Source organism: Mycobacterium sp. WUMAC-067, from assembly GCF_020217485.1.
In the GTDB taxonomy this organism is placed as follows: domain Bacteria; phylum Actinomycetota; class Actinomycetes; order Mycobacteriales; family Mycobacteriaceae; genus Mycobacterium.
The window spans coordinates 1-55,912 of sequence record NZ_JAEKMI010000029.1 but is presented as its reverse complement, the minus strand read 5'-3'; the positions used below and the strand labels follow the sequence as shown (position 1 = coordinate 55,912).

Genomic DNA, 55,912 nt, shown 5'->3' with positions numbered 1-55,912 from the left:
GAGTTCCGGGCGCGCCTGCAGCGCGAGGCCGATATCGCCGGCCGGCTGACCGAACCACATGTGGTGCCAATCCACGACTACGGCGAGATCGACGGCCGATTCTATGTGGACATGCGCCTCGTCGACGGCGTCGATCTGGGCACGCTGCTGCGCCGGGACGGTCCGCTGGCCGCACCGCGGGCGATCGCCATCATCAGCCAGGTCGCCGCCGCGTTGGATGCGGCCCACGCCGTGGGGGTGACGCACCGCGACGTGACACCGGGAAACATCCTGATCACCGGCAGCGACTTCGCGTATCTGGCGGATTTCGGAATCGCCCGGGCCGCAACCGATCCGGGGTTGACCCAGTTCGGGACCGCGATCGGCACGTACTACTACATGGCCCCGGAACGATTCACCGACGACACCGTCACCCATAGCGCCGACATCTATTCGCTCGCATGTGTTTTGAGTGAGTGCCTGACCGGCTCGCCGCCGTACCGGGCCGACACGATCGAACGGCTGGTCGCCGCGCACCTGACGAAGACGCCCCCGTCGCCCAGCCAACTGCGCCCCGGCGCGTTTCCGCCCGCCTTGGATCAGGTGATCGCCAAGGGCATGGCCAAACGTCCCGAGGAGCGCTACCGCACCGCGGGCGAATTCGCCGCCGCGGCCCATGACGCGCTGACCACGTCCGAGCAGCGCAAAGCCACCACGATCCTGCGGGAGGGGGAAAACGCCGTCCAGCATGCGGAGGCGTCGGGCCCGCTCCCCGGGCGCGAGCCGCCCTCATGGCCCAGCGCCGAGACCATGGCGGGTCCGGTGGCCCCGAGGACGGGCGGCACCGGTTGGTCGGAGCGCTCCGGCCATAACCCGTCGCTGATTCGCCCCGCACCCACGACGACATTCGGCCACGCCTACGGGTCCGGGCCGGACTTCAGGAGGCCCCCCGTGCCAATGGACCCCAAACGCAAACAGTGGATCATCGTCGGCGCCATCGCGCTCGTCGCCCTCGTCGCGTTCATCCTGGCGGTCGCCGGTTACCTGTCCACGCGGTCCTCGGGGCCGGCAGAGCAGGCGTCGGGCCAAAGTGTGTTGCCGTTCAACGGCATTGACTTCCGCCTGTCCCCGGGCGGGGTGGCGCTGGACAGCGCCGGCGACGTCTACGTCACCAGCGAAGGCATGTACGGCCGGGTGGTGAAGCTGACGGCCGGTTCGAACGCCACGACGGTGCTGCCGTTCCACGGGCTCTACCAGCCGCAGGGTTTGGCCGTCGACGGTGCGGGCACGGTGTACGTCGCCGACTTCAACAACCGGGTGGTCAGCCTGGCCGCGGGCTCCAACGACCAGAAGGTGCTGCCGTTTTCGGGTCTGAGCTATCCCGAGGGCGTCGCGGTCGACAGCCAGGGCAACGTGTACGTCGCCGACCGCGGTAACAGCAGGGTGGTGAAGCTGGCAGCGGGATCCAAGACCCAGACCGAGTTGCCGTTCACCGGACTCAAGAATCCCGATGGTGTCGCCGTCGACGCCGCGGGCACCGTGTACGTCGCCGACACCGACAACAACAGGATCGTGAAGCTCGACGCCAATTCAAATACCCAGGCGGAGTTACCCTTCCAGAACATCTCTGTGCCGTGGGGCATCGCGGTGGACAACAGCGGCACCGTCTACGTCACCGAACACGACAAGAGTGACGTGCTGAAGTTCCCGGCGGGCTCGAACGCGCCGACCGTCCTGCCGTTCAACGGGCTCAACACGCCCCTGGCGGTGGCGGTCGACAAAGACCGGAACGTCTACGTCGCCGACCGCGGCAACGACCGGGTGGTCAAGCTGACGCCGTGAGGCTCACGATGCGGGTTGCGGTGCGCCCAGATACTCCTCGGTGTGCTGCCCGAGGGCCGGGGGAGGATCGGTGGCGTCAGCGTCGAAGCTCGAATACCGTGCCGGGGTGCGGATTACGGTGACCGCGTCCTCGCCCTCGCCGACCGGCAGGGCGAGCTCGTTCTCGGCGAACAGCGCGGTGCCGACCACCTGCTTCCAGGTGTAGGCGTGGCAGGCCATCAGGCCGCCCTCCTGGAGCAGCCGGACCCATTCGTCGGCGGTCTTGGCGGCCAGCGCCTTCTCGAGTTCCTCGGTGAGCTCCGGATAGTTGAGCGCGCGGGCGCGCTGGTCGATGAACCGTTCGTCGTCGCGCATGTCGGGGCGGCCGATGATCTCGCACAGCTTGTCCCAGTGCTTGGGCACGTAGGCACTGATCACCAGGTAGCCGTCGGCCGCCTTGAAGGCGTCCGACGGCTGGGTCGCGAACCCGACACCCTTGCGCCGCTTGGGTTTTGACGCTGAATCCGCAGGCTTGGGTTCGGCGTTCGGCTTGTTCAGGTGGATGGTCAGCTGACTGGCCTGCAGGCTGACCGCGACGTCGTACATGGCGACCCGCACGACGTCGGCCACCCCGTGGCGCTCGCGGTTGAGCAGCGCGGCCAGCACCGCCTGCGCCAGCACGTGACCGCTGGCGGCGTCGACGAGCTGGAAGGGGATGATCTGGGGTTTGCCGCTGGGCGTGGGCATCCCGGTCGTCATGCCCGATTCGGCGGCCACCATCAGGTCCACGCCGGGCCGGCTGCCCTCCGGGCCGTTGCCGCCGTAGGCCGACAGGCGCGCGTAGATGAGTTGGGGGTTGCGGGCTTGCAGCTCGTCGGGTCCCAGGCCCATGCGTTCCATCACCCCGGGTCGAAACCCTTCCAGCACAACGTCGGCGGTGTCGACCAGTCGCATGATCTGCTGCTTGGCCTCGTCGCTGCGCAGGTCCGCCATCACCGACTTCTTGCCCCGGTTGTGGGGCAGGAACAGGGTGGCCAGCGGCGGGCGGCCAGGCAGGACCGCGGTGATGTGGCGGGCGGCCTCGCCGATGGGCGCCTCGACCTTGATGACCTCAGCCCCCAGGTCGGCCAGCACCTGGCCTGCCATCGGCCCGGCGATGTTCTGGGTGAAGTCGAGAACCCGGAATCCGTCAAGCGGCTTGGGCGGCTTACTGTTTGGCACGGTGTCTGCCTTCCTTTAATGCGCCGCGTTGAGCACCGCGGTGCAGTAGTAGTTCTGGGCGAAGGGTGCCTCGGGGTCGGTCGACTGCAGCGGCAGCCCGGCGTTGGCCAGCAGCTGGTTCAGCGGGGTGCGCGCCGGTTGCCAGCCCCGCTGCTGCAGATAGGCCGCCACGTCATTGCGCGGCCCGGGGAACCCCAGATCGCCCAGCGCGATGTCGAGGCCGCGCTGCCGCCACTTTTCGCTCGCCGCGTTCAGCGCGTCCCCGCTGGCGCCGGTGTTCGCGAAGACCTCGGCCACCAGCTGGCTGCCGTCGGCGGACAGCGCGGTGATGTTGTCCAGCAGCCGGTCCTGGGCCTCGGGCGGCAGGAAGCCGATCAGCCCCTCGGCGGCCCAGGCGGCGGGCCGCCCGGTGTCGAAGCCGGCCCCGCGCAGCGCCGACGGCCAGTCGTGGCGCAGGTCGACCGGGACGGTGCGGACCTCGGCGGTCGGCCGGGCGCCGAGGTCGGCGATGGTCGCGGCCTTGAATTCGAGGACCTGCGGCTGGTCGATCTCGAACACCGTGGTGCCCGCGGCCCAGGGCAGCCGGTAGGCGCGCGCATCCAGGCCGGAGGCGAGGATGACCACCTGGCGGATGCCGGCCGCCCCCGCCTCGGCGAAGAACGCGTCGATGTAGCGGGTGCGGGCGGCCATCATGTCGGTCATGCGCTGCATGCCCCACGCGGCGCCGGGCTCGTCGACGTCGTCGGCGTCGAGTTCGCCGGCGGCCCACCGGGTCATGAAGTCGACACCGACCGCGCGCACAAGCGGCTCGGCGAACCGGTCGTCGATCAGCCCGTCCCGGGTGGCCCGGGCCCGTCCCGCGGCCACCATGGTGGCGGTCGCCCCCACGCTGGTGGCCAGGTCCCAGGTGTCGTCGTCGGTGCGCGCCATCGCGGAATTCCCTTCGGGTCTACTGGTTAGCAACAATAACTACCCACTCCGGGCCGCGGCCCGCGGCCCGGGCCCCGGCCGCGCCGCGCCGCGACACAGATCGATCACGGCCGGGTGTTGCGGCACCGGCCCCGCCGCGCGCTCGCTAACCTGGCCCAATGACCACTTCGGTTGCCCTCGCGCGCGAATGCACCGCCGCGCACGACGCCGACTTCACGCGCGGCGCCGCATGGGCCCGTCGGCTGGCATGGATCAGCCTGGCCGTCGTGCTCGTCGAGGGCGTCGTCGGGCTGTGGCAGGGCCTCTCGGTCGGCTCCATCGCCCTGACCGGATGGGCCCTCGGTGGGGCGTCGGAGGCGCTGGCCAGCGCGATGGTGGTGTGGCGGTTCAGCGGTGCGCGCACCTTTTCCCACACCGCCGAGCGGCGCGCGCAACGCGGCGTCGCGGTGTCGTTCTGGCTGACCGCCCCGTACATCGCCGCCGAATCCATCCGCGAGTTGGCCGGTGACCACCGCGCCGAGACGTCGGTGATCGGCATCGGGCTGACCGCCCTGGCCCTGCTGCTCATGCCGGTGCTGGGCCGGGCCAACCACCGGCTGGGTGCGCGGTTGGGCTCGGGAGCCACCGAGGCCGAGGGCATCCAGAACTACCTGTGCGCCGCCCAGGCCGCCGGGGTGCTGATCGGCCTTGCCGCGACGGCGCTGTGGTCGAGCGCGTGGTGGATCGACCCCGCCGTGGGGCTCGCGATCGCCGGTGTCGCCGTGTGGCAGGGCGTGCGCGCCTGGCGCGGCGAGCAGTGCGGCTGCTAGTTTCCGCCGCGCTCACCGCTGCCGCGCGGTGACCCGCTGCGCCCGGCTTCGCCGCGCTGGCGATCACCGTTGTCGCGCGGCACATCCAGCCGATATCTGATCAGCCGGGAGCTGTTGGCCACCACCGCCACCGACGACGCGTTGTGCAGAATCGCCGCCAGCACCGGGGACAGCGCCCCGCCCGCGCCGATGATCAGCCCGGCGGCGTTGACGGCGATGGACATGCTGTAGTTCTCCCGGATGACGTCGACGGCGCGGGCCCCCAGGTCCCGCACGTCGAGCAGGCGGTGCAGGTCGTCGTTGGCCAGCGCCACGTCGGCGGTCTCCACCGCGACGTCGGTCCCGGCCAGCCCCATGGCGATGCCGATGTCGGCGGCCGCCAGCGCGGGGGCGTCGTTGATGCCGTCGCCGACCATGCCGACGATGAACCCCGCGTCCTGCAGTTCGCGCACCGCCGCGAGCTTGTCCTCCGGCATCACCTCGGCGCGCCACTCGTCGATCCCGAGTTCGCCCGCCACCACCTCGGCGATGTCCGGGTGATCGCCGGTGAGCATCACGATCCGGCGAATGCCGTTGGCGCGCAACTTTTTCAGCACATCGGCGGCCTCCGGCCGCACCTCGTCGCGCAGGCTGATCAACCCCACCAGCTTGCCGTCGACCGCCAGCAGCAGCGGCGTCTCGGCCTCGCGGCGCAGCCGGTCCACCCATTCCGACGCCTTCTTGGACACCCTGACCTTTTCGGAGCGCAGCAGCCCGGGGCTGCCCAGCAGCAGGGTGCGGCCGTCGGCCCAGGTCCGCATGCCCAGCCCGACCAGCACCTCACACTCCTCATGCGGCGGGATGGTGATGTGGCGCTCCTCGGTGGAGCGGATCACCGCCTCGGCCAGCGGGTGGCGGGAGTGGATCTCCGAGCTGGCCGCATAGGCCAGCACCTGCTCGGGCTGCCAGTCCTTGTGCAGCGCAATGATATTGGTGACCACCGGCCGCCCGACGGTGAGCGTGCCGGTCTTGTCGAACACGATCGCGTCCACCCGGCCGGCCTGCTCGAGGTGCGAACCGCCCTTGATCAGAATCCCGCGGCGCGCGCCGTTGCCGATCGCCGCGCTGATCGCCGTCGGGGTGGCCAAACCCACCGCGCACGGGCAGGCGATGAGCAGCATCGTCATCGCCCGGCGGACGTCACCGGTGACCGCCAGCGTGATGGCCGAGACGATGAACGAGGTGGGAACGAAACGGCGAGAGAAGTTTTCGCCGACGGTCTGGATCGGCGCCCGGTCGTGCTGCGCCTCTTCGACCCGGGCGATGATGCGCCCGATGGTGGTCTGATTGCCGACCGCGCTGGCCCGCACCACCAGCCGCCCGCGCACCACCACCGAACCGGCGTGTACGTGCGCGCCCGCCACGATGCTGACCGGCAGGTTCTCCCCGGTGATCGCGGACTGGTTGACGACGGCCTCGCCGTCGACCACCTCGCCGTCGACCGGGATCGCGACGTGGTCGTGCACCACGACCTCGTCGCCGATCTGCACGGTGTCGATCGGCACCTGCACCTCGTTGCCGTCGTCGAGCCGGAGCCATGCCGTGTCCTGGTTGCCGCGCAGCAGCTCCGAGATGGCCCGCCGGGTCCGTCGCAGCGTCAGGTCCTGCAGGTACTCACCGATGTTGAGCAACCACAACACGGTCAGCGCGACGACGTTCTCCCGCAGCACCAGGCTCGCCACTGTCGCCGCGGAGACCAGCGCGTCGGTCCCGGCCCTGCCGGAGCGCAACGAGCGCAGCGCGCCGCGCAGGAAGGGATAGCCGGTGAAGACGGTGACGCCGGTGGCGAACAGCCGGCCGCTGGGGCCGAGCAGCGGCGGCCGGGCGAACACGTAGCGGCGCACCCCGAGCAGGGCCAGCGCCGCGCCGCCGATCACCATGCGCAGCACGTCGGCGTTGCGGATCTCCGACGAATGCGGCGCGCGGACCGGGATCAGCTCGGCGGCGACGTGTGCCGCGTCGCCGATGGCCGCGAGCACCGAGGACCGGTCGCAGCGCCGGGGCGAATACCAGACGACCACCGATCCGGTGCGCGGGTAGGCGTGCACCACGCGCACGCCCTCGCACTTGGCGACGGCCTCCTCGACCGCGACGGCGCGCCGCGAATCGGCGCGCACCCAGGCGACCGCGACCCGCATGCGCCCGGCGGCATCCGAAATCACCTGCAGCGCAGGGTCATTCGCTCGTACCTCGTCTGCAACGTCGGGGACTAGGGCTAGGTCCATCGTGGCGATCAGTGCTCGTGGTCGTGGGTGTCGGCGATCGACGGCGTGGGCGCCTCCTCGCCGATACGCTCGCGGGCCTCGGCCATCACGTCGGCGAGGCGCAGGCGCGCCGACTCGGCGGCCTCCTCGGCCCTGCGGGTGCCGCGGAGTCCGAGCTCGGCGCCCTTCACCGCGGTCTCGTGCAGTGGCGCCTTGGCCACGGCCTTGCGCACCACCTCGTAGGCCGTCACGCCGACCAGCCCGGTGACGACCGTCCCCGCCGCCTTCGCCAAGAGCCCGTACACCGCCATCACCGCAACCTTCCTCGTCGTCTCAGCGTTTAGCCGATGTCCGCTCGACGTTAACATCGAAATATTGCGATATCAATATGTATCGACGGCGGTGGGCCGGCGGGACGGCCTCACAGCACCCGGGTGACCTTTTCGGTCTCGATGCGGCGCGACTGCGCGTCCGGATCGGCGTTGGCCACCTGCACCAGCGAGGCGCCGACGGCCATGATCGCCAGCAGGCCGTCCACCAGCTCTGCGGGGTCGGTCCACGGCTTACCGGACAGCACGCGGTCGCTCGACGTCAAACCCCTTGTCGCCGCGGAGGTTTGACAGTCCGCAAGCACCTCGTCGACCGAGCGCCCACCCAGCGCCGGGCCCGGGCGCGGTTCGGGAACGATCTGGTCGCCGTGCACCCGCACCGCGGTGGCGTAGTCGGTCACGCCGATCGGCAGGTCGGGCGCGGGGCGGCCGAACGCGTCGAGCGACAGCACCGCGACCTCGCCTCCCGCCACCGCGTCGTCGGCTTCGTCCAGCCTCTCGATGGTGCAGAGCGCCAGGTCGGCCGGGCCCGCCAGCACCGCCTCGGCGCCGATCCACCACACCCCGAACAGCACGGCCGCCGTCTGCCAGTGCGCGGGCAGCAGGATCGCGACGCGGCTGGCCGCCCCGGCCCCCAGTTCGTCGCGCAACAGGTTGCCCGTCTTGGCGGCCCAGTTGGCCAGCGTCACCCCGGACAATTCGATGCGCTCGCCGGTCGCGTCGTCGTAGTACGTGATCCGCGGGCCGACCGGGTCGGACCGCAGCATCGGATCGAGGATGGCACCGCTCAGCGTGCTCAGTTGATGCACGGGTCGTTAGTTTATGCACTCCGGCTTGTCGGAACCGGCGGTCAGGATCGGCGACGGCGGGGGAGCGCCCGCGTTGGCGGTCACCGCGCCGGCGGTGGACACCCGGGCGGGCATGATCGATTCGGTGCCGGACAGGCCCGAGCCCGGCCCGCTGTAGTCGTTGGCCAGCACCACGCGCACCGCGCCCGGCGCCAGCGAGGTGTCGGCGATCACCGGCAACCCACCCAGTTCTTTGGAGACCTCTTTTGCCCCCATGTCGTCGATCTTGGCGGCGCGGACCTGGCTGGCCTTGACGTGCCCGCCGTCGTTGTTGCCCACCGTGCCGGTGGCAAAGCCCTTGGCGCTCAACACGTCTGACACCGCCGCGGCCAGCCCGTTGATGTCGGTGTCGTTGACGACGCTGGCGGTGGTCTTCGCGGGCGTGTAGGCGATCTCCTCGGTCTTGCCCTGCTCCTGCTCGTGCAGCAGGCCGCCGACCCAATCGGCCACCTGGTGCGGGTCCACCCGCACCACGCTCTGCATGCCGTCGTCGCTCCAGCCGGCGCCGTCGAGCACCGGGATGGTGGCGAACGCGACGTTGCCGCCCGCCAGCTTCTGCATCTGCTGCACGAAATCCATCACGTCCCACCCGGCCGAGATCACCACCGAACGCTGCACTGCGGATTCCAGGCGCCGCACCGTGGTGGGGCTGGACAACGTCTTGCCGGAGATGACCCGATGGGCCAGCGAGGCCATCACCACCTGCTGGCGCACCACCCGGTCCAGGTCGCCGCGCGGCAGTTCGTGGCGCTGGCGCACGAAGCTGAGCGCCTCCGGGCCGCTGAGCCGTTGCGGGCCCGCCGGGAAGTCCGCACCCGAAAGCGGTTCGAACACGGGCTCTTTGAGGCAGACGTCGACGCCGCCGAGGGCGTCGGTGATCAGCGAGAAACCGAGCAGTCCGATCTCGGCGTAGTGATCGACGGTGACGCCGGTGAGGTCGGCGACGGTCTTGATCAGCGCCTCGCGGCCGGCCTCGGTGCCCTGGGCGGCCGCATCCGCCGCGGCATCGCCGGCCCTGACCAGGCTGGCGCGCTTGGCTTCCCGGGTCTGGCCGTAGACGCCGTTGATCTTGGTCTTGCCCAGCCCAGGGGCGGCGACGTAGGAGTCGCGCGGGATCGAGATCGCGGTCGCCGACTTCCCGTTGTTGGGGATCCGGATGAGGATGATCGTGTCGGTGTTGGTGGCTTCCTCGTCGCCGGCCTTCAGCGTGTCCAGTTCCTCTTGGGACAGCGGGTTGCCGTGCGCGTCGGTGCGGCTGTCGAGGCCGACCAACAGGATGTCGATCGCGCCGTCGTCGCCGCCCTTGCCCAGCGAGGGCGCCGACATGTGAAAGATGCCGTCTTCGAAGGACCGGACATTGCTCCACGCGATCCCGGTGCCGACGACGACCGCGAGCGTCAGCACGGTGGTAATCACACGAACCACACGTTGCACAGGCATCCCACTACATTACTTGCGACACATCAGCTTCACGGGTAGCCGATCGCGGCGTGGCCCGCGCCGCCCCGCGATATCTTGGGCCCCGCGCTTTTCTGGGCTTCGCCCGGCCATGCCAAACTCGAACCATGTCAGGCAGGATCGTGATCGCCGGGGCCGGTGGGCAGCTGGGCAGCTATTTGAGCTCGCTGGCGGCAGGTCAGGGCCGGGAGGTCCTGGCACGCGGGTCAGCGCAGTGGGACATCACCGACCCCGCGGCGGCCGAGCGGATCGTGCAGCGCGGCGACGTGGTGATCAACTGCGCGGCCTACACAGATGTCGACGGCGCCGAAACCGACGAGGCCGGCGCCTTCGCGGTCAACGAGGCCGGTCCTGGGCACATCGCGCGGGCCTGCGCACGGGCCGGCGCCCAGTTGATCCACGTGTCCACCGACTACGTCTTTAACGGCGACTTCGGCGGCGCGCCGCCCCGGCCGTACGAGCCCAGCGACCAAACCGCGCCGCAGGGCGTGTACGCCCGCAGCAAGGTCGCGGGGGAGCAGACCGTGTTGGCGGCGCTGCCCGAGGCGGTCGTGGTCCGCACCGCCTGGGTCTACACCGGCGGCACCGGCAAGGACTTCGTCGCCGTCATGCGCCGGCTGGCCGCCGGGGACGGCCCGGTGGACGTCGTCGACGACCAGATCGGCTCCCCGACCTACGTCGGCGACCTGGCCGCCGCGCTGCTGCAGATCGTCGACGACCGCGTGCCCGGCCCGATCCTGCACGCCGCCAACGAGGGCGCGGTCTCGCGGTTCGACCAGGCCCGCGCCGTCTTCGAGGAATGCGGCGCCGACCCGGCCCGGGTGCAACCGGTCGGCACCGACCGCTTTCCCCGACCGGCGCCGCGGCCGGCGTACTCCGCGCTGGGCAGCGGACAGTCCGCGGCGGCCGGGCTGCGGCCGCTAAGGCCCTGGCGCCCTGCGCTTGTCGCGGCCCTGGCCGCCTCGCAAAGCGACGCTGCCAGCGGTGTCGCGGCCGATCGACCGTTACCCTCTACGCGTGACTGACGTGCTGCCGGTCGTGACGGTGACCTATTCACCGGGTCCGCACCTGGAGCGCTTCCTGGCCTCGCTGTCGCTGGCCACGGAGCGCGAGGTGTGCGTGCTGCTGGCCGACAACGGCTCCACCGACGGCACCCCGCAGGCCGCGGTCGATCGCTATCCCAACGTGCGGCTGTTTCACACCGGCGCCAACCTCGGCTACGGGACCGCGGTGAATCGCGCCGTCGCCCAGCTGGACCGCGAGGACGACTGGGTGATCGTGGCCAACCCGGACGTGCAGTGGGGCCCGGGCAGCATCGACGCCCTGCTGGACGCGGCGTCGCGCTGGCCGCGGGCCGGTGCGCTGGGCCCGCTGGTCCGCGATCCCGACGGGTCGGTGTATCCGTCGGCGCGGCATCTGCCCAGCCTGATCCGCGGCGGCATGCACGCGGTCGTCGGGCCGTTCTGGAAAACCAACCCGTGGTCGGCGGCGTACCGCCAGGAGCGGCTGGAGCCCAGCGAGCGCCCGGTGGGCTGGCTGTCGGGGTCGTGCCTGCTGGTGCGCCGGTCGGCGTTCGGCCAGATCGGCGGCTTCGACGAGCGCTACTTCATGTATATGGAGGACGTCGACCTCGGCGACCGGCTCGGCAAGGCCGGCTGGCTGTCGGTCTACGTGCCGTCGGCGGAGGTCCTGCACCACAAGGGCCACTCCACGGGCGGGGACCCGGCCAGCCACCTGGCCGCCCATCACAAGAGCACGTATATGTTTCTGGCCGACCGGCACGCCGGTTGGTTGCGCGCGCCGCTGCGCTGGACGCTGCGCGCCTCGTTGGCGGTCCGTTCCCGCCTGATGGTGCGCAGCGCGGTGCGCGCGTCGGGCCGGGCCAAACTGGCGGAAGGGCGACACTGAGGTGGGAACTCCACAAGTCGACGTCGTGATCCTGGTCGGCGGCAAGGGCACCCGGCTGCGGCCGCTGACGCTGTCGGCGCCCAAGCCCATGCTGCCCACCGCCGGACTGCCGTTCCTCACCCACCTGCTGTCGCGGGTCGCCGCGGCGGGCATCGAGCACGTCGTCCTGAGCACGTCGTACCGGGCCGGCGTATTCGAGGCGGAGTTCGGTGACGGCTCCAAGCTGGGCCTGCAGATCGAATACGTCACCGAGGAGAGCCCGCTGGGCACCGGCGGCGGCATCGCCAATGTCGTCGGCCACCTGCGGCACGACACCGCGATGGTGTTCAACGGCGACGTGCTGTCGGGCTCCGACCTGGGCCAGATGCTCGACTTTCACCGCGCCCAGGAATCCGACGTCACCCTGCACCTGGTGCGGGTGGGCGACCCGCGGGCGTTTGGCTGCGTGACCACCGAGGAGGGCAGGGTCACCGCCTTTTTGGAAAAGACCCAGGATCCGCCGACCGACCAGATCAACGCCGGCTGTTACGTGTTCTCGCGCGAGATGATCGACCGGATCCCGCGCGGCCGTGAGGTTTCGGTGGAGCGCGAGGTGTTCCCCGCGCTGCTGTCCGATCCCGGCGTCAAGGTCTGCGGCTACGTCGACGCCAGCTACTGGCGCGACATGGGCACCCCCGAAGACTTCGTCCGGGGGTCGGCGGATCTGGTGCGCGGCATCGCGCCGTCGCCCGCCCTGCACGGCCACCGCGGCGAGCAACTGGTGCACGACGGCGCGGCGGTGTCCCCGGGCGCGGTGCTGATCGGCGGCACCGTGGTGGGGCGCGGCGCCGAGATCGGGCCCGGCGTCCGGCTCGACGGCGCGGTGATCTTCGACGGCGCCAAGGTCGAGGCCGGCAGCGTGATCGAGCGCTCGATCATCGGCTTCGGCGCGCGCATCGGCCCGCGGGCGCTGGTGCGCGACGGCGTGATCGGCGACGGCGCCGACATCGGCGCGCGGTGCGAACTGCTGCGCGGCGCCCGGGTGTGGCCCGGCGTGTCAATTCCCGACGGCGGGATCCGCTACTCGAGCGACGTCTGAAGGCGGGGGTGCCTTCGCGTCCCCGAACGTGAAGCCAGCCGCACGCTCGAGGCCGAACGTGAAGCTAGCCGCACACGCGGCGGCTAACGGGCACGCGTGGCCCGCGACACCAGGTACGCCAGCGCGTGATCGGTCCCGGCGGGCAGCGCGTCGGCCGGCCACCAGCGCAGGTCCTCCGACTCGTCGCTGATCGCGATCCGCGCCCCGGCCGGCGCGTGCGCCACGAACTGCAAATCCAGATGGCGGGTGGGCACGCCCAGCGAGCACACCACCGGATGCACGTGCACCGCGGCCAACCCGGGTTCCATGCGCAGCTCGTCGACCCCGGACTCCTCGGTGGCCTCGCGCATCGCCGCGGCGACGATGTCGGCGTCGTCGTCGTCGCAATGGCCGCCCAGCTGCACCCAGCGGCCCAGGCGACGATGCAACGTCAGCAGCACCCGGCCGCCGCTGTGATCGAGCACCAACGCCGACGCGGTGACATGCCCCGGCACGCACTCGCGGCGGCACGCGTCCTCGCGGGCCGCTACGAACGCCAAAACGGCGTGCCGCAACGAATCCTGGCCCGCGTCCGGGGGTTCCCAGTCGGACAGGATCGCGATCACCGACTCCCGCAGGCTCACCGCGAGCCCCGCCGTTTCCTGCGATGGGCCAGCGACGCCCACGCCGCGCGGCAGTCCGCCACGGTCTCGGCCGGCAGTCCCAGCCCGTCGATCAGCACGCGACGGTCGACGAGGTCGAGCGCCTTCTCGATCTCGTTGGCCTTCAACAGCAAATCGACGTCGCCGGCGAGGTCGGGATCGGCGTGTTCGGGCGCGGGAACGGGCAGCTGCTCGGCCTCGCGGGGTTCGAGCTCCAGCACGCCCCCGCCGTAGCTGCGGCCCATGACCTCGGTGAAGGCGAACGTCACGCTGTTGTGGAACACCGCGGCCAGCCCCGCCGGGTCGACGGGGCGCCCGCGGGAGCGGGCGAGGCGCACCCGATGGACGGTGTCGGTACTCGTGGCGCCCACACCATTGACGGTCAACCGCGGCGCCCGGTGAATCTGGCGCAGCAGGAACAGGTCTGGCGCCCACAGCGACGGCGTGCTCCACCAGGGCGTGCGGATCGAGCACTTGTAGCCGCGGTGCACGCCGGCCACCTCCCCGGCGCGGATGTGGGCGATCAACGCGGGATCGGCCGGCTCGCGTGGCGCGTTGAGCAGCCAGCTGCGGTGCGCGGAGGCGACATCGCTTGCCCGGCAATCGGTGTCGTAGATCAGCCCGGACAGCTGGGCGCTGCGCGAGACGAGCGGGACGCAATGCGGCCGCAATCCCCGCTCCCGGGCCTGGGCGTCGGTCAGGGTGAAAAACGCGTTGCGCCCGGTCACGATGCCCACATCCACCTCGGCAAGAGACCCGAGCGGGAGCAACGCGTCGGAGCCCTTGAGCGCGCGCAGCAGCCGGATCGCGGCGGGGTCCAGAAAGTACTTGGTCCACTTCTCGTTTTCGTGCAGCAGCGCGGGCGCCCATTCGGCGTCCAGGTCCGCCCGCGCCAGCGCGTCGGCGTCGGGCAGGTGCACGGTGCGGATGCGGGCGGGGCCGGGGCCGGTGACGCCGCAGAACAACACGACCTCCTGCAGGATGCCGTCGAACACCAGCCGCTCGAAGGTCAGCAGCGTGATGTCGCGGAATCGGCTCAGCAGAAAGTCGCGCAACGGCGCCGCGTAGGTGACCTGCAGGAGCTCGGACGGGAGCACCAGGCCCACCCGCCCGCCGTCGCGCACCAACACCGTGCTCGCCACGACGAACGGCACCCACGCGTTGGTCAGCCTGCTCGGCCGCAGGCCCTCGCGCCGCATCAACTCCAGCGCCGGGTCGCGGTGCTGCGGGGCCCAGTTGCCGAACCGGATGTAGGGCGGATTGCCGGCGACCCCGTCCCAGCCGCCGGCCCCGGCTTCAGCGGCGCCGGCCAGCCAGGTGAACAGGCTGTCGGTGTCGACGGGAGCGAACCGGCGGGCCTTGGCCGCCTCGCGCGCGATCAGCTCGACGCCGTGGGCCCGGTCGCTGAGCGCGGCCAGCTCGCGCAGGATCGCGCCGTCACCGCAGGAGGGTTCGACGATCTTGGGGCCGGCCTCGCGAACCCAGCGGGCCAAAAACCGTGCCACCGGCGCGGGGGTGTAGTAGCCGCCGCGGACCTTGTCGGCCGACGCCGCCGCCTTGCCCGCGAAGTTCATGGGCTCAAGTATTACTTGCGGATCAGCAGATCCCCGGGGTCCCCGGCGTCGCGCGGGCCGGCGGGCTCGTCGGCGTAGCCGATGGCGATGGCGCCCAACGGCTCCCAGTCGGCGGGCAGCTCCAGCTCGGCGCGCACCAGGTCGGCGGCGAAAATCGTCGACCCGATCCAGCAGCTGCCCAGCCCGCGCACCGCCAGCGCGACCAGCAGGGCCTGCACGGCCGCCCCGACGGCCACGGTGAACATGGTGTGCTCGGCGTCGGTGCGCGCGGCGTCGGGATAGGAATGCGCGCCGTCGGGAACCAGGACCGGGATGACGACTTCGGGCGCGTCGTAGAGGATCTGGCCGCGCGCCACCCGGCGCTCGATGGCGTCGGCGGGCTTACCGTCGCCGGCGAGGTCGGCGCGCCACTTGTCCTTCATCCGATCCAGCAGTCGGGCCCGCGTGGCCCGGTTTTGCAGCCAGGCGAACCGCACCGGGCGGGTGTGGTGGGGGGCCGGGGCGGTGAGGGCCTCGGCGACGGCCGCCTCCACCAGATCGGCCGGGACGGGCTCGGCGCCGAACCGGCGCACCGATCGGCGCAGCAGCTGCGCTTCGCGGCGGCCCAGGTCGATCGCCTCGGCGGTGCCGAGCCAGAACAGGTCTTCGGTGCCGGGCCGCAGCAGGCGCCGCGCCGTCGAGCCGTCGTCGGTCACGGACAGTCCGCGCACCACCGCCACCGGCATCGCGGTCAATTTGCCCTTGACCAGATCGGCGGCCGCGGCGATCTCGTCGGCGACCGCGACCTCGGTGACCAGCAACTCGTTGCCGTGTTGGTCGAGCGCCCCCGAATAGCCATGCAGCACAGCCAGACCCGCCGCGCCCACCGCCGCGTCGGTCTGGCCGTTGCGCCAGGCGCGGCCCATCGTGTCGGTGATGACGACGGCGACCTCGACGCCGAGCCGCTCGCGCAGCGCGGCGCGCAGCGTGGCGGCGCTGCCGTCCGGGTCGACGGGCAGCAGCGCCAGCTCGTCGCGCCCGACGTTGGAGCCGTCCACGCCCGCGGCGGCCTGGACCAGCCCGATCCGGCTCTCGGTGATCAAGGTCTTGCCCTTGCGGGCCAGCACGCGCACGGCTTCGTCGTCGACCAACTTGCGCCGCAGCCGGTCGCGCTCTTCCGGGTCGCGGGGCGCCGGCACCAGCCGGCCCTCGCATTTGGACACCGCCTTGCTGGTGACCACCACGACGTCGCCGTCGCGCAGCCAGGGTGCCCCGGCGGCGACGGCCGCGCCTAGATCGTCGCCGGGCCGGAACTCGGGCAGACCGGCGACGGGCAGGATCTCGATCGCGGCGGCGGTGCCGTGCTCGCCGGGTGGAGCGTTGTGGGTCACGGCGCCACCCCCGCCAGCTCCAGCCCGGCGCGGACCATCTCGGCGGTCGCCCCGGGGTCGGTCATCACCAGCGGCACCGAGCGCACCGCCACGCCGTCGATGTCGGCTGAGTCGCCTTCGCTCACCAGCCAGCAATCCAGGATGCCGGTGCCCCCACGCGCGCCGTAGTGGCGGCCGACGGCCTCGGCGGTGGACTCGACGCCGATCACCGACAGGCAGGCATCGGCCATGCCGCGCAACGGCTTTCCACCGATGATCGGCGAGTAGCCGACGACCGGGGCCTTCGCCGCGCGCAGCGCGCCGCGGACGCCGGGGACGGCCAGAATGGCGCCGACGCTCACCACCGGGTTCGACGGGGCCAGCAGGATGACGTCGGCGTCGGCGATGGCCGCCGTGGCTTCGGTTGTGGCGGCTGCCTTTTCGGCGCCGACGAAGGCGAAGCTGTGGGTGGGCACCTGGGCGCGGTAGCGCACCCACCACTCCTGGAAGTGGATGGCCCGCCGGCTGCCGTCGTCGGGATCGGTTATCACCACGTGCGTCTCGCAGCGGTCGTCGGTGACCGGCAGCAGCCGCGCGCCCGGTTGCCAGCGGTCGCACAGCGCCGTGGTGATCTGTGACAGCGGGTAGCCGGCGTTGATCATCTGGGTGCGCACCAGGTGGGTGCCCAAGTCGCGGTCGCCGAGTCCGAACCAGTCCGGCTGCACCCCGTAGCGCGCCAATTCCTCTTTGGCGTGCCAGGTTTCGTCGCGGTGCCCCCACCCTCGCTCCGGGTCGACACCTCCACCTAAGGTGTACATGCAGGTGTCCAAATCGGGGCAGACTCGCAGTCCGTGGATCCAGGCGTCATCGCCAACGTTGACGATCGCCGTCAGCTCGTGACTGCCGGCTTCCGTGTCTGGGCGCCGTAGCGTGTGAAATTGACCCAGTCCGAACAACTGTTGAACCCCCAGCAGGAAGCGGGCGCCGCCAACCCCACCGACCAGAACGGTGACCTTCACTTGAGCCTCACACAGCACGACAGTACTGCCCGTCGACAGCGCGGTGGCGGGCCCGTCGGGGCTGCCTCAAAGTTGGGCTTCCCCACCACTTGTGGGGAAGTTGGGGGCTATGTGATCGACACGCCGACGGCCCAAAGCAACAGAAACGCCGAAATTCGATCACGAGATGGTATGGAAATTCGCCGAAGTGCTTGACCCGGCAGATCAACCCGTGTCTAATCACATCAGTGTCATTTCCCGGTTGGCCGGCCGACTCCGGTGTCGCAGACCGAGATTCGATCACTTGTTCGAATTGTCTGTACATCAGAACAGTGGGAATCAAACACTCTCTCTCCAATCAAGCTGAGGAGGCGGACGACCGTATGTCTTACGAAACTTTTCGAGGCGCCATGGCGAGCACGCCGCACACCCCGATCGACTCGGCGCCGGACCGTCCCGCCCGGCCGCACCTGACCGTGGTTCCTGATGCGCCAGTCGCATTCGAGCCCGAGCCGTTGCCGGCGCCCGTCGCCGACCAATGGCAGGACCGAGCGCTGTGCGCCCAAACCGACCCCGAAGCCTTCTTCCCGGAAAAGGGTGGGTCCACCCGCGAGGCCAAGAAGATCTGCCTGGGCTGCGAGGTGCGCCACGAGTGCCTCGAGTACGCGCTCGAGCATGACGAGCGCTTCGGCATCTGGGGCGGTCTGTCCGAACGCGAGCGCCGCCGCCTCAAGCGCGGCATCATCTAAACGCCGCGCACCGTAGTTATTCGTCGTCGATCGTCGGATCGATGACCGACGGTTCAACGTCGAGATAGATGGCCACCTGGGCCACCAGGATCTCGTGCAGCAAGTCGCCGAGTTCGACTGTGTCCTTGGCCCTTCGCTCAATTGGCTTGCGGAACAGCACAATTCGCGCCCGCGTGGAGTTGCCGCGGATGTCGACACCGGCCGGGATCAACCTGGCCAGGGGGATCGGTCCGTCGGCGATCACCTCGGGTGGCCACTGCACGCTCTCGGGATCCTTGGCCGCGATCCGCGGAATCTCATCGACCGCCACGTCGAGCTCGGTCAGCCGGTCCTGCCAGTTCCGCTCGATGGGTTCGTAGGCCTCCAGCACCGCCATGTCGAACCGCTCGGCGCGGCTGCGCCACCCCGGCACGCTGGGGGGCAGCAGCGGGCCGCGCATCTCGCGACCCCTGCGGAAGAGTCGATGGGTGACCGGTCGGCGCGGAGCCGATCCGTCCGAAAACCGATCTCTTCGCGGGGAACTGCGCGAATCGCCCACGCGCCGATGGTAACGGTTGCACATCGGCGCCCGTCCGGTTGCGCGTGTCCGGCGCTTGGGCGGCGTTTGTGCACGATAGCCTTTCGAACGTGAACGTTCCCCGTCGCTGTTGCCGGCCCGGGTGCCCGCACTATGCCGTGGCGACCCTAACGTTCGTCTATTCGGACTCGACGGCAGTCGTCGGCCCGCTGGCGACCGCTCGGGAACCCCATTCTTGGGATTTGTGCGTCAACCACGCCGGCCGCATCACCGCTCCCCGCGGATGGGAGCTGGTGCGCCATGCCGGTCCCCTTGTTTCCGAGCCCAATCACCCCGACGACGACGACCTTGTCGCGTTGGCCGACGCGGTCCGCGAAGGTGGTTCCGGGGAGCGCGGCGCGCCGTACGGCGGCACCGTCTCGCCCGTGAACGGCTTCGCGGACCCGCACATCCACCACGGCGGCTCCCAGGCCACCGCGCCCAGCAGCAGTGTGCTCGCCCCGCCGGAGCATCGGTCGGGGCGGCGCCGCGGGCATCTGCGCGTGTTGCCCGACCCGGCCGACTAGGCGGGTCCTGGCCAATCCGCCCGCACCGCGGCTCGTGTTCTCTTTCGCCCGATAGGCTGACGGCCAAGAGTTCACGTCGTCAGGAGTCCCGCATGTCTCGGCCCGCCGCGACTGTCCACCGTGTCGTCAAGGCTTACGACGTGCGTGGTCTAGTCGGCGAAGAGCTCGACCAGCCGCTGGTTACCGATCTGGGCGCGGCCTTCGCCCGCCTGATGCGCGCCGAGGGCGCCCGCCAAGTCGTGATCGGCCACGACATGCGCGACAGTTCGCCCACCCTGGCCGCCGCGTTCGCCGACGGCGTCACCGGCCAGGGTCTCGACGTGGTGCGCATCGGTTTGGCGTCCACCGATCAGCTCTACTTCGCCTCCGGGCTGCTGGACTGCCCGGGCGCGATGTTCACCGCGAGCCATAACCCGGCCGCCTACAACGGAATCAAGCTGTGCCGGGCGGGGGCCAAACCCGTGGGCGCCGAGAGCGGGTTGCGCGTCATCGCCGACGACGTCATCGCCGGCGTCGAGGGCTCCGCGGGCCACGACGGCCCGCCCGGAACGGTCACCGACCGCGACGTGCTGGCCGACTACGGGCAATACCTGCGGTCCCTGGTGAACACCTCCGGGCTGCGCCCGCTGCGCGTGGCCGTCGACGCCGGCAACGGCATGGCCGGTCTGACCACCCCCGCGGTGCTCGGCCCGATCGGCTCGATCACGTTGTTGCCGTTGTACTTCGAGCTCGACGGCTCCTTCCCCAATCACGAGGCCAACCCGCTCGAACCCGCCAACCTGGTGGACCTGCAGACGTTCGTGCGCGAGACCGGCGCCGACATCGGGCTGGCCTTCGACGGGGACGCCGACCGCTGCTTCGTGGTCGACGAGGGTGGCAACCCCGTGTCGCCGTCGACCGTGACCAGCCTGGTGGCCGCGCGCGAGCTGGGCCGCGAGATCGGCGCGACGATCATCCACAACGTGATCACCTCGCGCGCGGTGCCCGAACTGGTCAGCGAGCGCGGCGGCACACCGCTGCGCTCGCGGGTGGGGCACTCCTATATCAAGGCGCTGATGGCCGACACCGGCGCGATCTTCGGCGGCGAACATTCGGCGCACTACTACTTCCGCGACTTCTGGGGCGCCGACTCCGGGATGCTGGCGGCGCTGTACGTGCTGGCCGCGCTCGGCGAGCAGGACCGCCCGCTGTCGGAGCTGACCGCGGACTACCAGCGTTACGAATCGTCCGGCGAGATCAACTTCACGGTGGCCGACGCCGCGCAGTGCACGGAGGCGGTGCTGAGGTCGTTCGGCACCCGCATCCACTCCCTCGATCACGTGGACGGCGTGACGGTGGACCTCGGCGACGGCAACTGGTTCAACCTGCGCAGCTCGAACACCGAGCCGTTGCTGCGGCTCAATGTGGAGGGCCGCACCGCCGAGGACGTCGGCGCGATGGTCGCCCAGATCAGCGCCGAAATCGCCGCGCAGACGTCGCGCGCCGGGGCCACCCCGTGAACGCCACCCGGGCGGTCGATCTCGAAGACACCGAAGGCCTGCTGGCCGCCGACCGCGACGGCCTGCTGCGGGCCGCGTCGTCGGCCGGCGCGCAGGTGCGCGCGGTCGCCGCCGCGGTCGAGGAGGGCGCGCTGGACCCGCTGCGGGCCGAGGACCGTCCGCGCAGCGTGATCTGGGTGGCCGGCCGCGGCACCGCCGAGACCGCCGGGACGATGCTGGCCGCGACGTTGGGTTCGGTGACGTCCCAGCCGTTCACGCTGGCCGCCGAGGCGCCCCCGTGGGCGGGCCCGCTCGACGTGCTGATCGTCGCGGGCGACGATCCCGGCGACCCCGCGCTGGTCGCCGCCGCCGCGACCGGGGTGCGCCGCGGCGCGCGGGTCGTGGTGGTGGCGCCGTATGAGGGCCCGCTGCGGGATTCCACCGCAGGCCGCGTGGCGGTGCTGGCGCCCCGGCTGTGGGTTCGCGACGAGTTCGGGCTGTGCCGGTATCTGGCCGCCGGGCTTGCCGTGCTGCACGCCGTCGACCCGCGGCCCAGCATCGACCTGGGGTTGCTCGCCGACGAGCTCGACGCCGAGGCGCTGCGCAACAGCGCCGGCCGCGAGCTGTTCACCAATCCAGCCAAGCTGCTGGCCGCGCGGATCGCCGACCGCCAGGTCGCGCTGGCCGGCGACGGCGCCGCGACGCTGGCGCTGGCGCGGCACGGCAGCTCGGTGCTGCTGCGCGTCGCGAATCAGGTGACCCCGGCCACCGGGCTGGCGGACGCGGTGGTCGCCCTGCGCGCCGCGGCCTCGAGTGGCGGGATCGCCGATCCCGACGCCGCCTTGTTCCACGACGAGGAGCTCGACGGGCCGCTGCCGCCGCGGCTGCGGGTGCTGGCGATCATCCTGGCCGACGAGCAGACGGTGGTGGCCGCCAGGACCGTCGGGCTCGACGACGTCTACCTGCTCGCCGCCGAGGATGTGCCCGACGGACCCGGCGGTTCTGCCGGCTCCGGTGTTTCGCCTGCGCTGGGGGGTCCCGGCCGCGCCGAGCAACAGCTGGCAGTATTGGCCGTCCGGCTGGAGATGGCCGCGGTTTACATGCGACTGGTGCGGGGATAGATAGAACAGTGGAACTGCTTCGCGGGGCCTTGAGAACGTACGCGTGGGGTTCGCGTACCGCCATCGCCGAGTTCACCGAACGTCCGGTGCCGGCGGCGCATCCGGAGGCCGAGCTCTGGTTCGGCGCCCACCCGGGCGACCCGGCCTGGCTGGAAACCGACAACGGCGAGATCACGTTGCTCGAAGCGCTCGACGCCGACCCGGAGGGTCAGCTCGGGCCGGGGTCGCGGGCCCGCTTCGGGGACGTGCTGCCCTTCCTCGTCAAGGTGCTGGCCGCCGACGAGCCGCTGTCGTTGCAGGCGCACCCGAGCGCCGCGCAGGCGGCCGAGGGTTACCTGCGCGAGGAGCGGGTCGGCATCCCGCTGACCTCGCCGGTGCGCAACTATCGCGACACCTCGCACAAGCCCGAGTTGCTGGTGGCGCTGCACCCGTTCGAGGCGCTCGCCGGATTCCGCCCGGCGTCGCGCACGATCGAGCTGCTGCGGGCTTTGGCGGTTTCCGACCTCGATCCCTTCATCGACCTGCTCAACGACCAGTCCGACGCCGACGGTCTGCGCGCGCTGTTCACGACGTGGATCACCGCGCCGCAGCCCGACATCGACGTGCTGGTGTCCGCGGTGCTGGACGGCGCGATCGCGTACCTCAGTTCGGGGGCAACGGAATTCGCGGCCGAGGCCAAGACGGTGCTCGAGCTCGGCGAACGCTATCCCGGCGACGCCGGCGTGCTGGCGGCGCTGCTGCTCAACCGCGTCAGCCTGGGCCCGGGTGAGGCCATCTTCGTGTCGGCCGGCAACCTGCACACCTACCTGCGGGGTTTCGCGGTGGAGGTGATGGCCAACTCCGACAACGTGTTACGGGGTGGGCTGACCCCCAAGCACGTCGACGTGCCCGAGCTGCTGCGGGTGCTGGACTTCGCGCCCACCAGCGAGGAGCAGTTGCGGCCGCACATCCGCCGCGAGGGCTTCGGGCTGATCTATGAGACGCCGACCGACGAGTTCGCCGTCGCGCTGCTGGAGCTCGAAGACGAGTACGTCGGCCACGAGGTGGATGCGACGTGTAGCCACGACGGGCCCCAGATCCTGTTGTGCATCCAGGGTTCCACGACGGTGCACGGCAAGTCCGGCTCGCTGACCCTGAAGCGGGGGATGGCCGCGTGGGTGGCGGCCGATGACGCTCCGATCCGGCTGGTCGCGCACGAGCCGAGCAAGCTGTTCAGGGCGACGGTAGGGCTGTAACGGCCGGCCCTGATGGTGGCGACCCGCTTCGCCCGGCTCGTGCCTAGCGCGGCGACCCGCAGCGCCCGGCTTCGCCGCGCTTGCGGTCGCCGCGGCCGCGCGTGCGGTCGCCGCCGCCGCGCTTGCGATCGCCTCGCCGCCGTCTGACGGCCTCGCGTCGCTCGCTCAGCCACAGCCGTGCGTTGTGCGCGATGGCCCGGCCGATGATCCGCGGCGGCGGAACCATATAGAGGCTGTCCAGCAGCGAGAACCGGCGCAAAAACCATTCCGCCAGAACGGGTTCGGTTTCGGCGGCGCCCAGGAACTGGTCGAACAGCGCCCCGGAGGGCCGCCACCACCAGGGAACCGGCCCCGACGTGTCGGCGTGGTGGAAGGTGATGTCGCCGATGGCGTTCATCATCCACACCGGGAAGGTGCTCTTGGCGGTGGCCCGATTGAGCGCCGCGGCCAGTTGATCGTCGGGGCCTTGCAGGGCGCGGCGCAGATGGCCGGCCTGCAAAGAGGTCATCGTCATGCCTTGGCCGTAGGTGGGGTTGAAGCTGGCCACCGCGTCGCCGAAGGCGATGATGCCGCCTGGGAAGCGGTCGACTTTGTCGTAGCGGCGCCAGCGGCTGGCCGGGAAGGCGTGGAAGGCCGGATCGCCCAGCGGCTCGGCCTGTGCCAGCGCCGCGTTGAAGTGGGCGGGAAGCAGTCGCTGGGCCAGCGCCAGCATCTCGGGGAAGGTTCGCGGCGGTTTGACGTCGGCCACGCCGAAGGTGGTGAGGACCCAGGTGCCGTCCTCGTAGCACAGCATGCCCAGCCCCAGGGATTGGTCGTGGGAGGCGCCGGCGACCACGACCTTCTCCGCGATCAGCCCGTCGGGGATGCGGAACTGCTGGGTGGCGTAGTTGATGCCGATGTCGATGGCCTGCTCGACGGGGCGCGCAAATCCCCAGTGCGTCAACCACACCGGCAGCCGGGTGCCCCGCCCCGCCGCGTCGACGACGAGGTCCGCGCGCACGAATTCCGGCTCGCCGTCGGCGGGATCGGCCGGATCCACCAGCACGCCGGTCACCCGTTGCCGCGTGCGGTCGAACCGCGGTTCGGCCACCGAGCGCCGCACGATGATGACGTTGCCGAGGCGCTGAACCCGTCTGCGCAACTGCCATTCCAGGTGCGGCCGGCTGGGCACATAGGCGGTGAATTCGTCGCGCAGGGTTTGCCCGGTGCCCAGGACATGGCCCGCGGCGCCCAGGTGGATGCAATCGGGCCGGTTCTCCAGCTTGGGCACGCCGGCGGCCACCATGCCGTCGAGCAGGCCGGGAAAGAGGTTCTCGAATTCGATCGCCCCGCGCGCCATCAACATGTGCAGGTGCCGGTCCTGGGGCACCGTCGCCCGGTTCGCCGGGACGGCCGGCAACTCGTCGCGCTCGAAGACCGTCACCCGCGCATACGTGTCCGACAGCACCCGCGCGGCGCACAGCCCGGCGATGCTCCCCCCGATCACGACCGCGTGCGCCCGCGTGTTTGCTTTGCTGTCCGGCATCCGTGGGGAGTACCCAGTACTGTGTCGGACCAATGGCTCCCAGCGTTGGGAAAGGGCGGTTGCATGGCCAATCGATGGCGCACGAAGTCGGTGGAACAATCGATCGCCGACACCGACGAGCCGGACACCAAGTTGCGCAAGGACCTCACCTGGTGGGACCTGGTCGTCTTCGGCGTCGCGGTGGTGATCGGCGCCGGCATCTTCACCGTCACCGCGTCGACGACGGGCGACATCACGGGGCCATCCATCTGGTTGTCGTTCGTCATCGCGGCCGGCACCTGCGCGCTGGCGGCGTTGTGTTACGCCGAGTTCGCTTCCACCCTGCCGGTGGCCGGTAGCGCCTACACCTTCTCCTACGCGACCTTCGGGGAGTTCCTGGCCTGGATCATCGGCTGGAACCTGCTGCTGGAATTGGCGATCGGCGCCGCCGTGGTGGCCAAGGGCTGGTCGAGCTACCTGGGCACGGTGTTCGGGTTCGCCGGTGGCACAGTCGAATTCGGGTCGGCCCAGGTCGACTGGGGCGCGCTGGTGATCGTCGCGGGGGTGGCGACGCTGATCGCGCTGGGCACCAAGCTGTCGTCGAGGTTCTCCGCGGTGGTCACCGGCATCAAGGTGTCGGTCGTGCTGTTCGTCGTGGTGGTCGGGGTCTTCTACATCAAGCGCGCGAACTATTCGCCGTTCGTTCCCAAACCGGAAGCCAGCAGCGAGGCCAAGGGCATCGACCAGTCGGTGTTGTCGTTGCTGACCGGGGCGCACAGCAGCCACTACGGCTGGTACGGCGTGCTGGCGGGGGCGTCCATCGTCTTCTTCGCGTTCATCGGTTTCGACATCGTCGCCACCATGGCCGAGGAGACCAAGAATCCGCAGCGCGACGTCCCCAGGGGGATCCTGGCGTCGCTGGGCATCGTGACCCTGCTCTACGTCGCGGTCGCGATCGTGTTGTCCGGCATGGTTTCCTACACGGAACTCAAGACGGTGCGCGGCCGCGGGCAGGCGAACCTGGCGACGGCGTTCACCGCCAACGGCATTCACTGGGCCAGCAAGATCATCTCGATCGGCGCGCTCGCGGGATTGACCACCGTCGTGATGGTGCTGATGCTCGGCCAGTGCCGGGTGCTGTTCGCGATGGCGCGCGACGGGCTGTTGCCGCGCTCGCTGGCGAAGACCGGTTCGCGGGGCACCCCAGTGCGGATCACCGTGCTGGTCGCCCTCGTGGTGGCCGTGACCGCGTCGGTGTTCCCCATCACCAAGCTCGAGGAGATGGTCAACGTCGGCACGCTGTTCGCCTTCGTCCTGGTCTCCGCCGGCGTGATCGTGCTGCGCCGGACCAGGCCGGACCTGGAGCGCGGCTTCAAGGCGCCGTGGGTGCCGGTGCTGCCGATCGCCTCGATCGCTGCCTGCGTGTGGCTGATGCTCAACCTCACCGCGCTCACCTGGGTCCGGTTCGGGGTCTGGCTGGTGGTCGGCACGGCGATCTACATCGCCTACGGCTACCGGCACTCGGTGCAGGGCGAACGCGAGGCCGTCGCGTCCGAGCCCGCCGACACGCTCGAGGCGGACCCCCACAGCCCGGTGCCGTAGCAACGACTTTACAAAACAACGACGTTTGTCTAGACACAAGACGCAAACGCCGGTATTGTCCAATCTCAACGTGGTGTGACTCACAAGGAGGTTGGGCATATGACGACACTCGAACCGCAGGTAGAGCAGGGAACCGGCGCGCCCGTCTGGCGGGACAAGAAGCGCCGCCTGTGGCTGATGGGGCTGATCGCCCCGACGGCGCTGTTCGCGATGCTGCCCCTCGTCTGGGCGCTGAACCGGCTCGGCTGGCACGGCGCCGCGCAGGTGCCGCTGTGGATCGGTCCGATCCTGGTCTACGTCCTGCTGCCGATCCTGGACCTGCGCTTCGGGCCCGACGGCCAGAACCCGCCCGACGAGGTGATGCAGCAGCTGGAGAACGACAAGTACTACCGCTACTGCACCTACGCGTTCATCCCGTTCCAGTACCTCAGCGTGGTCTTCGGCGCCTACCTGTTCACCGCCTCGAACCTGAGCTGGCTGGGGTATGACGGGCCGCTGGGCTGGGCCGGCAAACTGGGCGTGGCGTTGTCGGTCGGGGTGCTCGGGGGCGTCGGCATCAACACCGCGCACGAGATGGGCCACAAAAAGGATGCGCTGGAGCGCTGGCTGTCCAAGATCACGCTGGCGCAGACCTGCTACGGCCACTTCTACATCGAGCACAACCGCGGCCACCACGTGCGGGTGGCCACCCCGGAGGACCCCGCCTCGTCGCGCTTCGGGGAAACATTCTGGGAGTTCTTGCCGCGCAGCGTCTTCGGGAGCCTGCGCTCGTCACTGCGGCTGGAAGCCCAGCGGATTCGCCGGTCGGGCAAGAACCCGTGGAATCCCGTGACGTACCCGTCCAACGACGTGCTCAACACCTGGGCCATGTCGGTGGTGTTGTGGGGGATCCTGATCGCGGTCTTCGGGCCGGCGCTGATCCCGTTCGTGATCATCCAGGCCGTCTTCGGTTTCAGCCTGCTCGAGGCGGTCAACTACCTCGAGCACTACGGCCTTCTGCGGCAACAGAATTCGAGCGGCCGCTACGAGCGGTGCACCCCCGTGCACAGCTGGAACTCCGACCACGTCGTGACCAACCTGTTCCTGTACCACCTGCAGCGGCACAGCGATCACCACGCCAACCCGACGCGGCGCTACCAGACGCTGCGCAGCCTGGACGGCTCGCCCAACCTGCCCAGCGGGTACGCGTCGATGATCTCGCTCACCTACTTCCCGCCGCTGTGGCGCAAGGTGATGGACCACCGGGTGCTGGCGCACTACGACGGCGACATCACCAGGGTCAACCTGCAGCCGCGGCTGCGCGAGAAGCTGCTGGCGCGCTACGGGGCCCAGGGGGCCCGGGCATGACCGCCTACCGCTGCCCCGGCTGCGACTACACCTACGACGAGGCGAAAGGCGCTCCGCGGGAAGGCTTTCGGCCGGGAACGCCCTTCGCCGACATTCCCGACGACTGGTGCTGCCCCGATTGCGCGGTGCGCGAGAAGGTCGATTTCGAAATCACGACAGCCCGATAGGAGTGAACCGATGAGCGAGGACTACAAGCTTTTCATCTGCGTGCAGTGCGGGTTCGAATACGACGAGGCCAAGGGCTGGCCGGAGGACGGCATCGCGCCGGGAACCCGGTGGGACGACATCCCGGAGGACTGGAGCTGCCCGGATTGCGGCGCGGCGAAAACGGACTTCGAGATGGTCGAGATCGCCCGTTCGTGACCGCCATCGGCGCCGCTGCCCGTCGCGAAAGAACAGATTCCGGCCCGCGAGCCGCTATTGTCGCGGCTGTGAAGCGGATGCCGTACGCCGAGGCGTCGCGCGCCCTGCTGCGCGACTCGGTGCTCGACGCGATGCGGGAGGAGCTGCTGACCCGGGACTGGTCGGCCATCACCCTCTCCGACGTGGCCCGCGCCGCGGGCATCAGCCGGCAGACCATCTACAACGAGTTCGGCTCCCGGCAGGGGCTCGCGCAGGGATACGGCCTGCGCCTGGCCGACCGCCTGGTCGACGCCGTCAACGCCGCGCTAGAGGCCCACGTCGGCGACATCTATGCCGCGTTCCTGCAGGGGTTCCGCGATCTGTTCACCGAGCTGTCGGCCGATCCGCTGGTGATCTCGCTGCTGACCGGCGTCGCCAAACCGGACCTGCTGCAGATCATCACCACCGACAGCGCCCCGATCATCACCCGGGCCTCCGAGCGGCTGACCGCCGCGCTCACGCACAGCTGGGTGGCCACCAGCGACGAGGACGCCGGTGTCCTGGCGCGTGCCATCGTGCGGCTGGCGCTGAGCTACGTGTCGATGCCACCCGAGGCCGACCACGACGTGGCCGCCGATCTGGCGCGGTTGATGACTCCCTTCGCCGAGCGGCACGGCGTCATCAACGTCCCCTGAACGTTCCCTGGCCCGTGCGGCGCGCGGGCGCACGACTACAGTGGCGCAAGAACATACCTAAGCTAATTACCGCTTGGATCCGAGCGAGCCCCTAGACGGCAGGAAAAAGGAAGAGAAGCTATGACGACGACCGAAAACGCACTCACCCCCGAGGTTCGAAACGGCATCGATTTCAAGGTCGCCGATTTGTCGTTGGCGGATTACGGTCGCCGGGACATCGAGCTCTCGGAGCAGGAGATGCCGGGTCTGATGTCGCTGCGCCGCGAGTACCACGACGTCCAGCCGCTCAAGGGTGCGCGCATCTCCGGCTCGCTGCACATGACCGTGCAGACCGCGGTGCTGATCGAGACCCTCGTCGCGCTGGGCGCCGAGGTCCGCTGGGCGTCCTGCAACATCTTCTCCACCCAGGACCACGCCGCGGCCGCGGTGGTCGTCGGCCCGCACGGCACCCCGGAGGAGCCCAAGGGCGTCCCGGTGTACGCGTGGAAGGGCGAGACGCTCGAGGAGTACTGGTGGGCGGCCGAGCAGGTGCTGACCTGGCCCGACGAGCCCGCGAACATGATCCTCGACGACGGCGGCGACGCCACCATGCTCGTGCTGCGCGGGGCGCAGTACGAGAAGGCCGGCGTGGTGCCGCCCGACGAGGAAGACGACTCGACCGAGCACCGGGTGTTCTTGAACCTGCTGCGCAAGCGCTTCGAGACCGACAAGGACAAGTGGACCAAGATCGCCGCGTCGATCAAGGGCGTCTCCGAGGAGACCACCACCGGCGTGCTGCGGCTCTACCAGTTCGCCGCCGCCGGCGACCTGGCGTTCCCGGCGATCAACGTCAACGACTCGGTCACCAAATCCAAGTTCGACAACAAGTACGGCTGCCGGCACTCGCTGATCGACGGCATCAACCGCGGCACCGACGTGCTCATCGGCGGCAAGAAGGTCCTGATCTGCGGCTACGGCGACGTCGGTAAGGGTTCCGCCGAGTCCGTGGCCGGCCAGGGTGCGCGGGTGACCGTCACCGAGATCGACCCGATCAACGCCCTGCAGGCGCTGATGGAGGGCTTCGACGTCAAGCGGGTGGAGGACGTGATCGGCGAGGCCGACATCATCATCACGACCACCGGCAACAAGGACATCATCACCCTCGAGCACATGAAGGCGATGAAGGACAAGGCGATCCTGGGCAACATCGGCCACTTCGACAACGAGATCCAGATCGCCCGCCTGGAGAAGTCCGGCGCCACCAAGACCAACATCCGCCCGCAGGTCGACCTGTGGACCTTCCCGGACACCGGCAAGTCGATCATCGTGCTCTCCGAGGGCCGGCTGCTGAACCTCGGCAACGCCACCGGCCACCCCTCGTTCGTGATGAGCAACAGCTTCTCCAACCAGGTCATCGCGCAGATCGAGCTGTGGACCAAGAACGACGAGTACGACAACGAGGTCTACCGGCTGCCCAAGCACCTCGACGAGAAGGTGGCCCGCATCCACGTCGAGGCGCTCGGCGGCCAGCTGACCAAGCTGACCAAGGAACAGGCCGAGTACATCGGCGTCGACGTCGACGGCCCGTACAAGGCCGACCACTACCGCTACTGAGCCACCAGATCGCCGCCGAGCGTGACACCACAGTCACGCTCGGCGCCGACTGTGACTGTGGTGTCACGTTCGCGGCTCGATAGGCTCGCGCCGTGCTGATCGCGATCGAAGGCGTCGACGGCGCCGGCAAGCGGACGCTGACCGAAGGGTTGCTGTCCGCTTTCGAAGCGGCCGGGCGGTCGGTGGCCACGCTGGCCTTCCCGCGCTACGGGCAATCGGTGACGGCGGACATCGCGGCCGAGGCGCTACACGGCGAGCACGGGGACCTCGCGTCCTCGGTCTACGCGATGGCGACGCTGTTCGCGCTCGATCGCGCCGCGGCGGTCGAGCATCTCGAGGGGCTGCGCCGCGACCACGACGTGGTGATCATGGATCGCTACGTCGCCTCGAATGCGGCCTACACCGCCGCGCGCCTGCATCAGGACGCGGGCGGGCCGGCGGTGGCCTGGGTGCACGGCCTCGAATACCGGCGCCTGGGTCTGCCCGCGCCCGACTGGCAGGTGCTGCTGGCGGTGTCGGCCGAACTGGCCGGGGAGCGCGCGCGCAGCCGGGCCGCATCCGATCCGAGCCGCCCGCGCGACAGCTACGAACGCGACGACGGGCTGCAGCAACGTACCGGCGACGTCTACGCCGGGCTGGCCGCCGCGGGGTGGGGCGGCCCCTGGCGGGTGGTCGACAAGGACGTCGATCCGGGTGGTTTGGCCGCCAGTTTGATCGCCAGATAGCACAAATTTGTCACGATTCGGCCTTATCGGAGAAGAAACGCCCGTGTGGCGCCCCAGTTTTGTCCCGATCTGGTGACACCATGGACTCCATGAGGCAAAGGATTTTGGTCGTCGATGACGACGCTTCGCTAGCCGAGATGCTCACCATCGTGCTTCGTGGGGAGGGTTTCGACACCGCGGTCATCGGTGACGGCACCCAGGCCCTGACTGCGGTGCGCGAACTGCGCCCCGATTTGGTGTTGTTGGACCTGATGTTGCCCGGCATGAACGGCATCGACGTGTGCCGGGTGTTGCGCGCCGATTCGGGCGTGCCGATCGTGATGCTGACCGCCAAGACCGACACCGTCGACGTGGTCCTGGGCCTCGAGTCGGGCGCCGACGACTACATCATGAAGCCGTTCAAGCCCAAGGAGCTGGTGGCCCGCGTGCGGGCGCGGCTGCGGCGCAACGACGACGAGCCCGCCGAGATGCTGTCCATCGCCGACGTCGAGATCGACGTGCCGGCGCACAAGGTCACGCGCAACGGCGAGCAGATCTCGCTGACCCCGCTGGAGTTCGACCTGCTGGTGGCGTTGGCGCGCAAACCGCGGCAGGTGTTTACTCGTGATGTGCTGCTCGAACAGGTGTGGGGCTATCGTCACCCGGCGGATACGCGCCTGGTGAATGTGCACGTCCAGCGTCTGCGGGCCAAGGTCGAGAAAGACCCTGAGAACCCGACCGTGGTGTTGACCGTTCGAGGAGTGGGTTACAAGGCCGGACCTCCGTGACCCACGCACGTCTAGAGCGTCGTAAGGGAGAGCGCCGGCGGTGATTTGGGGCTCCCGGCGACGCACTCGGAGCCGCTGGGGGCGCTCCGGCCCCATGACTCGCGGCATGGGCGCGGTGAGTCGGGCCGTGGCAGTCGCCTGGCGCCGCTCGTTGCAGTTGCGGGTCGTTGCGCTGACGCTGGGGCTGTCGCTGGCGGTCATCCTGGCGCTCGGCTTCGTATTGACTTCTCAGGTCACCAATCGCGTGCTCGACGTCAAGGTCAAGGCCGCCATCGAGCAGATCGAGCGGGCGCGCACCACGGTCGGTGGGATCGTCAACGGCGAAGAGGCGCGCTCGCTGGACAGCAGCCTCCAGCTGGCCCGCAACACATTGACCTCCAAGACCGACCCGGCCTCCGGCGCGGGGATGGCCGGCGCGTTCGACGCGGTGCTGATGGTGCCGGGCGACGGCCCGCGCGCCGCGACCACGGCCGGACCCGTCGACCAGGTGCCCAATTCCCTGCGCGGCTTCGTCAAGGCCGGGCAGGCGTCCTACCAGTACGCGACCGTGCACACCGACGGATTCTCGGGCCCGGCGCTGATCGTCGGCACCCCGGCGTCCTCGCAGGTGGCCAACCTGGAGCTGTACCTGATCTTCCCGTTGAAGAACGAACAGGCCACCATCCAGCTGGTGCGCGGCACCATGATCACCGGGGGCGCGGTGCTGCTGGTGCTGCTGGCCGGGATCGCGCTGCTGGTGTCGCGCCAGGTGGTGGTGCCGGTGCGGTCGGCGTCGCGCATCGCCGAACGGTTCGCCGAGGGGCACCTGTCGGAGCGCATGCCGGTGCGCGGCGAGGACGACATGGCGCGGCTGGCGATGTCGTTCAACGACATGGCGGAAAGCCTGTCGCGCCAGATCACCCAGCTGGAGGAGTTCGGTAACCTGCAGCGCCGCTTCACTTCTGACGTGAGCCACGAGCTGCGCACCCCGCTGACCACGGTGCGCATGGCCGCCGACCTGATCTACGACCACAGCGCGGACCTCGACCCCACGCTGGCGCGCTCCACCGAGCTGATGGTCAACGAGCTGGACCGGTTCGAGTCGCTGCTCAACGACCTGCTGGAGATCTCCCGGCACGACGCCGGTGTCGCCGAGCTGTCCGTCGAGGCGGTCGACCTGCGTACCACCGTGCAGAACGCGCTGAGCAACGTCGGGCACCTGGCCGAGGACGCCGGCATCGAACTGAAGGTGGACCTGCCGACGCACGAGGTGATCGCCGAGGTCGACACCCGGCGGGTGGAGCGGATCCTGCGCAACCTGATCGCCAACGCCATCGACCACGCGGAGCACAAGCCGGTCAAGATCCGGATGGGCGCCGACGAGGACACGGTCGCCGTCACCGTCCGCGACTACGGGGTCGGGCTGCGGCCCGGTGAGGAGAAGCTGGTGTTCAGCCGGTTCTGGCGCGCGGATCCCTCGCGGGTCCGCCGGTCCGGCGGCACCGGGCTCGGCCTGGCGATCAGCATCGAGGACGCGCGGCTGCACCAGGGCCGGCTGGAGGCGTGGGGCGAACCGGGCGACGGCTCGTGCTTCCGGTTGACGCTCCCGCTGGTTCGCGGCCACAAGGTCACCACGAGCCCGCTGCCCATGAAGCCGATTCCGCAACCCCCGCCCACCGGCCCACAGCACGCGAAAGACCGCACGCGGCAACGAGAGCCGGCCGAGAGGACCCTGTGATGTGGCGGTTGTTGGGCCTGCTGATGCTGGCCATGCTGCTCGCCGGCTGTGCCGGGGTGCCCAGCTCGTCGGCGCCCCAAGCCATCGGCACCGTCGAGCGGCCGGCGCCGTCGAACCTGCCCAAGCCGACCCCGGGCATGGACCCCGACGTGCTGCTGCGCGAATTCCTCAAGGCCACAGCCGATCCGGCGAACCGGCACCTGGCCGCCCGCCAGTTCCTCACCCAGTCGGCGTCGAACTCGTGGGACGACGCCGGTAGCGCGTTGCTCATCGACCACGTCGTGTTCGTCGAAACCCGCGCGGCCGAACGTGTTTCGGCAACGATGCGGGCGGACATCCTGGGCTCGCTGTCCGACATGGGGGTGTTCGAAACCGCCGAGGGAGTGTTGCCCGACCCGGGGCCGATCGAATTGGTCAAGACTTCCGGCGGCTGGCGCATCGACCGCCTGCCCAACGGGGTCTTCCTGGACTGGCAGCAGTTTCAGGCGACGTACAAACGCAACACCCTCTACTTCGCCGACCCGACCGGCAAGACCGTGGTCCCCGATCCGCGTTATGTCGCGGTGCCCGACCACGATCAGTTGGCCACCGAACTGGTCTCCAAGGTGATCGGCGGGCCGCGGCCCGAGATGGCGCACACGGTCCGCAACCTGCTCGCGCCGCCGTTGCGGCTGCGCGGGCCGGTGACCCGGGCCGACGGCGGTAAGAACGGGATCGGCCGCGGGTACGGCGGTGCGCGCGTCGACCTGGAGAAGCTGTCCACCACGGATCCGCACAGCAGGCAATTGGTTGCGGCGCAGATCATTTGGACGCTGGCCCGGGCCGATATCCGGGGCCCGTACGTGATCAACGCCGACGGCGCGCCGCTGGACGACCGGTTCCGCGACGGGTGGACCACCTCCGATGTCGCCGCGACCGACCCCGGCGTGGCCGACGGCGCGGGCGCCGGGCTGCACGCCCTGGTGAACGGCTCATTGGTGTCGCTGGACGGGCAGCACACCTCGATGGTGCCCGGCGCGTTCGGTCGCATGGGGGATCAGACGGGGGCCGCGTTGTCGCGCAGCGGCCGGGAGGTGGCGTCCGTGGTGACGCTGCATCGCGGCGCCCCGGACATGGCGGCCTCCCTGTGGATCGGCGATCTGGGCGCCGAAGCGGTGCAGTCCGCCGACGGGCACAGCCTGTCGCGGCCCACCTGGTCGCTGGACGACGTGGTGTGGGTGGTGGTCGACGGCAACAACGTGCTGCGGGCGATTCAGGAGCCGGCGTCGGGGCAACCCGCGCGCATTCCGGTGGATTCGGTGGCGGTGGCCACCCGGTTCCCGGGGCCGATCACCGACCTGCAACTGTCCCGCGACAGCACGCGCGCCGCGATGGTGATCGGCGGCCAGGTGATCCTCGCCAGCGTCGAGCAGACCCAGGCCGGGCAGTACGCCCTGACGTATCCGCGGCGGCTGGGCTTCGGGTTGGGCAATTCGGTGGTGTCGCTGTCCTGGCGCACCGGCGACGACATCGTGGTGACCCGCACCGACGCCAACCATCCGGTCTCGTACGTCAACATCGACGGGGTGAATTCCGACGCGCCGGCCCGCGGCCTGCAGATGCCGGTGACGACCGTGGTGGCCAACCCGTCCACGGCCTACGTCGCGGGTCCCGAAGGGGTGCTTCAGTATTCGCCGTCCGCCGACGGTCAGCAGGGCTGGTTGGACGTGCCCGGGCTGACGGTTCCCGGCGCGGCGCCGGTGCTGCCGGGCTAGCGGGTCGCCGCCATCGGGCTAGCGCCGGCCCTGCTCATGTCGGCCCCGGCCGTCACACTGTCGCCATGCTCGACCTGTTCCTGCCTGCCGAATGCGGCGGCTGCGGCGCCCCGTCGACGCGCTGGTGCGACGCCTGCGCCACCGAGCTGGCCGTCAGGCCGGACGAGCCGCACGTGGTGAACCCGCGCATCGACGCGGGCGTCCCGGTGTTCGCGCTCGGCCGCTACGCCAACGCCCGCCGGCAGGCGATCCTGGCGCTCAAGGAACACGGCCGCGCCGATCTCGTCGCGCCGCTGGCGCGCGCACTGGCCCTCGGGGTGCACCGGCTGCTGTCGTGGGGGATCGTCGACACCCCACTGACCCTGGTGCCCGCACCGACCCGGCGTTCGGCCGCACGCCGGCGCGGCGGCGACCCGGTCACCCGGCTGGCCCGCGCCGCGGTGGCGCAGCATCCGGAGATCTCCGTCGCCCAGGCGTTGCGCATCAAGGCCTTGACCCGCGACTCGGTGGGGCTCGGCACGGCCGCGCGGGAACGCAACATCGCGGGCCGGGTCGTGCTGCGCGGCCGGCCGCCGCGCACCGACGTCATGGTCGTCGACGACGTCGTCACCACCGGGGCGACGGCGCGCGAATCGGTGCGCGTGCTTCAGGCCGCCGGGGTCCATGTCGTCGCGGTGCTGGCGATCGCCGCCGCCTGAGACTGTGCGACAGCCATGAGCTTGTGAAGAACTCGCAACAGCTCGGCGAAATTAGTGGCATGGGTGGGCGAACACGAGCTAACGTCGGAATCAACATTCATTGACTCACTGGTCGGGATATTCCCAGGTTGAGCCCCACTTGCGGGAAGGGGTGAGTAATCGACACCTCGCACCGGCGGGCAGCCTGCGGCGGTAGCCAGTCTCGAACCGCTCTCACCTCGTCGGCGCATCAAGTCAGCCGGGCACGCAACGCGCGTGCGACGTGTAAAGAGAAACGAGTTGTCACGTATGTCAAGGCTATCCGTGGATTCCGGTCAGATTCTGGACCAACCCTCTTCCATCGCCGATGGGCAAGCCCAACCGACAACCACCGCCGACGTTGTGTTCAAAGGCCGCAACGTAGAAATCCCCGATCATTACCGTCTGTACGTCTCGCAAAAACTCGCCCGCCTCGAGCGGTTCGATCGCTCCATCTACCTTTTCGATGTCGAGCTCAAGCACGCTCCCAACCGGCGCCAGCGCAAATCCTGTCAACGCGTGGAGATCACCGCCCGCGGCCGCGGCCCGGTGAGCCGGGCGGAGGCGTGCGCCAACAGTTTCTACGCCGCGTTCGAGTCCGCGGTCGACAAGCTGGAGAGCCGGCTGCGCCGCGTCAAGGACCGCCGCAAGGTCCATTACGGCGACAAGACGCCGGTCTCGCTGGCCGCCGCCACCGCGGTGCCACCGCCCGAACCGGCACGCGGCGCGCCCGAGGCGCCGGCCGATCACGACGGTGTGGAGTCGGACCACGAACCCGGGCGGATCGTGCGGACCAAGGAGCATCCGGCCACGCCGATGACGGTCGACGACGCGCTCTACGAGATGGAGCTCGTCGGGCACGACTTCTTCTTGTTCCACGACAAGCACACCGAACGGCCGTGCGTCGTCTACCGGCGCCACGCCTATGACTACGGGCTGATCCGCCTGGGCTGATCCCGTCACCCCGCCGAACGTCGACTTGTTGCGAGATTTCACGCAGATTGACGCAAGGAGTCGACGTTCGGCGCCCAAAGAGCGACGTCACCTAGGATGGGTGTCGCCAAAGACTCCGATCCGGCCCGGTGACGACGCAGAGCGCGTAGCGCGATGACGAGGAGCCGGGCGATCAAACCGTAGAGGACATAGCTGTGCTGTCGAAGTTGCTGCGCCTTGGCGAAGGTCGCATGCTCAAGCGTCTCAAGCGGGTGGCTGACTACGTCAACACCTTGTCCGACGAGATCGAGAAGCTGACCGACGCCGAGTTGCGGGCCAAGACCGACGAGTTCAAGAAGCGGCACGCCGACGGCGAGAGCCTCGACGACCTGCTGCCCGAGGCGTTCGCGGTGGCCCGGGAGGCGGCCTGGCGGGTGCTCGATCAGCGCCCCTTCGACGTGCAGGTGATGGGCGCGGCGGCGCTGCACTTCGGCAACGTCGCCGAGATGAAGACCGGTGAGGGCAAGACGCTGACCTCGGTGCTGCCGGCCTACCTCAACGGCATCGGCGGCAAGGGCGTGCACGTCGTCACCGTCAACGACTACCTGGCCAAACGTGACAGCGAGTGGATGGGCCGCGTGCACCGCTTCCTCGGCCTGGACGTCGGCGTGATCCTCGCCCAGATGACACCCGACGAGCGCCGCGTGGCCTACAACGCCGACATCACCTACGGCACCAACAACGAGTTCGGGTTCGACTACCTGCGCGACAACATGGCGCATTCGCTCGACGACCTGGTCCAGCGCGGGCACAACTTCGCCATCGTCGACGAGGTCGACTCCATCCTGATCGACGAGGCCCGCACCCCGCTGATCATCTCCGGCCCCGCCGACGGCGCCTCCAACTGGTACCTCGAGTTCGCCCGGCTGGCGCCGCTGATGGAGAAGGACACCCACTACGAGGTGGACCTGCGCAAGCGCACCGTCGGCGTGCACGAGCTCGGCGTGGAGTTCGTCGAGGACCAGCTCGGCATCGACAACCTCTACGAGGCCGCGAATTCGCCGCTGGTCAGCTACCTCAACAACGCGCTGAAGGCCAAGGAGCTGTTCAACCGCGACAAGGACTACATCGTGCGCGACGGCGAGGTCCTCATCGTCGACGAGTTCACCGGCCGCGTGCTCTACGGCCGCCGCTACAACGAGGGCATGCACCAGGCCATCGAGGCCAAGGAGCACGTCGAGATCAAGGCCGAGAACCAGACGCTGGCCACCATCACGCTGCAGAACTACTTCCGGCTCTACGACAAGCTCGCCGGCATGACCGGTACCGCCCAGACCGAGGCGGCCGAGCTGCACGAGATCTACAAGCTCGGCGTGGTGCCCATCCCCACCAACAAGCCGATGGTCCGCGCCGACCAGTCCGACCTGATCTACAAGACCGAAGAGGCCAAGTACATCGCGGTCGTCGACGACGTCGTCGAGCGCTACGAAAAGGGCCAGCCGGTGCTGATCGGTACCACCAGCGTCGAGCGCTCCGAATACCTGTCGCGGCAGTTCCAGAAGCGCCGCGTCCCGCACAACGTGCTCAACGCGAAGTTCCACGAGCAGGAGGCGACCATCATCGCGGTCGCCGGCCGGCGCGGCGGCGTCACGGTGGCCACCAACATGGCCGGTCGAGGTACCGACATCGTGCTGGGCGGCAACGTCGACTTCCTCACCGACCTGCGCCTGCGTGAGCGCGGCCTCGACCCGGTGGAGACACCCGACGAGTACGAAGCCGCGTGGCACGAGGAACTGCCCAAGGTCAAGGAGGAGGCCTCCAAGGAGGCCGAAGAGGTGATCGAGGCCGGCGGCCTGTACGTGCTGGGCACCGAACGGCACGAGTCGCGGCGCATCGACAACCAGCTGCGCGGCCGCTCCGGCCGCCAGGGCGACCCGGGCGAGTCGCGCTTCTACCTGTCCCTGGGCGACGAGCTCATGCGCCGCTTCAACGGCGCCGCGCTCGAGGCGATGCTCAACCGGCTGAACCTGCCCGACGACGTGCCCATCGAGGCCAAGATGGTCACCCGCGCGATCAAGAGCGCCCAGACCCAGGTGGAGCAGCAGAACTTCGAGGTCCGCAAGAACGTCCTCAAATACGACGAGGTGATGAACCAGCAGCGCAAGGTGATCTATGCCGAGCGCCGCCGCATCCTGGAGGGCGAGAACCTCAAGGAGCAGGCGCTGGACATGGTCCGCGACGTCGTCACCGCCTACGTCGACGGCGCGACCACCGAGGGCTACGCCGAGGATTGGGACCTGGAAGCGCTGTGGACGGCGCTCAAGACGCTGTACCCGGTCGGCATCGACCACGAGCCGCTGACCCACCACGACGCCGACTCCGAGCGCGACGACCTCACCCGTGAGGAGCTGCTCGAGGCGTTGCTCAAAGACGCCGAAAACGCATATGCCGCAAGGGAAGCCGAGCTCGAGGAGATCGCGGGCGAGGGCGCGATGCGGCAGCTGGAGCGCAACGTGCTGCTCAACGTGATCGACCGTAAGTGGCGCGAGCACCTCTACGAGATGGACTACCTCAAGGAGGGCATCGGGCTGCGCGCGATGGCGCAGCGCGATCCGCTGGTCGAATACCAGCGCGAGGGCTACGACATGTTCATGGCCATGCTCGACGGCATGAAAGAGGAGTCCGTCGGCTTCCTGTTCAACGTCACGGTCGAGGCGGTGCCCTCCCCGCAGGTCGCCCCCGTCCAGGCGCCCGAAGGCCTGGAGGAATTCGCCACCGCCGCGGCCGGACAGCAGGGCGGCGCCACGACGACGGCCGTGCGCGAAGAGGCCCCAAGTACGTTGCGCGCCAAGGGGATCGACAACCAGGCGCCGGCGCTGACGTATTCCGGCCCGTCGGAGGACGGTTCGGCGCAGGTGCAGCGCAACGGCGGCGATTCCAAGGCGCCGGCCGGGGTTCCCGGGGGCGCCAGCCGGCGCGAGCGCCGCGCGGCGGCGCGCCAGCAGGGACGCGGCGCGAAGCCACCCAAATCGGTGAAGCGGCGCTAGCGGGCTCACCATCCGCGCGAGTGCGCGGCTGGTCGCACACTCGGCACCGAGCGTGCGACAGGCCGCACATTGGTGGCCGAAATGAGGCATCCGCCCCATGCGCCGGGGCGACGTTCGCGTCCGCCTGCGAGCCAAGGCCGTACCGGGAACCGATGCCGGCCGAGGCGGCGACCCGCCGGCTGCGCGGGCGCGCGCAGGCCGGTGAACTCGAACCGGTCGCCGTCGAGGCGGTGTTGCACGCGGCCGGCCAACCCGCGCAACGGCCGACCCCGCGGCCGGATGGCCTGACCCCCAGGGAAATCGAGGTGCTGCGCCTGGTTGCGAGGGGCGCCTCCAACAAGGAGATCGCGGCATCGTTGGTGATCAGCGAGAAAACGGCCCGCAACCACGTCGAGCGAACGTACGCCAAGATCGGCGTATCGAACCGCATCGGCGCCAGCATGTACGCGCTGGGGCACGGCCTGGTGACCACGGCGCCCAGCTAACCCGGACGACGACCGGAAACGTGCCGGGCGCGGCCGAAAATGAGGCATCCGCCCCATGTTCAAACGCGCCGGCGAGGCGCACAATCAGCGAATGAAGCGATTCTTGATAGTCGGTTACGGCGCCGCCGCTTACCTGCTCTTTCTCGCCGCATTCCTGTACCTCGTGGCCTTCCTGGGAAACTTCTGGGTGCCGCGAACCGTCGATCACGGGATCTCGTCGCCCGTCGGTCAGGCCGTGCTGATCAACATCGTGCTGCTCGCCGTGTTCGCCGTCCAGCACAGCGTCATGGCGCGGCCGTCGTTCAAGACGTGGTGGACGCGGTTGGTGCCGTCGCCGATCGAGCGCAGCACCTACGTGCTGCTGTCGAGCGTCGTGCTGGTGCTGCTCTACTGGCAATGGCGGACGATGCCGGCCGTCGTCTGGGACGTGCGGCTGCCGGCCGGGCGCCTGGTGCTGTGGACGTTGTTCTGGCTCGGCTGGGCGATCGCGTTGGCCGCGACGTTCATGGTCAGCCACTTCGACCTGTTCGGCCTTCGCCAGGTGTACCTGGCGTGGCGCGGAAAACCCTACACGCACATAGGTTTTCACGCCCGGATGCTGTACCGGCTGGTACGCCACCCGCTCATGGTCGGTTTCGTCATCGTCTTCTGGGCGGTCCCCACCATGACGGCCGGGCACCTGCTGTTCTCGGTCGCCATGACGGGCTACATTCTGGTCGCCACCCATCTGGAAGAGCACGACCTGGTGGAGGCGCTCGGTGAGCAGTATCGCGACTACCGTCGCCGGGTGCCGATGCTGCTGCCGCTGGGACACCGGCCGCGCCGCGATCCCGCCCAACCGGCGGAGCTGCATTAGCGCTCGGGCAAGCGTCGCGGTCCGCTGACGGCGGGCCGCGCGACCTGTCAGGATTGACGGCATGGATGTCAAGGAGGTGTTGCTGCCCGGGGTCGGTCTTCGTTACGAGTTCACCGATCGCAACGGCGACCGCATCGGCATCATCGCGCGGCGCAGCGGCGATTTCGACGTCGTCGTCTATACCCGTGAGGATCCGGACGAGGCCCGGCCGCTGCTCCACCTCAACGACCAGGAGGCCGAGGCCGTGGCCCAGATCCTGGGGGCGCCCCGGATCGCCGAGCGGTTCACCGAGCTGGCCCGCGAGATACCCGGGCTCGAGACCGGGCAGGTGCACATCCTGGCGGGCAGCCCGTTCGTGGACCACCCGCTGGGAGACACCCGCGCCCGCACCCGCACCGGGGCGTCCATCGTCGCCATCGTGCGCAACGAGGAAGTGCTGGCCTCGCCGGGCCCCGCGGAGATGCTGCATGTCCGGGACGTTCTGATCGTGATCGGCACCGAAGACGGCATCGCCGGCGTCGAGCAAATCATCGACAAAGGTTGAGCCGGTGCAAATCTCGGGGACGCTGTTGCTACAACTCGGCGCCCTCCTGGCCACGCTGGCCGTATTGGGCGCCGCCGCACGCCGATTCGCGTTGTCGCCCATCCCGGTGTACCTGCTGGCGGGCCTGGCCCTGGGCAATGGCGGGATCCTGCCGATGGCCGCCGGCGGGGAGTTCATCACCACCAGCGCGCCCATCGGCGTCGTGCTGCTGCTGCTCACCCTGGGCTGCGAGTTCTCGGCGGCCGAATTCTCCAGCAGCATGCGCCATCACCTGCCGTCCGCGGCCGTCGATGTCGTCTTGAACGCCGCGCCCGGCGCGATCGCCGGCTGGCTGCTGGGACTGGATGGCGTGGCCATCCTGTGCCTGGCCGGCGTCACCTACATCTCCTCGTCGGGCGTCATCGCACGGCTGCTGGAGGATCTGCAGCGGCTCGGTAACCGGGAAACACCGGCGGTGCTCTCGGTGCTGGTGCTCGAAGACTTCGCGATGGCCGCCTACCTGCCGCTGTTCGCCGTCCTGGCGTCGGGCGGCGGGTGGCTGCGCGCCGTCGGCGGCATGGTGGTGGCGGTGGGCGCCCTGATGGCGGCGTTCGCCGCCTCCTACCGCTGGGGCCACCACGTGGACCGGCTGGTCGAACACCCCGACTCCGAACAGCTGATGCTGCGGGTGCTGGGCATCACGCTGATCGTGGCGGCGGTGGCCGAGTCGCTGCACGCCTCGGCCGCCGTGGGCGCATTCCTGGTGGGCCTGACGCTGACCGGGGAAACCGCCGAGCGGGCCCGCCAGGTGCTGGGGCCGTTGCGCGATCTGTTCGCCGCCATCTTCTTCCTGGCGATCGGCTACTCGGTGGACCCGCAGGAGCTGATCCCCATGCTTCCCGCGGCACTGATCCTGGCCGCGGTGACCGCGGCGACCAAGGTGGCGACCGGGATGTTCGCCGCCCGGCACGACGGGGTGGCTCGGCGCGGTCAACTGCGCGCGGGCACCGCGCTGATCGCGCGCGGCGAATTCTCGTTGATCATCATCGGATTGGCCGGCAAGTCGCTGCCCGCCGTCGCCGCGCTGGCGACGTCCTACGTTTTCGTCATGGCGATCATGGGGCCGGTGCTGACCCGCTATACCGGCGGTCCGCGGACGGCCGCCGCGGCGAGGTGACCGGCGCGGTCACCCGATGTGCAGGGCGACCACCATCCATCGGACCCCGCTCGCCAGGCTCACCTGCTCCACCCGGCAGGCGATGGCGTGGATGCGGTTCCCGCGGCTGTAGGAGCCGAAGACCTCGGCCGCCGTGTCCGGGTCCCGGTGGCCCGCCGGCTGTAATCGCAGGCGGCGCAACACCGCGGCACCCGCGTGACCGTGCGCCTGCCCGGCGGCCGAACGCCCTACCGCGACAACCGAATCCACCAGGCTGGGCGCCAGCAACGGATTCAGCTGGGCGGCCGGGCGGCGCCGGTCGATGACCTCCAGCACGCGCCGCAGCGCGGCGTCGGCGAAGCTCGCCGCCTGGCGCATCCGCGCGGACATGACCGTGGCCGAATCCGGCGCCGGCGCTCTGCTGGGTTGCCCGGTGTAGGGCCGGGGCGCAGGGTGTGCGCTGCGGCGGCGTAACGGGGCCCGCGAGGCCGGCCGGCACGGCGGGACGGCACGCGGCACGTCCCGGGTTTCCGGCTCGTAATCGACGACGGGCATGACGGTGAAGGCGCCAGGCGGATTCGCAACGGGGCTACTGTTCAACGCGCACTCTCCAACTCTTCGGCCGGACCGGAAGCCTGCTGGAGAGGGGCAGACAGTGGTCATCATTACATAACTCTGCGATCGCGCGTCCCCATCCCGACGCGCGCCCCGGGGCGGGCGATTACGGTGGGCGAGACATCGCTTGGGGCGACAGGCGATGAATCGACGAGGAGGACTGCGCCGAATGGTGACCCGGTTGTCCCCGCCGGACGCGTCGTTCTATCGGCTGGAAAACACCGCCACGCCCATGTACGTCGGATCGCTGGCCATCCTGCGCCGTCCGCGTGCCGGGCTGAGCTACGAGACGCTGCTGGGCACCGTCGAGCAGCGGCTGCCCCAGATTCCGCGCTACCGGCAGAAGGTCCGGGAGGTGCCGGTCGGCACGGTCCGGCCGGTGTGGATCGACGACAACGACTTCGACATCACCTATCACGTGCGACGCTCGGCGCTGCCCTCACCGGGCAGCGACGGCCAGCTGCACGAGCTGATCGCGCGGCTGGCCGCGCGGCCGCTGGACAAGACGCGGCCGCTCTGGGAGATGTACCTGGTCGAGGGCCTGTCCAAGAACCGGCTCGCCCTCTACACCAAGTCGCATCAAGCGCTGATCAACGGGATGGCGGCGCTGGAGATCAACCACGTCATCAGCGACCGGACCAAGCGCCCACCCCCGGCCCCCGAAGACATCTGGATCCCGGAGCGCGACCCGGGCAACACCCGGCTGGTGCTGGGCGCGATCGGTGAGTGGCTGGTCGGTCCGAGCGCGCAGCTGCAGGCCGTCGGGTCCGCGATCGGCGGCCTGGTGACCAACTACGGCGAGCTCGTCGGCGCCGGCCGCCGGGCGTTCGATTTCGTGCGCAACCTGGCCCGCGGCGACGCGCCCAGCAGCCCGCTCAATGCCACCGTTTCGCGTCATCGCCGGTTCACCGTCGCCACCGGCAACCTCGACGACTACCGCGCCGTGCGGGCCCGCTACGACTGCGACGTCAACGACGTGGTGCTCGCGGTGATCGCCGGCGCGCTGGGCAACTGGCTGATGTCGCGTGGGGTGGCGGTGTCGCCGACCGCGACGGTGCGGGCGATGGCGCCGCTGTCGGTGTACGACGACGGCGACCTCGACGCGAGCGGCCCCGGCCAGGCGATCAGCCAGGTCATGCCGTTCCTCGTCGACCTGCCGGTGGGGGAGCCGAACGCCGTGGTGCGGCTCTCGCAGATCGCGCACGCCACCGAGTCCAACCCGACGGCGGCCCAACTGGTGGACGCCAGGACCATCGTCACGCTGTCGGGATTCGCCCCGCCCACGCTGCACGCCATGGGAATCCGCGTCGCGACCAGTTTCCCGAGCTTCTCCAAGCGCACGTTCAACCTCCTGATCACCAACGCGCCCGGCGCCCAGTCGCAGATGTACGTCGCCGGCACCAAGTTGCTGGAGACCTACACGGTGCCGCCGCTGCTGCAGAACCAGGCGCTGGCGATCGGCGTGACCTCGTACAACGGCATGCTCTACTACGGAATCAACGCCGACCGCGAGGCCATGAGCGACGTCGACCTGCTGCCGGGACTGCTGGGCCAGGCGCTCGAGGAGCTGCTGGAGGCGTCACGGTCCTAGTCGGCGGTGAAAACCCCTGCGTGCGGCTATCATTCGTTGCTGTGAAGCCAGCCGCGCCCACGATTTCCGACGCCTCCGCGCCGAGCTAGCCGCACATGACGGTCGTCTACATCCCCGCCACGCTGGCCATGCTGCAGCGGCTCGTCGCCGACGGCTCGGTGCGGCCGGTCAACGGCACGGCGTTCGCGCTGACGCCCAAGTTGCGCGAGGCCTACGCCGAGGGCGACGACGAGGAGCTCGCCGACGTGGCGCTGCGCGAGGCTGCGCTGGCGTCGCTGCGCCTGTTGGCCGGCGACGGGCCTTCGGAGTCCCTGCCGCCGCGGCGCGCGGTGCTGGCCGCCGACGTCGACTTCGACGCATCCGGGGTCACCTACCGTCCCGACCTCGACGACGCCGTGGTCAGGCTGCCCGGCGCGGTCGCGATCGAGGACGTGATCGCCGCGTACGTCGACAATGCCGGCGCCGAAGAGGCGGTGGCCAGGGCCATCGAGGCCGTCGACGCCGCTGACCTGGGCGATGAGGACGCCGACCTGATCGTCGGCGACGCGCAAGACCACGATCTGGCCTGGTACGCAAACCAGGAACTGCCGTTCTTGCTCGAGCTGATGTGAGGCATTCGAGACGGCAGCGCTAGCTACGACACCGTAGGTTACGGTACCGTAGGTTTCGTGAAGCGCACAGAATCGACCACAATGTGAGCGTAAGCAAAGCGCCACGTCGTGAGCAGGAGCTTCCTCTGGGCAAACGGAACCCGTCGATCACGGGCAACGTCGTCGACACCAAGCGACCCGTGGTCGCCGGCGCCGACCGGCACCCCGGCTGGCATGCCCTGCGCAAGCTCGCCGCGCGCATCACGACGCCGCTGCTGCCCGACGACTATCTGCACCTGGCCAATCCGCTCTGGTCGGCGCGCGAACTGCGAGGACGGGTCCTGCAGGTGCGCCGCGAGACGGAGGATTCCGCGACCCTGGTCATCAAGCCGGGCTGGGGCTTCAACTTCGACTACCAGCCGGGCCAGTACATCGGCATCGGACTGCTGATGGACGGCCGCTGGCGCTGGCGGTCGTACTCGCTCACGTCGACCCCGGCGCCGACGCCCGCGCGCTCCGGTTCGGCGCGCACCGTGACCATCACGGTCAAGGCGATGCCGGAGGGGTTCCTCTCGTCGCACCTGGTGGCCGGTGTTGAGCCGGGCACCGTCGTCCGGTTGGCCGCGCCGCAGGGCAACTTCGTTTTGCCCGATCCCGCACCGCCGTCGATCCTGTTCCTCACCGCCGGCTCCGGGATCACGCCCGTGATGTCGATGTTGCGAACCCTGGTGCGCCGCAACCAAATCGGTGACATCGCCCACCTGCATTCGGCGCCCACCGAGTCCGACGTGATGTTTCGCGGCGAGCTGGCCGCGCTGCAGGCCGACCATCCGGGCTATCGGTTGCAGCTGCGCGAGACGCGTATCCAGGGCCGGCTCGACCTGTCCGTGCTGGACGCCGACGTACCGGATTGGCGCGAGCGTCAGACCTGGGCCTGCGGGCCGGAGGGCCTGCTCACCGCGGCGGAACGCCTATGGTCGGCCGCGGGCGTCGCCGAGCGTTTGCATCTCGAGCGGTTCGCGGTATCCAAGGCCGCACCCGCCGGCGCCGGCGGAACGGTCACCTTCGCGCAAAGCGGCCGCGCCGTCACGGCCGACGCGGCGACGTCGTTGATGGATGCGGGGGAGAGCGCCGGGGTGCAGATGCCCTTCGGGTGCCGCATGGGTATCTGCCAGTCGTGCGTGGTCAGCCTGGTGGAGGGGCACGTCCGCGACCTGCGGACCGGCCAGGAGCACGACCCGGGGACCCGGGTGCAGACCTGTGTGTCGGCCGCGTCCGGCGATTGCGTGCTCGACATTTAAAGGCTACTCACAGGTAACCTACGGCCTCGTAGGTTACGATAGCGTAGGTCTCGTACCGAACAAACGACCGCAGGGAGAAGAAGACGATGGCGATCACCGACGTCGACGTATTCGCCCATCTGACGGACGCCGATATCGAAAACCTGGCCGTGGAGCTCGATGCCATTCGCCAGGACGTGGAAGACTCGCGCGGCGAGCGGGACGCCCGCTACATCCGCCGCACCATCGCGGCCCAGCGCGCGCTCGAGGTAACCGGCCGGCTGCTGCTGGCCGCCAGCTCGCGGCGCTCGGCCTGGTGGGCGGGGACGGCGACCCTGGGCGTGGCCAAGATCATCGAGAACATGGAGATCGGCCACAACGTCATGCACGGCCAGTGGGACTGGATGAACGACCCGGAGATTCACTCCTCGACGTGGGAGTGGGACATGAGCGGGTCGTCCAAGCACTGGCGCTACACCCACAACTTCGTGCACCACAAGTACACCAACATCCTCGGGATGGACGACGACGTCGGCTACGGCCTGCTGCGCGTCACCCGCGACCAGCGCTGGAAGCGCTTCAACGTCTTCAACCTGGTCTACAACACCTTGCTGGCCCTCCTCTTCGAGTGGGGCGTCGGCCTGCAGCACGTGGAGCTCGGCAAGATCGCCAAGCGCCGCATGGACAACGACGAAGCCCGGCAGCGGGTCGACGAATTCCTGGCCAAGGCCGGGCGGCAGGTGTTCAAGGACTACGTGGCGTTCCCCGCGCTGACCTCGTTGTCACCCGGGGCCACCTACATGTCCACGCTGAAGGCCAACGCGCTCGCCAACGTAATTCGCAACGTGTGGGCCAACGCGGTGATCTTCTGCGGCCATTTCCCCGACGGCGCAGAGAAATTCACCAAGACGGACATGATCGGTGAGACCAAGGGGCAGTGGTATCTGCGACAGATGCTGGGCAGCGCCAACTTCGAGGCCGGCCCGGCGCTGAGGTTCATGAGCGGCAACCTGTGCCACCAGATCGAGCACCACCTATACCCCGACCTGCCGAGCAACCGGCTGCACGAGATCTCGGTGCGGGTGCGCCAGGTCTGCGACAAGTACGACTTGCCTTACACCACAGGGTCTTTCCTGCTCCAGTACGGCAAGACGTGGCGCACGCTGGCCAAGCTGTCGCTGCCGAACAAGTACTTGCGCGACGACGCCGACAACGCCCCGGAGACCCGCAGCGAGCGGATGTTCGCCGAACTCGAGCCGGGTTTCCTGGGCACCGATCCGGCCACCGGCCGCCGCCGCGGGCTCAAGTCCGCGATCGCCGCCGTGCGCGGTTGGCGGCGCGGGAAGCGGGCGGTCGCAGCGGCGCGTCTTGATGACGGCCTGGCCGCTTAGGGCTCTCGGCGCGACGGTCTCGCCTAGGGCAACGCCGAATGTGTACTCGCTGCTCGTGTTTCGCTGGCTTTCCGCGCTGAGCGCACGCTCGGCGCGGACGACGTCAGGGATGCGTGACGAGGTAGGTCTCGTTGCCCAGGTCGGCGGTGAGTTCGTCGACATCGAACGGGCGGTCGAGCCGGGCGCCCAGTGCCTTCGTGTCGACGAGCAGACTGATCTCCGCGGTCTGACGCGCGAAAAGCCGCCCGATGTACGGGTAGATGCGGCGCATGATCGCCCGCTCGGCGGAGGTGCAGCGTGACGCGCAGTAGCCGACGTGGCCGATCTCGTCGGTGAGGATCTCGCTGTAGAGCAGTTCGATCCGCTCGGCGACGTCGGGTTCGTCGGCGAACAGCCGTCTGCCCACCCGGCGCAATTCGTCAAACATGATGCAGCCGGCCATCTCTGCGGCCCCGACGAACATGAAGCCGAGCCGTTCGGGGAGGAATACGCCCGTCTTGACGAACTGGCGCATCACGAAAGGCGGCGGGACAACCTGGAAGGTCAGATCGAACACGTCCAGCGCGTACGCCAGCAGTCGGGTGTGGTAGTGCTCCTCGAGTTCGAGGTAGACGTTCTCGGGCGGCAGGCTCTCGTCGCTGTTGCGCCCATAGGTTTCGCCGAGTCCCACGCCGAACCGCTCCGCCTGATTCAGTTTGGCGGTCGCCAGCAGGAACAGCATTCTGGGGTCCAGGCCGGGTTCTGGTCGCCGCCGGCGCAGGTTGCGCAGGAACGTCTGTCGGTCGGCGGGATGTGCCGACCTGACGGGGTTGGCTTCGAGTTCGTTGAAGAACCGTTCTCGATTCGCCAACCGTCTGTTCAGCAGGTCGGCTTCGCCGTCACGTCTGGCCAAGAAGTCCCGGTAGCCCTCGATGCCCGTGCGATTCATCGTTTCTCCATCCCGTTGACAATCGTTGTCACGTAACGACTTAACAGCGCAGCGTCGTGCGCCCCGGTGGCGAGCAGCGCGAATAGCCCGGTCAGGAAGAACATTCCGAGCTCCGATGCGTCGACTTCGGAGGACACGTGTCCCTCGTCTTGGGCCCGGCTGATCACGCCCACCAGGAACTGAGCGAGGGGATGCTGCGTCAACTCGTCTTCGACCGGACGGGTCGAGGAGAAATGCAGTCCGAGCATGTCCCGGAAAACGACGTCGCCCAGCCGGCGTTCGGCACTGAGAACGTGCCCTACGAGTTGTGAAAGCACCGACGCCAGATCGCCCTTGGCGTCGCCGAGTTCGCTGATGATCCGGGTCTCCTCGTTGCGCTCCACCTCGATAAGGACGTGCTCCTTGGTCGGGAAGTGGAAGTAGAACGTCCCCCGCACCACGCCCGCGGCAGCCGCGATGGCGCTGACGTCAGCGGCGGCAAACCCACGCTGGGAGATTTCGGACAATGCCGCGTCGAACAAGCGCGCCCGGGTCTCGAGCCGTCGGGCCTCCCGGACGCTCGCGGCCGGCGAACTGGCCGGGGATGATCCGCGTGGCGACGCCATGCACGCACAGTACGCCAATTGCTGACGGCCGTCAATGACGGGCGTCAACGAATCTGCGATTCAGGAGCCCCCGGTCACCTTTACGGCCAGCCCCGCCAGCTTGGCGTCGAGTTGCTCTGCGGCGTTGAGCAACTCGGGATTGTGCTCGACGACGATGAGCGACGACGGCTTGACGTAGGTCAAGCTGCTGCCGGTGCCGTTGTCGGTGAGCAGCAGCTCGACGGGAGCGAACAGGCCCGCGGTCACGTCGTGGCGCAGCATCGTGATGGCGATCAACGGGTTGCCCAGGATGACGCGCAACGCCTTGCGGTCGATCCCGGCCTTGCCGATCCAGGCGCCGTGGTCGACGACCCCCAACAGCATGAATCCACTTGGGCCGACGTGGGATTCGACGCGGTCCTCGTATGTTCGCCAGTCATCGGTGGACGTCGCGATGTCGTTGATCGGCACCGGATCTTGGCCGATGTCGGCCAGCAGCGCGGCGACCAGCTCGTCGTAACTCTTGGCGCTGTCGTAGCGCATTCGGACGCCGTCGAAATGGGTTTCCGGCATGACGCCCCCGCTAGCCGAGTCGCTCGATGATGGTGGCGTTGGCCATGCCGCCGCCCTCACACATCGTCTGCAGCCCGTACCGACCGCCGCGCTGCTCCAGAGCGTTGACGAGCGTGGTCATGATGCGAGCGCCGCTGGCGCCCAAGGGATGACCGATCGCGATCGCGCCGCCGTTGACGTTCGTCTTGGCCAGATCCGCGCCGGTGTCCTTTGCCCAGGCCAGCACGACGGGAGCGAACGCCTCGTTCACCTCGAACAGGTCGATGTCGGCCAGCGTCAGCCCGGCGCGCCGTAACACCTTCTCGGTGGCGGGAATCACGCCGGTCAGCATGTAGAGCGGGTCGGAGCCCACCACGGTGGTGGTGTGGATTCGCGCCAGCGGGCGCAGGCCCAGTTTCTGGGCGACCTCGCTGCTGGTGATCATGACTGCGGCGCTGCCGTCCGACAGTGGCGACGAGTTACCCGGGGTGATCTCCCAATTGATCTGCGGGAAGCGGGCTTTCATTGCGTCGCTGTAGAACGCCGGCTGCAATCCGGCCAGTGTCTGCACCGTCGTGCCGGGCCGGATGATCTCGTCGGTGGCGAGCCCGGCGATCGGGATGAGCTCGTTGTCGAACAGCCCTTCCTTGGTGGCACGGGCGGCCTTCTCGTGGCTGCCGGCGGAGAACTCGTCGAGCTCGCTGCGCGAAAAGCCCCACTTCGCGGCGATCAGTTCGGCGCTGATGCCTTGTGGCACCAGGCCGTCGGGATACCGTGCGTCCATGCCCTCGCCGAATGGGTTGCTGCCCGGCGACACCTGGCTGCCCATCGGGACGCGCCCCATCGATTCCACGCCGGCGGCGATCACCAGGTCGTAGGCGCCGGCGATCACACCCTGGGCCGCGAAGCTGATGGCCTGCTGGCTGCTGCCGCACTGGCGGTCGATGGTGACGCCGGGCACCGTCTCCGGGAATCCCGCACCCAGCAGGGCGTTGCGGGCGATGTTGACGGCCTGGTCGCCGACCTGGGTCACGGCGCCGGCGATGACATCGTCGACCTGCGCCGGATCGACGCCGGTGCGCCCCACCAGTTCCCGCAGGCTGTGCGCGAGCAGGTCGGCGGGCAGCACGTTATGCAGCGCGCCACTGGCTTTGCCCTTGCCGATGGGGGTGCGGACTGCTCCGACGATGACGGCGTCGCGGTTCATGGCTCCTCCTTGAGCATCTGGATATACCTAGCTATACCTAGGTAAACACCTCGGTATGCTGAAAGCAACCCAGCTGCGGAGGTGATCTAGATGACACTGCTGCAAGGTCCGCTGGCCGACCGCGACGCCTGGTCGGCGGTGGGCGAGTGCGCGATCGAAAAGACGATGGCCGTCGTCGGTACCAAATCCGCGATGCTGATCATGCGCGAGGCGTACTACGGCACCACGCGTTTCGACGACTTCGCCCGTCGGGTTGGCATCACCAAGGCCGCCACCTCGGCGCGGCTGGCCGAGCTGGTCGAGCTGGGACTGCTACGGCGCCAGCCCTATCAGGAGCCCGGCCAGCGCAGCCGCGACGAGTACGTGCTCACCCAGGCGGGCATCGATTTCATGCCGGTGGTGTGGGCGATGTTCGAGTGGGGGAGGCACCATCTGCCGGGGCGCCACCGGCTGCGGCTGACGCACCTGGGCTGCGGAGCCGAGGTGGGCGTCGAAATCCGGTGCGCTGAAGGTCATTTGGTGCCGCCCGACGAACTCGGCGTGCGGCTGGCTAAGAAGTCTGGTTGAGCGCGGTCAGCAGCCGGCGGGCGGCGGCGACGCGCCGGACGGCCGGCCCGGTCAGCGTGTCCAGCGCGCACTCGGGGTCGGCCGGCGGACCCATGTGCCCACAGCCGCGCGGGCAGTCCTCGATGGCGTCCGCCAAATCCGAGAACGCCATCATGACGTCGTCGGGCTTGATGTGCGCCAGCCCGAAGGATCGGATGCCCGGCGTGTCGATCACCCAGCCCGACGTCGATAGAGGCAGCGCTACCGATTGGGTGGAGGTGTGCCGCCCCCGGCCGATTTCGGTCACGTCGCCGACGGCGCGGTCCGCGTCGGGCACCAGCCGGTTCACCAACGTCGACTTGCCGACGCCGGAATGCCCGAGCAGCACGGTGATCTTGCCGGCGAGCAGGTCCGCCACGGCGAGGAGGGGATCGTCGCGGCCCGCCACGATTACCGTCAGATCCAGGTCGACGAACTGCTCCGCGAACGGCTCCGGCGGGGCGAGGTCGGTCTTGGTCAGGCACAGGATCGGCGTGAGTCCGCCGGCGTAGGCGGCGATCAGCGTCCGGTCCACCAGCCCGGTGCGGGGAGGCGGGTCGGCGAGCGCCACCACGATCAGCAGCTGGTCGGCGTTGGCGACCACCACCCGTTCGGTCGGGTCGGTGTCATCGGCGGTGCGCCGCAACACAGTTCGGCGCTCGCCGCGACGCACGATGCGGGCCAGCGTGTCCGTCCGCCCGGACAGATCGCCGACCACATCGACCTCGTCGCCGACCACGATCGGCGTGCGGCCCAGTTCCCGGGCCCGCATGGCGGTGACCCGACGGTCGACGTCACCGCCCAGCACGCATCCCCAGCGGCCGCGGTCGACACTGACCACCATGGCGGCCTGGGCGTCGGCATGCTCGGGACGCGTCTTCGTCCGCGGCCGCGAACCCCGGCCGGAGCGGATCTTGACGTCGGACTCGTCGTAGTCGCCGGGCTTCACATGCCGTGGTCTTCCTGAGCGGTCAGCATCTGGGCCCACAGCCGCGGAAAGTCCGGCAGCGTCTTGGTGGTCGCGCCGATGTCGTCCACCTCGACGCCGGCCACCCGCAGCCCGACGATCGCGCCCGCCATCGCCATCCGGTGGTCGGCGTACGCGCGCCAGACCCCCGGCCGCAGCGGTGTCGCCGTGATCACCAGGCCGTCGGGCGTTTCGGTGCAATCGCCGCCCAGGCGGTTGATTTCGGTGCTCAGCGCGGCGAGCCGATCGGTCTCGTGGCCGCGCAAGTGGGCGATGCCGGACAGGCGCGACACCGATCCCGGGGTGGCCAGCGCCGCCAGGGCGGCCACCGACGGTGTCAGCTCGCCGACCGCGCGCAGGTCGACGTCAAAACCGACGTAGTCCTTGGAGCCGCGCGCCTCCAGGTACGAATCATGTTGGGTGACAACGGCATTCATCTTGCCCAACACGTCCAGAATGTGGTCGGCGGGTTGCACGCTGTTCGCCGGCCAGCCGGTGATGCGCACCGCGCCGCCGGTGACCACGGCCGCCGCCAGGAACGGAACGGCGTTGGTGAGGTCCGGTTCGACCTCCCAGTGCCGGGCCGCGACCGGCCCCGGCCGCACCCGCCAGCGGTTGGGGACGGAGTCGTCGATGTCGACGCCGGCCTGGCGCAGCATCACCACCGTCATCGCGATGTGCGGCGCCGACGGCAGCGCCGAACCGGTGTGTCGCACCGTCAGCCCGTCGTCGAAAGAGGCCGCGCACAACAGCAACCCGGAGACGAACTGCGACGAGGCCGAGGCGTCGATCTCCACGGTGCCGCCGGTGACCGAACCGGTGCCCAGGACCCGGAACGGCAGCCCCGAGCCGTCGATCCGCACGCCCAGCCCGCGCAGCGCATCCAGCAGCGGGACGATGGGCCGCGCCCTGGCCTGCTCGTCGCCGTCGAACTCCACGATCGATTCGGCGAGCGCCGCCAGCGGCGGGACGAAGCGCAGCACCGTGCCCGCCAGGCCGCAATCGACCTGTGCCATCGGTTCCGGCACCACGCGGCCGCTGACCGTCAATTCCGTCCCGTCGCCGTCGACGTGCAAGCCCAGCGTGCGCAGCGCGCCGATCATCAGGTCGGTGTCCCGGCTGCGCAGCGCCCCGCTGATGGTCGGGGTGCCTTGGCCCTGCGCGGCCGCCAGCGCCGCCAGCACCAGGGTCCGGTTGGTCTGCGATTTCGAACCGGGAACGGTCACGGTCGCGTGCACCGGTTGCGGTGCCTGGGGGGCCGTCCACGTAGTCACCGGTCCATCATCGCCTGTCACCGGTTGTTGCCACCAATAGGAGTTCGCGCTCTGCCACCATGGAGGTATGTGCGGACGGTTCGCGGTCACGACCGACCCGGCCCTGTTGGCCCAGAAGATCAAAGCGATCGACGAGACCACCGGCGCCGCGGCTGGAGGCGACGCCGGTTCGACCGGCCCTAACTACAACGTGGCTCCGACCTCGACCATCGCGACCGTCGTCAGCCGGCATTCCGAACCCGAGGACGAGCCGACGCGGCGGGTGCGTCTGATGCGCTGGGGATTGGTGCCGCCGTGGGCCAAGGCGGGCGCCGACGGCGCGCCCGAAACCAAGGGCCCGATGCTGATCAACGCCCGCGCCGACAAGGTCACCAGCTCGCCGGCCTTCCGGACCAGCGCCAAGTCCAAGCGTTGCCTGATCCCGATGGACGGCTACTACGAATGGCGGGTCAATTCCGACGCCGCGGCCGGCAAGAAGTCCCGCAAGACACCGTTTTTCATGTACCGGGAGGACGGCGAGCCGCTGTTCATGGCGGGCCTGTGGTCGGTGTGGAAGCCCGCCAAGGATGCTTCGCCGCTGCTGAGCTGCACGATCATCACCACCGACGCGCCCGGGGAGCTCGCGCAGATCCACGATCGGATGCCGTTGGTGATGCCCGAGCGCGACTGGGAGCGATGGCTCGACCCCGACGCCCCGATCGACGAACAACTGCTGGCCCGCACGCCCGACGTGCGCGCCATCCGCACGCGTGAGGTGTCGACGCTGGTCAACAACGTGCGCAACAACGGCCCGCAGCTACTCGAGCCGGCCGAGCCGGAGCCCGAGCAGGCGCGGCTTCTCTAGCGCTATCCGCACGGGTCATGCGGCAGCTGACTGATTCGAAGATCGCGCCTGAGAACGAGATTCAAACGGCGTGTGCGAAGAAGGTGCCAGGTATGCCGTCGAGCTTGATGGCGTCCCTCGCGATGCCGTCGACGTGTAGGAGCGCGCGACCGGCGAAGGCCCGTCCGCAGGCCCGGCGAGTCAAGTTGACTAAACCGGACGTTAGTTCACCAAATTCGCAGTAATCAGCGGGTCGCTGGGCTGGGCTCCTGGATTTGTTAACGAGGCATTAACAAATGCTCACGGGAGTGGCACTGGCGAGAGTGAGCGCACCGATGCCGGTGGTAAGGACCCTGATGACCTGGAGGCCGCGCGATGACACTCGAGTCACCGAACATCAACATGGGCTTCGCCAGAGCGAAGAAGTTCGCCACTAATCGGTCGGTTTTGATCGCCGGGGCCTTCGTCGGCACGCTTCTTTTGATCAGCGTGCTCGCCGATAACGGCCGCGCCGACTCGATGCCCAACACTGCGCCCACGACACTCATGACTTCCGCGTCCAGTCCGGCGGCATCGTCAGAATCCCTGGATGCCACGGCTACGTCGGTCAAACTCGCCACACTGCCAATCAAGGGACGCGCCCCGAAGACCGATTATGACCGCAGCCAGTTCGGACCCGCGTGGACCGACGACGTGAGCGCGACCTACGGGCACAACGGCTGCGACACACGCAACGACATCCTCCGGCGTGACCTCGTTGCAGTCGAACTCAAACCCGAATCGAACGGCTGCACCGTGGTCGCCGGGGTATTACACGACCCGTACACCGGCAACACTGTGGAGTTCCATCGCGGCCAGGGCGCGTCCTCACAAGTGCAGATCGACCACGTTGTCGCGTTGTCGGATGCATG

51 protein-coding genes and 2 pseudogenes are annotated in these 55,912 nt (G+C 69.4%); 34 read left to right on the top strand and 19 right to left on the bottom strand.

What is annotated here, in order from left to right:
• Positions 1 to 1,821, top strand: a 1,821-nt coding sequence (locus tag JF781_RS19340; RefSeq protein WP_225328983.1) for a serine/threonine-protein kinase PknD, incomplete at its 5' end; no start/stop codon positions are given.
• 3 nt (positions 1,822 to 1,824) lie between these two features.
• On the opposite strand, the gene JF781_RS19335 is transcribed toward JF781_RS19340, so the two are convergent.
• The gene (locus JF781_RS19335) at positions 1,825 to 3,021 is read right to left on the bottom strand and encodes a CaiB/BaiF CoA-transferase family protein (RefSeq protein WP_225328982.1); all 1,197 of its coding nucleotides are present in this window, start codon (positions 3,019 to 3,021) and stop codon (positions 1,825 to 1,827) included.
• A gap of 15 nt (positions 3,022 to 3,036) precedes the next feature.
• A complete protein-coding gene (locus tag JF781_RS19330) occupies positions 3,037 to 3,951 on the bottom strand; it encodes a class I SAM-dependent methyltransferase (protein WP_225328981.1) in 915 nt (304 codons plus the stop codon).
• 158 nt (positions 3,952 to 4,109) lie between these two features.
• Here JF781_RS19330 and JF781_RS19325 point away from each other — a divergent pair, with 158 nt between their 5' ends.
• Complete coding sequence (locus JF781_RS19325; protein ID WP_225328980.1) at positions 4,110 to 4,760, top strand: cation transporter; 651 nt, start codon at positions 4,110 to 4,112, stop codon at positions 4,758 to 4,760.
• Here the strand turns inward: JF781_RS19325 and ctpC are convergent.
• The 4 genes from ctpC to JF781_RS19305 form a co-directional block, all read right to left on the bottom strand.
• A complete protein-coding gene (ctpC, locus tag JF781_RS19320; protein WP_225328979.1) occupies positions 4,757 to 7,024 on the bottom strand; it encodes a manganese-exporting P-type ATPase CtpC in 2,268 nt (755 codons plus the stop codon). The two genes, JF781_RS19325 and ctpC, sit on opposite strands and share 4 nt — an antisense overlap.
• A gap of 8 nt (positions 7,025 to 7,032) precedes the next feature.
• The gene (locus JF781_RS19315; RefSeq protein ID WP_225328978.1) at positions 7,033 to 7,314 is read right to left on the bottom strand and encodes a DUF1490 family protein; all 282 of its coding nucleotides are present in this window, start codon (positions 7,312 to 7,314) and stop codon (positions 7,033 to 7,035) included.
• A gap of 110 nt (positions 7,315 to 7,424) precedes the next feature.
• The gene (locus JF781_RS19310; protein WP_225328977.1) at positions 7,425 to 8,141 is read right to left on the bottom strand and encodes a TIGR03089 family protein; all 717 of its coding nucleotides are present in this window, start codon (positions 8,139 to 8,141) and stop codon (positions 7,425 to 7,427) included.
• A gap of 6 nt (positions 8,142 to 8,147) precedes the next feature.
• Entirely contained in the window at positions 8,148 to 9,620 is a 1,473-nt protein-coding gene (locus JF781_RS19305; RefSeq protein ID WP_225328976.1) for an LCP family protein, read from the bottom strand.
• Between the two features lie 125 nt (positions 9,621 to 9,745).
• On the opposite strand from JF781_RS19305, the gene rfbD reads away from it, so the two are divergent.
• Genes rfbD through JF781_RS19290 form a run of 3 tightly spaced genes read left to right on the top strand, consistent with a single transcriptional unit; the run spans position 9,746 to position 12,624 of the window.
• On the top strand, positions 9,746 to 10,663 hold the full coding sequence (gene rfbD / locus JF781_RS19300; protein ID WP_225328975.1) for a dTDP-4-dehydrorhamnose reductase: 918 nt from the start codon (positions 9,746 to 9,748) through the stop codon (positions 10,661 to 10,663).
• A complete protein-coding gene (locus tag JF781_RS19295) occupies positions 10,656 to 11,546 on the top strand; it encodes a glycosyltransferase family 2 protein (RefSeq protein WP_225328974.1) in 891 nt (296 codons plus the stop codon). Before rfbD ends, JF781_RS19295 begins: the two co-directional genes overlap by 8 nt.
• Position 11,547: 1 nt before the next feature.
• The gene (locus JF781_RS19290) at positions 11,548 to 12,624 is read left to right on the top strand and encodes a sugar phosphate nucleotidyltransferase (RefSeq protein ID WP_225328973.1); all 1,077 of its coding nucleotides are present in this window, start codon (positions 11,548 to 11,550) and stop codon (positions 12,622 to 12,624) included.
• An 83-nt stretch (positions 12,625 to 12,707) separates the two neighbouring features.
• On the opposite strand, the gene JF781_RS19285 is transcribed toward JF781_RS19290, so the two are convergent.
• Genes JF781_RS19285 through cofD form a run of 4 tightly spaced genes read right to left on the bottom strand, consistent with a single transcriptional unit; the run spans position 12,708 to position 17,207 of the window.
• Positions 12,708 to 13,247: an NUDIX hydrolase gene (locus tag JF781_RS19285; RefSeq protein WP_225328972.1), complete on the bottom strand. Its 540-nt coding sequence runs from the start codon at positions 13,245 to 13,247 to the stop codon at positions 12,708 to 12,710.
• Positions 13,244 to 14,839 (bottom strand): class I SAM-dependent methyltransferase, encoded by a 1,596-nt coding sequence (locus JF781_RS19280; RefSeq protein ID WP_225328971.1) that lies wholly within the window; start codon positions 14,837 to 14,839, stop codon positions 13,244 to 13,246. The genes JF781_RS19285 and JF781_RS19280 overlap by 4 nt, the downstream gene beginning before the upstream one ends.
• A gap of 11 nt (positions 14,840 to 14,850) precedes the next feature.
• A complete protein-coding gene (locus JF781_RS19275) occupies positions 14,851 to 16,209 on the bottom strand; it encodes a coenzyme F420-0:L-glutamate ligase (RefSeq protein WP_225328970.1) in 1,359 nt (452 codons plus the stop codon).
• Positions 16,206 to 17,207 (bottom strand): 2-phospho-L-lactate transferase, encoded by a 1,002-nt coding sequence (cofD, locus tag JF781_RS19270; RefSeq protein WP_225328969.1) that lies wholly within the window; start codon positions 17,205 to 17,207, stop codon positions 16,206 to 16,208. The genes JF781_RS19275 and cofD overlap by 4 nt, the downstream gene beginning before the upstream one ends.
• Positions 17,208 to 17,596: 389 nt before the next feature.
• Between cofD and JF781_RS19265 the strand changes: the two genes are divergently transcribed.
• A complete protein-coding gene (locus JF781_RS19265; RefSeq protein WP_255642085.1) occupies positions 17,597 to 17,935 on the top strand; it encodes a WhiB family transcriptional regulator in 339 nt (112 codons plus the stop codon).
• Positions 17,936 to 17,951: 16 nt separating this feature from the next.
• On the opposite strand, the gene JF781_RS19260 is transcribed toward JF781_RS19265, so the two are convergent.
• Positions 17,952 to 18,374, bottom strand: a complete 423-nt coding sequence (locus tag JF781_RS19260; RefSeq protein ID WP_225328968.1) for a metallopeptidase family protein — start codon at positions 18,372 to 18,374, stop codon at positions 17,952 to 17,954.
• Positions 18,375 to 18,562: 188 nt separating this feature from the next.
• On the opposite strand from JF781_RS19260, the gene JF781_RS19255 reads away from it, so the two are divergent.
• The 4 genes from JF781_RS19255 (at position 18,563) to manA (ending at position 22,852) form a co-directional block, all read left to right on the top strand.
• Positions 18,563 to 19,018 (top strand): DUF3499 domain-containing protein, encoded by a 456-nt coding sequence (locus JF781_RS19255; RefSeq protein WP_225328967.1) that lies wholly within the window; start codon positions 18,563 to 18,565, stop codon positions 19,016 to 19,018.
• A 92-nt stretch (positions 19,019 to 19,110) separates the two neighbouring features.
• Entirely contained in the window at positions 19,111 to 20,517 is a 1,407-nt protein-coding gene (locus tag JF781_RS19250; protein ID WP_225328966.1) for a phosphomannomutase/phosphoglucomutase, read from the top strand.
• Positions 20,514 to 21,617, top strand: coding sequence for a TobH protein (locus JF781_RS19245; protein WP_225328965.1), 1,104 nt, complete (start codon positions 20,514 to 20,516; stop codon positions 21,615 to 21,617). Before JF781_RS19250 ends, JF781_RS19245 begins: the two co-directional genes overlap by 4 nt.
• Before the next feature lie 8 nt (positions 21,618 to 21,625).
• Complete coding sequence (manA, locus tag JF781_RS19240) at positions 21,626 to 22,852, top strand: mannose-6-phosphate isomerase, class I (RefSeq protein WP_225328964.1); 1,227 nt, start codon at positions 21,626 to 21,628, stop codon at positions 22,850 to 22,852.
• A 43-nt stretch (positions 22,853 to 22,895) separates the two neighbouring features.
• Here the strand turns inward: manA and JF781_RS19235 are convergent, their stop codons facing one another.
• Positions 22,896 to 24,377, bottom strand: a complete 1,482-nt coding sequence (locus JF781_RS19235) for an NAD(P)/FAD-dependent oxidoreductase (protein ID WP_225328963.1) — start codon at positions 24,375 to 24,377, stop codon at positions 22,896 to 22,898.
• 63 nt (positions 24,378 to 24,440) lie between these two features.
• Here JF781_RS19235 and JF781_RS19230 point away from each other — a divergent pair, with 63 nt between their 5' ends.
• The 17 genes and pseudogenes from JF781_RS19230 (at position 24,441) to JF781_RS19150 (ending at position 42,635) form a co-directional block, all read left to right on the top strand.
• On the top strand, positions 24,441 to 25,958 hold the full coding sequence (locus tag JF781_RS19230; protein ID WP_225328962.1) for an amino acid permease: 1,518 nt from the start codon (positions 24,441 to 24,443) through the stop codon (positions 25,956 to 25,958).
• A gap of 99 nt (positions 25,959 to 26,057) precedes the next feature.
• Positions 26,058 to 27,305, top strand: a complete 1,248-nt coding sequence (locus JF781_RS19225; RefSeq protein ID WP_225328961.1) for an alkane 1-monooxygenase — start codon at positions 26,058 to 26,060, stop codon at positions 27,303 to 27,305.
• Positions 27,302 to 27,472: a rubredoxin gene (locus JF781_RS19220; RefSeq protein WP_225328960.1), complete on the top strand. Its 171-nt coding sequence runs from the start codon at positions 27,302 to 27,304 to the stop codon at positions 27,470 to 27,472. The genes JF781_RS19225 and JF781_RS19220 overlap by 4 nt, the downstream gene beginning before the upstream one ends.
• 10 nt (positions 27,473 to 27,482) lie before the next feature.
• On the top strand, positions 27,483 to 27,668 hold the full coding sequence (locus JF781_RS19215; RefSeq protein ID WP_225328959.1) for a rubredoxin: 186 nt from the start codon (positions 27,483 to 27,485) through the stop codon (positions 27,666 to 27,668).
• 77 nt (positions 27,669 to 27,745) lie between these two features.
• Positions 27,746 to 28,342, top strand: coding sequence for a TetR family transcriptional regulator (locus JF781_RS19210; RefSeq protein ID WP_225328986.1), 597 nt, complete (start codon positions 27,746 to 27,748; stop codon positions 28,340 to 28,342).
• Positions 28,343 to 28,462: 120 nt separating this feature from the next.
• Complete coding sequence (gene ahcY / locus JF781_RS19205; RefSeq protein ID WP_225328958.1) at positions 28,463 to 29,935, top strand: adenosylhomocysteinase; 1,473 nt, start codon at positions 28,463 to 28,465, stop codon at positions 29,933 to 29,935.
• A gap of 92 nt (positions 29,936 to 30,027) precedes the next feature.
• Complete coding sequence (locus JF781_RS19200; RefSeq protein WP_225328957.1) at positions 30,028 to 30,660, top strand: dTMP kinase; 633 nt, start codon at positions 30,028 to 30,030, stop codon at positions 30,658 to 30,660.
• Between the two features lie 80 nt (positions 30,661 to 30,740).
• Positions 30,741 to 31,427 (top strand): two-component system response regulator MtrA, encoded by a 687-nt coding sequence (mtrA, locus tag JF781_RS19195; protein WP_007168097.1) that lies wholly within the window; start codon positions 30,741 to 30,743, stop codon positions 31,425 to 31,427.
• A 40-nt stretch (positions 31,428 to 31,467) separates the two neighbouring features.
• Complete coding sequence (gene mtrB, locus JF781_RS19190) at positions 31,468 to 33,144, top strand: MtrAB system histidine kinase MtrB (RefSeq protein WP_225328956.1); 1,677 nt, start codon at positions 31,468 to 31,470, stop codon at positions 33,142 to 33,144.
• Entirely contained in the window at positions 33,144 to 34,898 is a 1,755-nt protein-coding gene (gene lpqB, locus JF781_RS19185; protein WP_225328955.1) for an MtrAB system accessory lipoprotein LpqB, read from the top strand. The genes mtrB and lpqB overlap by 1 nt, the downstream gene beginning before the upstream one ends.
• A 65-nt stretch (positions 34,899 to 34,963) precedes the next feature.
• Positions 34,964 to 35,596, top strand: coding sequence for a ComF family protein (locus JF781_RS19180; RefSeq protein ID WP_225328954.1), 633 nt, complete (start codon positions 34,964 to 34,966; stop codon positions 35,594 to 35,596).
• A 303-nt stretch (positions 35,597 to 35,899) separates the two neighbouring features.
• Entirely contained in the window at positions 35,900 to 36,568 is a 669-nt protein-coding gene (hpf, locus tag JF781_RS19175; protein WP_225328985.1) for a ribosome hibernation-promoting factor, HPF/YfiA family, read from the top strand.
• A gap of 194 nt (positions 36,569 to 36,762) precedes the next feature.
• A complete protein-coding gene (gene secA, locus JF781_RS19170) occupies positions 36,763 to 39,594 on the top strand; it encodes a preprotein translocase subunit SecA (protein ID WP_225328953.1) in 2,832 nt (943 codons plus the stop codon).
• A 119-nt stretch (positions 39,595 to 39,713) separates the two neighbouring features.
• Positions 39,714 to 40,079: pseudogene (locus JF781_RS19165) on the top strand (response regulator transcription factor); the annotation flags it as partial.
• 91 nt (positions 40,080 to 40,170) lie between these two features.
• A complete protein-coding gene (gene mddA / locus JF781_RS19160; RefSeq protein ID WP_225328952.1) occupies positions 40,171 to 40,935 on the top strand; it encodes a methanethiol S-methyltransferase in 765 nt (254 codons plus the stop codon).
• A gap of 61 nt (positions 40,936 to 40,996) precedes the next feature.
• Entirely contained in the window at positions 40,997 to 41,479 is a 483-nt protein-coding gene (locus tag JF781_RS19155) for a cation:proton antiporter regulatory subunit (RefSeq protein WP_225328951.1), read from the top strand.
• A 4-nt stretch (positions 41,480 to 41,483) separates the two neighbouring features.
• Positions 41,484 to 42,635, top strand: a complete 1,152-nt coding sequence (locus JF781_RS19150; protein WP_225328950.1) for a cation:proton antiporter — start codon at positions 41,484 to 41,486, stop codon at positions 42,633 to 42,635.
• A gap of 9 nt (positions 42,636 to 42,644) precedes the next feature.
• Here the strand turns inward: JF781_RS19150 and JF781_RS19145 are convergent, their stop codons facing one another.
• On the bottom strand, positions 42,645 to 43,169 hold the full coding sequence (locus tag JF781_RS19145) for an Rv3235 family protein (RefSeq protein ID WP_225328949.1): 525 nt from the start codon (positions 43,167 to 43,169) through the stop codon (positions 42,645 to 42,647).
• Positions 43,170 to 43,398: 229 nt separating this feature from the next.
• Between JF781_RS19145 and JF781_RS19140 the strand changes: the two genes are divergently transcribed.
• The 4 genes from JF781_RS19140 (at position 43,399) to JF781_RS19125 (ending at position 48,081) form a co-directional block, all read left to right on the top strand.
• Positions 43,399 to 44,820 carry a wax ester/triacylglycerol synthase family O-acyltransferase gene (locus JF781_RS19140; RefSeq protein WP_225328948.1) on the top strand — a complete coding sequence of 474 codons (1,422 nt, stop codon included), beginning with the start codon at positions 43,399 to 43,401 and terminating at the stop codon, positions 44,818 to 44,820.
• Between the two features lie 95 nt (positions 44,821 to 44,915).
• Positions 44,916 to 45,431 (top strand): hypothetical protein, encoded by a 516-nt coding sequence (locus tag JF781_RS19135; protein ID WP_225328947.1) that lies wholly within the window; start codon positions 44,916 to 44,918, stop codon positions 45,429 to 45,431.
• Between the two features lie 125 nt (positions 45,432 to 45,556).
• Positions 45,557 to 46,711 (top strand): ferredoxin reductase, encoded by a 1,155-nt coding sequence (locus JF781_RS19130; RefSeq protein ID WP_225328984.1) that lies wholly within the window; start codon positions 45,557 to 45,559, stop codon positions 46,709 to 46,711.
• An 86-nt stretch (positions 46,712 to 46,797) separates the two neighbouring features.
• Positions 46,798 to 48,081: a fatty acid desaturase gene (locus tag JF781_RS19125; protein ID WP_225328946.1), complete on the top strand. Its 1,284-nt coding sequence runs from the start codon at positions 46,798 to 46,800 to the stop codon at positions 48,079 to 48,081.
• Between the two features lie 103 nt (positions 48,082 to 48,184).
• Here JF781_RS19125 and JF781_RS19120 read toward each other — a convergent pair whose 3' ends face one another.
• The 4 genes from JF781_RS19120 to JF781_RS19105 are packed head-to-tail and all read right to left on the bottom strand — an operon-like array spanning position 48,185 to position 51,352.
• Positions 48,185 to 49,009, bottom strand: a complete 825-nt coding sequence (locus JF781_RS19120; protein ID WP_225328945.1) for a hypothetical protein — start codon at positions 49,007 to 49,009, stop codon at positions 48,185 to 48,187.
• Positions 49,006 to 49,614 carry a TetR/AcrR family transcriptional regulator gene (locus tag JF781_RS19115; protein ID WP_225328944.1) on the bottom strand — a complete coding sequence of 203 codons (609 nt, stop codon included), beginning with the start codon at positions 49,612 to 49,614 and terminating at the stop codon, positions 49,006 to 49,008. Before JF781_RS19115 ends, JF781_RS19120 begins: the two co-directional genes overlap by 4 nt.
• Positions 49,615 to 49,674: 60 nt before the next feature.
• The gene (locus JF781_RS19110) at positions 49,675 to 50,166 is read right to left on the bottom strand and encodes a DUF302 domain-containing protein (RefSeq protein WP_225328943.1); all 492 of its coding nucleotides are present in this window, start codon (positions 50,164 to 50,166) and stop codon (positions 49,675 to 49,677) included.
• 10 nt (positions 50,167 to 50,176) lie between these two features.
• Positions 50,177 to 51,352 carry an acetyl-CoA C-acyltransferase gene (locus tag JF781_RS19105; protein ID WP_225328942.1) on the bottom strand — a complete coding sequence of 392 codons (1,176 nt, stop codon included), beginning with the start codon at positions 51,350 to 51,352 and terminating at the stop codon, positions 50,177 to 50,179.
• Between the two features lie 90 nt (positions 51,353 to 51,442).
• On the opposite strand from JF781_RS19105, the gene JF781_RS19100 reads away from it, so the two are divergent.
• Positions 51,443 to 51,919 carry a helix-turn-helix domain-containing protein gene (locus JF781_RS19100; protein WP_225328941.1) on the top strand — a complete coding sequence of 159 codons (477 nt, stop codon included), beginning with the start codon at positions 51,443 to 51,445 and terminating at the stop codon, positions 51,917 to 51,919.
• Here JF781_RS19100 and rsgA read toward each other — a convergent pair.
• Positions 51,903 to 52,886 carry a ribosome small subunit-dependent GTPase A gene (gene rsgA / locus JF781_RS19095; protein WP_225328940.1) on the bottom strand — a complete coding sequence of 328 codons (984 nt, stop codon included), beginning with the start codon at positions 52,884 to 52,886 and terminating at the stop codon, positions 51,903 to 51,905. The genes JF781_RS19100 and rsgA overlap by 17 nt on opposite strands.
• Positions 52,883 to 54,178: a 3-phosphoshikimate 1-carboxyvinyltransferase gene (gene aroA / locus JF781_RS19090; protein ID WP_225328939.1), complete on the bottom strand. Its 1,296-nt coding sequence runs from the start codon at positions 54,176 to 54,178 to the stop codon at positions 52,883 to 52,885. Before aroA ends, rsgA begins: the two co-directional genes overlap by 4 nt.
• 67 nt (positions 54,179 to 54,245) lie before the next feature.
• Here aroA and JF781_RS19085 point away from each other — a divergent pair, with 67 nt between their 5' ends.
• Both JF781_RS19085 and JF781_RS19080 read left to right on the top strand, forming a co-directional pair.
• The gene (locus tag JF781_RS19085) at positions 54,246 to 55,022 is read left to right on the top strand and encodes an SOS response-associated peptidase (RefSeq protein WP_225328938.1); all 777 of its coding nucleotides are present in this window, start codon (positions 54,246 to 54,248) and stop codon (positions 55,020 to 55,022) included.
• A gap of 354 nt (positions 55,023 to 55,376) precedes the next feature.
• A pseudogene (locus tag JF781_RS19080) lies at positions 55,377 to 55,912 on the top strand (HNH endonuclease family protein); the annotation flags it as partial.

Bases quoted from the DNA above. Each gene is read 5' to 3' on its own strand.
- JF781_RS19265 (WP_255642085.1), top strand. From the start codon at position 17,597: ATGGCGAGCACGCCGCACACCCCGATCGACTCGGCGCCGGACCGTCCC.
- rfbD (WP_225328975.1), top strand. From the start codon at position 9,746: ATGTCAGGCAGGATCGTGATCGCCGGGGCCGGTGGGCAGCTGGGCAGC.
- mtrA (WP_007168097.1), top strand. From the start codon at position 30,741: ATGGACTCCATGAGGCAAAGGATTTTGGTCGTCGATGACGACGCTTCG.
- JF781_RS19105 (WP_225328942.1), bottom strand. From the start codon at position 51,352: ATGAACCGCGACGCCGTCATCGTCGGAGCAGTCCGCACCCCCATCGGC.
- JF781_RS19110 (WP_225328943.1), bottom strand. From the start codon at position 50,166: ATGCCGGAAACCCATTTCGACGGCGTCCGAATGCGCTACGACAGCGCC.
- JF781_RS19140 (WP_225328948.1), top strand. From the start codon at position 43,399: ATGGTGACCCGGTTGTCCCCGCCGGACGCGTCGTTCTATCGGCTGGAA.
- JF781_RS19210 (WP_225328986.1), top strand. From the start codon at position 27,746: ATGCCGTACGCCGAGGCGTCGCGCGCCCTGCTGCGCGACTCGGTGCTC.
- JF781_RS19215 (WP_225328959.1), top strand. From the start codon at position 27,483: ATGAGCGAGGACTACAAGCTTTTCATCTGCGTGCAGTGCGGGTTCGAA.
- JF781_RS19180 (WP_225328954.1), top strand. From the start codon at position 34,964: ATGCTCGACCTGTTCCTGCCTGCCGAATGCGGCGGCTGCGGCGCCCCG.
- JF781_RS19135 (WP_225328947.1), top strand. From the start codon at position 44,916: ATGACGGTCGTCTACATCCCCGCCACGCTGGCCATGCTGCAGCGGCTC.
- JF781_RS19115 (WP_225328944.1), bottom strand. From the start codon at position 49,614: ATGGCGTCGCCACGCGGATCATCCCCGGCCAGTTCGCCGGCCGCGAGC.
- JF781_RS19120 (WP_225328945.1), bottom strand. From the start codon at position 49,009: ATGAATCGCACGGGCATCGAGGGCTACCGGGACTTCTTGGCCAGACGT.
- JF781_RS19330 (WP_225328981.1), bottom strand. From the start codon at position 3,951: ATGGCGCGCACCGACGACGACACCTGGGACCTGGCCACCAGCGTGGGG.
- ahcY (WP_225328958.1), top strand. From the start codon at position 28,463: ATGACGACGACCGAAAACGCACTCACCCCCGAGGTTCGAAACGGCATC.
- ctpC (WP_225328979.1), bottom strand. From the start codon at position 7,024: ATGGACCTAGCCCTAGTCCCCGACGTTGCAGACGAGGTACGAGCGAAT.
- JF781_RS19125 (WP_225328946.1), top strand. From the start codon at position 46,798: ATGGCGATCACCGACGTCGACGTATTCGCCCATCTGACGGACGCCGAT.
- JF781_RS19250 (WP_225328966.1), top strand. From the start codon at position 19,111: ATGTCTCGGCCCGCCGCGACTGTCCACCGTGTCGTCAAGGCTTACGAC.
- JF781_RS19100 (WP_225328941.1), top strand. From the start codon at position 51,443: ATGACACTGCTGCAAGGTCCGCTGGCCGACCGCGACGCCTGGTCGGCG.
- JF781_RS19155 (WP_225328951.1), top strand. From the start codon at position 40,997: ATGGATGTCAAGGAGGTGTTGCTGCCCGGGGTCGGTCTTCGTTACGAG.
- mddA (WP_225328952.1), top strand. From the start codon at position 40,171: ATGAAGCGATTCTTGATAGTCGGTTACGGCGCCGCCGCTTACCTGCTC.
- JF781_RS19235 (WP_225328963.1), bottom strand. From the start codon at position 24,377: ATGCCGGACAGCAAAGCAAACACGCGGGCGCACGCGGTCGTGATCGGG.
- JF781_RS19225 (WP_225328961.1), top strand. From the start codon at position 26,058: ATGACGACACTCGAACCGCAGGTAGAGCAGGGAACCGGCGCGCCCGTC.
- JF781_RS19145 (WP_225328949.1), bottom strand. From the start codon at position 43,169: ATGCCCGTCGTCGATTACGAGCCGGAAACCCGGGACGTGCCGCGTGCC.
- JF781_RS19305 (WP_225328976.1), bottom strand. From the start codon at position 9,620: ATGCCTGTGCAACGTGTGGTTCGTGTGATTACCACCGTGCTGACGCTC.
- JF781_RS19325 (WP_225328980.1), top strand. From the start codon at position 4,110: ATGACCACTTCGGTTGCCCTCGCGCGCGAATGCACCGCCGCGCACGAC.
- JF781_RS19280 (WP_225328971.1), bottom strand. From the start codon at position 14,839: ATGAACTTCGCGGGCAAGGCGGCGGCGTCGGCCGACAAGGTCCGCGGC.
- lpqB (WP_225328955.1), top strand. From the start codon at position 33,144: ATGTGGCGGTTGTTGGGCCTGCTGATGCTGGCCATGCTGCTCGCCGGC.
- JF781_RS19230 (WP_225328962.1), top strand. From the start codon at position 24,441: ATGGCCAATCGATGGCGCACGAAGTCGGTGGAACAATCGATCGCCGAC.
- JF781_RS19260 (WP_225328968.1), bottom strand. From the start codon at position 18,374: ATGCGCGGCCCGCTGCTGCCCCCCAGCGTGCCGGGGTGGCGCAGCCGC.
- JF781_RS19315 (WP_225328978.1), bottom strand. From the start codon at position 7,314: ATGGCGGTGTACGGGCTCTTGGCGAAGGCGGCGGGGACGGTCGTCACC.
- JF781_RS19085 (WP_225328938.1), top strand. From the start codon at position 54,246: ATGTGCGGACGGTTCGCGGTCACGACCGACCCGGCCCTGTTGGCCCAG.
- JF781_RS19220 (WP_225328960.1), top strand. From the start codon at position 27,302: ATGACCGCCTACCGCTGCCCCGGCTGCGACTACACCTACGACGAGGCG.